This is a genomic window from Algoriphagus namhaensis, from assembly GCF_042649705.1.
In the GTDB taxonomy this organism is placed as follows: domain Bacteria; phylum Bacteroidota; class Bacteroidia; order Cytophagales; family Cyclobacteriaceae; genus Algoriphagus; species Algoriphagus namhaensis.
The window spans coordinates 288358-346028 of record NZ_JBHRZS010000006.1; the positions used below are offsets into that span (position 1 = coordinate 288358).

The following is a 57671-nucleotide window of genomic DNA, read 5'->3' on the forward strand; positions in this document are numbered from 1 at the left end:
CCATAGCCTCATGCAGCTGCTGTACCCAAGCCTCCACTAAAGGCAGTTCCTCTCTGGAAACAGGCTCACAGACTTCATATAGTCTGGGATCGCCGAGTTTGAGAATATCGTGGATGGTTTTCATCTCCCGAATTTATAAATTATCATTAAAGAATGAGATCAATACATAGGATCGCTTCCCTTTTCCGTACTTTTGCGGCATGAATTACCTTTCGGTTGATAGCCTCAGCAAAGCGTTTGGCGAACGCAAACTTTTTTCGAATATCTCCTTTGGCATCGCCCAAGGACAAAAAATCGCGCTAGTCGGCATCAATGGCGCCGGCAAGTCTACGCTCATGAAGATCATAATGGGCCTAGAAATCCCAGATGCGGGAGAGGTGGCGCTTAACCAGTCCGTTAAAATAGCCTACGTGCATCAAAATCCGGTTTTTGAGGGCACCATGTCGATCTACCAAACCATCTTTGATCAGAGCAATAGTGAAGTACTCAAGGTCATTGAGGATTATCATAAGGCCATGCTAGAGGCTGAGCAGGGGATTGACAATTCGGATAAAATGACGCTCCTCTTCGAGAAAATGGATGCTTTTCAGGCTTGGGATTTTGAATATCAAGTCAAAGAAGTACTGGGGAAACTGGGCCTTCCTGACACAGACCTACCAGTAGGCTCTCTTTCTGGAGGTCAAAGAAAGCGCGTAGCTCTGGCCAAAGCGATTTTAGAAAAGCCGGATCTGCTCCTCCTCGATGAGCCTACCAACCACCTGGATCTAGAAACTATCGAATGGCTGGAAGACTACCTAGCCAAAGCCAATCTGGCGATTTTTATGGTGACTCACGATCGGTATTTCTTGGAAAAAGTGACCAATGAAATACTCGAACTCGATCAAGGTAAAATTCATCGCTACCAAGGGAACTACGGTTACTTTCTGGACAAAAAGGCCGAAAGAATGGAGATCGAGGACATCGAACTTGAAAAGGCTAAAAGCCTCTACAAAAAAGAACTGGACTGGATTCGCCGCCAACCTAAAGCGCGAAGTACCAAGGCAAAATATCGGGTAGATGCCTTTGAAGAAACCAAGGAAAAGGCTTCTCAAAAGCGTGAGGAGCGAGATATTGAACTCCAAGTTAGTGCACAGCGACTGGGCAATAAAATCATCGAGATCGAACATCTAAGCAAGTCATTTGGTGATAAAACGCTGGTAGAAGATTTCAACTATGTCTTCAAAAAGAAAGATCGCATAGGAATAGTGGGTCCAAACGGTGCGGGAAAAACAACTTTCCTGAATATGATCACTGGGCAGCTTGCTCCGGATTCGGGAAAAGTGGCCATCGGTCAGACCACAGCTTTTGGCTATTACAGACAGGAAGAAAGCAGCTTTGACGAAAGCAAGCGACTGATCGATATCGTGAAGGATGTAGCCGAAGTGGTGGTCTTGGACAAAGGTCAGACAATCACCATCAGTCAATTCTTGACACAGTTTGGCTTCCCTCCCAAGCAACAGCATACCCCAATTGAGAAACTCAGCGGGGGTGAGCGCCGGCGCCTTCAGCTCTTGATGGTATTGATCAAGAACCCAAACTTCCTCATTCTCGATGAGCCAACGAACGATTTAGATATTATGACCCTCAATACCTTGGAAGAGTTTTTGGATTCATTCCCGGGCTGTTTGATTATCGTTTCTCATGATCGATATTTTATGGATCGACTGGTGGAGCACTTGTTTGTCTTCGAGGGCGAAGGGGTGATCAGTGATTTTCCTGGCAACTACTCAGAATTCAGATTGTCTGAAAAGGCACAGAAGTCTATGGAGGTAAAATCTCAGGTTCAAAAACCCAAGCCAACAGAAGAAAAAATCAATACTCCCTCTACGGAAAACAAAGCAAGCTACAAGCAAAAGCAAGAGTTTAAAAAAACGAATGAGCAGATCACCAAACTGGAAGGTGAAAAGCAAGGCATTACAGACCAAATTGCCGATGGAATCGAGGACCACGAAAAATTGCTGACTCTTTCGAATCGAATTGCTGAAATCGACTCAGAACTGGAAGAATTGGAGATGATTTGGTTGGAATTGAGTGAGCTGGAAGGGATTGAGGAGTAGTTTTTCTTTGGTCCAAAGACGACGGGCCACTGACTACAATAATTTAGTGGATAGGGAAAGTTTTGAAGTTTACCTAAACCCCGAATTGGGACAATTTTAAATTTTTCACTTTAAACTCTATTCTTCAAAAAATCCTGCCTCAACTCCTCTCGAAATTTCTCAATGGCATAGCGAAGCATGGTACGAGGCATTTCTAAATAGTATTTTTTCAAAAACTCGACCTCGACTTCATAGTCCATTTTTCCTATTTCCCGAAGCATCCAGCCCACTGCTTTGTGCATCAAATCATGCGGATGATCTTTGAGAATTTCGGCCAAGGCTAAGGCATCATTGAGCTCTCCTTTTTTGATCCAATACAAGGAACTAATCATAGATATTCGCTGCTTCCAGAGATGTCCGCTTTGAGCCAAATCATAGAATAAGTCTTTATCCCGCTCAAAAAAATAATGTCCCAAAATCGGATGGCAAGTGGTATCGACTAAGTCCCAATTGTTGATAAACTCAATATGATTCAGATAAAAGTCTACAATTTCCTTTTGCTGCTCTTCCTTCGTTGATTTTTGATATTTGTAGACCAACATAAATAGGGAGCAAAGCCGAACTTCGTGATAGGGGTTTTGTAAAAGCTGATGAATCTCATCAAAGCTAATTTCTTTAGCTACCATTTTGGCTACCTTTCTTTGCTCTGGCACCATCACGCCCAGAAACTGATCTCCTTCCCCATATTCACCCGGTCCTGTTTTAAAGAATTTTGGGAAAAATGTGGCTTTTTCTGGGATAGCCTTGTCTTGAAGTTTGGCGATAATTTGCTCAGTGAGTTCACTCATCCCACAAAATAAAAACGAACATCCACCATTCAAATCATTCTCCTTTTTTCACAAGGCCATTTCCTTATATTTGACGCATGTCGAAAATACCATCGCTGCGATTTCGCTTCTACATGGTTTTTATTTTTTCATTGATTTCGTTGGTTCTTTCTGCCCAGTCTTCCCTAGACCAAGAGCAAATTGAGAAGCTTGAAAGTCGTTTGGAAAGTGAAAAACTCTCAGAAAATGAGGAAGGCGAAATTCTTCTAGAGCTTATCGAGCTATATGAGAAAATCGGTGACTTTAAGCGAATGGCGGATCGAAGTATTTCGTACTTTCAGCTTCCTACGACCGACTTTTCATCTTTGATCTCAAAAAACCAAGTGCTTAAGAATGCACTGAAATCAGAAGAAAAAATCGAAGATAGTACCATCATAGGAAATCTTCATCTCAAGCTAGCAGGAGGATATTTTGATTTGAACGAATTTGACTCAGCCTTCAATTCCTACAGCACAGCTCTGATTAAATTCAAGACGACTGACACCCTCTTTTTGGCTGATACGCATTTTTTTAGAGGACAAGTGCTAGATGCGAGCAGCAATATGATCAATGCCATGCTGGATTATCAGAAAGCACTGGATCTTTACGAAGCTGCCGGAGATGAAGATTATGCTGGTTTTACCAAAGCAGGTATGGCGGTTTTATTTAGCAAATATGCGATCTATGACGAGGCTGATGAGATCCGTGAGGAACTTATGCAAAGAGATCTTCGAGAAGAAAACTGGGAAAGCCTGGGGGTACAATATTTCAATCGAGCAACAGATCTTGGGAAAAAAGAGAATTGGCAAGGTCAAGTCGAAAACTTAATTATCGCGGACTCCTTATTGCGTCGAGCAGAATCTCGACCCTATCTCCTTTTGCAATCGAGTTTGGCTCTTTCTAGGGCCTTTGGCAAAACCGGAAACCTCGACTCCCAGCGCGAATACTTCCAAAAAGCTGAAGCCTTGATGCAAGAGGTACCGGAAATTAACGAGTCCAGCACTATCTACTTGATGACCAAAGCCAGACTGAGTTTTGCCGAAGGCAAGTACAGACAAGCTGAGCAAGAGAGCAAGCAATTGTTGGAAAAGGCAAACCAAAAGGGTGATTTTGATGAGTATTTATATGGATATGAGCTGCTGGCAGAAACGCAAAAGAAACTTGGGAAAATGGCCGAAGCACTAGCCACCTACGAGCGTTTTAAGTCTTATAAGGACTCAATTTTTGTAGCCAACCAGGCCACTTCTTTTGCCTATTATCAAGCGCTCTACGATACTGAAAAAAAGGAAGTAGAAATTTTACGAAAAGAAGCAGAAGTGCAGGGATTGATTACTTCCAATCGTGAAAACACCATTCGCTTTGTAGTAATTTTGGGTGCGGTCTTGCTCATCGGAGGATTGGTGTTTCTCTACTCCAACTTGAGAGCTGAGCAAAAAAAGAAGGCCTTGCAGGAAAAATTTGCGCAAGAGCTCCTTCGAACCCAAGAAGAGGAGCGAAAGCGAATCTCGAAAGATCTGCACGATGGCTTGGGGCAAAGCTTGCTTTTGATCAAAAACAAAGTAGCCTTGCAGCCGGGAGACCAAACAGGTGAGATGCTCGATACAGCTATCAACGAACTTCGATCTATCGCGCGATCCTTACATCCCATGCAGCTGGAAAAACTGGGCCTTGGCAAAGCTATCGAGCAAATGCTAGATCAAATCGATGAGGAAACTGATCTTTTTGTGTCATCAGACATAAACCTCCCGAAAGACCTTATTCCTAAGGAAACCGAACTCCAACTCTACCGTATAGCACAAGAGGTTTTGAATAATGTCCTGAAGCATTCCGAAGCCAAAGCGCTTCGATTTAATCTGAGTGAGGAAGTGGGAAAGATCAAAATGATAATAGAGGACAATGGGAAAGGTTTTGACTTTTCTGAGCGATACAATGACTTCCAAAGCCTCGGGCTCAAAACGCTTAAAGAGCGAACGGCCTCCATTCGAGGAAGAATGAATGTACAGAGCGAAAAGGGCAAGGGCTCCAAATTTGAATTTATCCTGAATGTCTGAAAATAACCCAACAGTAATCGTCGCCGATGATCATCCTTTGTTGATGAAAGGGCTTTGTGATTTCTTGGTCGAAGAAGGCCTTGAGGTGCTAGGTATGGCTACAGATGGGCTTAAGGCTTTTGAATTAATCAAAAAATTCCGACCTGACCTCGCGATCCTTGACCTGGAAATGCCTGAGATGACAGGCCTTCAAATAGCGGAAAAATGCGCGGCTGAAAGTATCCCCACCAAAATCATCTTACTTACCCTGCACAAGGAATTGTACTTATATCATAAGGCTAAGGAGCTAAACCTATCAGGCTATATTTTGAAAGAATTTGCCTTGTCTGATTTATCAAATGCAATCGCCAAAGTACTTTCAGGTGAGCAGTTTTTCAGTGAACGACTTTTTGAAAATAATCAAGCTCTGCAAGCTGCAGGCGATCCTAATTCTCTAACTCGCTCAGAAGTCAAAATCATCCGAATGATTGCAGATGGTGTAAGAACAAAAGAAATCGCAGAGCAGCTTTTCATCTCCGAGCGCACGGTAGAAAAGCATAGATCCAATATCATCAATAAGCTCCAACTCGATAAAAAACACAACTCCCTCCTACTCTGGGCTCAAAAAAATCGAGATATAATTAGCTGAGCCAAAACAGAAAAATACGTACTTCTACGTATTGAAGCCCGTCGATTATCCCAGTAGTTTTGAATAAATCCTATAAAATCAGGTTTTATGAAAATTTCATCGGCATTAGGGGATTTCAAAATTATCCAAACTGCAAGTAATAAAGACGAACTACTGATCCTTGGATCTTGGAATGATTTGGTGAAATCGTTCGATAGTACTAGAGCTTTTATGGTTTGCAGAGACACCCAGCTTTTTGGGGTTTACCTCTGCAAGCAGGAGTGTGTAGAATTCATGACCAAAGCGATCCAACAGATAGATACCCAATGCTGGGAAGGACAGAACAAAACCTCAGCTTTGGAGCATAGCAAATATTTAGCGTAAGGGTGATAATTTTTTAAAGGAGCAACTTCAAAGCTGCGGAGATCATTAGATCAACCGTTTTTTCAGCTTTTTTATCAAACTCTCCCGTGGCCCGATTAGCTAAAATCGCATTTAAACTCAGCACCTCGTGGCCTAGTAATTCGCCCATAGCATAATACCCAGCTGTCTCCATTTCAAAGTTTGTGATTCGTTTTTCCCCAAATCGAAAACTTTCCAAGCGTTCCAAATACTGGGTAATGGCAGCTGGAATTCTGAGCTTTCTGCCTTGAGGGGCATAAAAGCCTGGAGCAGTGAGTGTGAGACCTCTAGAAAAATCCGAAGACAGTTGATTTAAAAGCGATTTCGAACCCTCAGCCTGATACGGATCGAATTTCAAATCCAAAGTTTTTCGTAAAGCTTGGGCTATGGATTGATCGCATTCAAGATCAGGATAAAACTGCATCAGAGTATCTAGGCCGATGGCCGTCTCGGATGCTAGAAAAGAACCTACTGGAATATCCGCATGGATGGTGCCGGAAGTACCGAGTCTTACTATTTGAAGTGAAGTATGAACAGGCTTAATGAGACGGGTTTTCAAGTCAATATTCACCAAGGCATCCAACTCCGTCATAAAAATTTCAACATTATCCGTGCCCATGCCTGTGCTCATTGCTGAGACCTTACGATCACCCATCCAACCCGTATGGGTGATAAATTCACGTTTGGCGACCTTGAAATCTATCCGATCGAAATATTTGGAAACCTCGGGTACACGTTCAGGGTCCCCGACTGTGAAAATTATCTCACCAATTTGATCTGGGTGCAGATGCAAGTGATACACACTTCCATCTGCATTTAGGATCAGTTCAGATTCAGGGATTTGAGTCATAGGTCTACTAGGAAATCTCCTTTGCGTTTTCACGCTTCCATCCCTTGTAGGGATTGTACCCATTCAAGTTTTTTTGGTAGTATCCAGTACCGTTATAGGGTCTCTTTTCTGGGTGTTCCTTACATTCTACGGAACATGCTCCTTCCATTTTGTCTCCGCAGCTTTCGCAGATTGGCACATGGATATTACAAGTTGGATTGGCACAGTTGACCATACGGTCTGATGGTTCCTCGCAGATATGGCATTTAGAGACAATGGTTGGATTCACCGAATTCACCTCAACAGCGATTCGATTGTCAAACACATAGCATTTACCTTCAAAATCTTCGCCTTGGGCCTCTTTCCCGTATTTGATGATTCCCCCATGTAGCTGATAGACATCTTCAAAGCCTTGTTCTAAAAGAAAAGCAGAGGCTTTTTCACATTTGATTCCACCTGTGCAGTAAGTCAGAACCTTCTTGCCCTTGAGATGCTCTAGCTCTTTTACTTTTTCAGGAAAATCCCGGAAGTTGTCTATGTCGAGCGTTAAAGCATTCTTGAATCGCCCAAGCTCATGCTCATAGTTGGAGCGCACATCTAGGATTACCACATCCTCTTGGTCTTTCATCTTGCGAAACTCCTCAGGCTCTAAATGCTTTCCGGTTTTAACATTGGGATCCAAATGTCTTAATGCAGAATGCACGATTTCTGGCTTATAGCGAACGTGAATTTTGGTGAATGCGTGACCCTCACTTTCATCGATTTTGAATTCAGTCTTGGCAAATCTCGGATCCGCATGGATATAGGCAATGTACTTTTCCGTGTCCTCCTTCAGGCCGGAGACCGTCCCATTAAGACCTTCGTCCGAGATGATGATTCGACCCCGGATGTTATTTTCTATACAAAAGAGATGATGCTGCTCGCGGTACTCTTCAGGGTTATCGATTTTAGCGTAGCAGTAATAGAGTAGGATTTGATAGTCTTTGTTTTCCATAACTGTGGCCCTGTTTCGGCAGGGTGTTAGAGATTTAAGATGTTAAATTTTTGATATTAAATATTAGATTCTTTGCTCTTGACTCTTTGCTCTTGGTTCTAGTTTTTTTGCTCTTGCCTCTAAATTTCAGTCTTCATACTTCAACCTTGAAACCTTAGACTTTCGCTGCTGGATTTCCAAAAACAGTGGTTCCGGCATCTACAGAGCTAATCACCACTGATCCTGCGCCCACGCGCGCATTTTTACCGATGGTCACTCCGGATACGATGGTCACCCCTGATCCAATGAATGCCCCCTCTTCGATCGTAACTTCAGAATTGATCACAGACCCGGCACCCACTTGCACGAAATCTCCCAACTTCGCCTTATGATCGATAATGGCTCCAGTATGCAAAATACAATGACTTCCTAGCTCTGAACCTGCACCTAAAGTGACTCTAGCATTGATGAAATTACCGTGACCCAAGGCCGCATCGGTAGAAATATAGGCTGTTTGATGAATCGCATTAATTGGCTGGACTTTTCGACGCTCATTGAGCAACTCAACCAAGAACTTTCGATACTTCACATCATCCACAGCCACGAAGGCTTCAGTCTTTTTTCCAATCAATTTCAGAAATCCATCATCCTCAGGATTCCCTAACACAGCCACCGTATTAATCTCCGTACCATGGGTCTTCTCGTCTTCGTCCAAAAAGCCGTACACAACGACCTCATTGCTATTGAAAATTTCAAGTGCTGGCGTCGCAATTCCTTTCGCCCCAAATATGATTACTGGTTTATCCATAGGTTTCTTTTCTGAGGTGCAAAAATACGTGAATTCTCAGGCTCCGCCAAAAATCCCTAAGAATCTGCTTTGATCAGACTCTGCGCTACTTTGCATTGGAGACATTTCTTAGGGGCGCAATAATTTTTATAGAGGCCAATCATGCCTTGCGAATCAAAGCTATTTGTAGCTTCCCAGCCTGCATCCTTGAAAAGTCTAATGATAAAATTAGACTCCGCCGGTAAGCTTTGAAGTAAGTCAAAACAGCGTTCCTGCCAGTCTGGCTGCTCAAAATATCGCCCATAAGCAAACCATAAAGGCATCACATAATTGATAATCAAAAGCTGCAAAACCGTATTAGAAATACCTTTTGAGATGGTTTTGCCCGATTTTTTACCGAAGGAATACTGATACTTCCAATAGTCACTAGGAGGCACTTGCAGTACCTTTCGAAAGCTTGCAAAATCCCTGGAATCCTCAAAAATACTTTGGACCAATCCAGGAGCATGGGAAAGTATAGCCGCCAATTGGGCGATACGCAAAGTGGGAAAATTACTAGGGCGCACTCGGGTAAATTGCCAATCTTGGCGATTCATCGTATTTCGCCAGCGATATTTTTGCTGAAAAAAATCATTTTCTTTTTTTAAGTGAAGCACATAAGGTTCCTCTGTTTTTTCGGGCAAAAGACCAGCTTGACCAAAAAGCATGGCTTCGAGTGCAGGTAGTTGGGTCCGATGTTTTTTCAAAATCTTATAAGGCACGCGTTCGGCAAGCTCGGACATTGCCGCCGCATTGGTTTTAAATCCAAAACATGTGAAAAGCCAGCGATAGGCTGTTTCCTCCCAATCGGATTCAGTTGACCTCAGAATATCCAAAATCATGTTTGATTTTTCTTGAAGACGCTCCACCAGAGCTTTCTCCAGAGTAGAAAACCGGACAATTTCCGGCACTCCGCCCACTCCGTAAGCGCAGGGTAAACTCTGTTTGAAATCAAGCATCTGCTGGTACTTTTTCCAGACGTCCAGAAAGATTTTCCCCTTAAGCTCCAAGGTGGGCATTGCGGTGCCATCATTCCTCAATGCCTCCCGGTCATTTTCCCAAACCACGTGGAGAATCACCGAATTATAGGCGGGGTCACTAGTGTGGGAATGCTGTTTCCAATCCGAGGCTAGGCAATGGATTTCCACATGCCCATGAAGCTCTATCCCAGCTATTTTCACACAGGCATCGCTGAAATCCGGGCCTTCAGCCAAATTGTGAAACCCAACACGGATAATTTCGATAGGCTCTCCATGAATGGTCTTGAGGCCTCTTTTATCAAAATACTGGTACTTCCAGACCAGTTGCAAAAAGTCTTCTCTAAATTCCATAAGACATTCATTTTAAAAAGCTTAGGGAATTTAACGAAAATCTTAAATTTTCAAAAGGACTACCTAGTTTAAAGATACTTTTCTAAAAGCCCTGTCATTTCAATCTGGAGTTTTTGGGCTTCCTTTCTAGCTGCTTTCGCAAAGTCTTTTTCGGCGGAAGCATAAATGATCCCACGGCTGGAATTCACCAAAAGTCCGCAAGTGGAATTCATTCCATATTTCGCCACTTCTGATAAGCTACCTCCTTGCGCACCTACCCCTGGAACTAGAAAGAAATGCTCAGGCGCAGCCTTCCGCACCTCCCCAATCAATTCTCCCCGTGTAGCACCTACCACATACATCAAGTTTTCCGGGCTGCCCCATTTTTGGCTTTTTTCCAAAACAGTTTGATAGAGGGGTTTTTCATTCGCATCTGGAATAAGCTGGAAATCAGCCGAGCCAGCATTTGAAGTCAGGGCCAGAAGAATCACCCATTTGTCTTGAAATTCTAAAAATGGAGAAACTGAATCTCCGCCCATGTAAGGTGCCACCGTGATGGAGTCGAAATTCATGGTTTCAAAAAATGCCTTGGCGTAGAGCTTCGATGTATTCCCGATGTCCCCACGCTTGGCATCTGCAATGGTGAAAATATCCTCGGGAATCAGCTCCTCGACCTTGGCCAGTGTTTCCCAGCCTTTCGCTCCAAGGGCTTCAAAGAAGGCAATGTTCGGCTTGTAGGCCACTGCAAAGTCGGCTGTCTCCTCAATGATCTGCTGGCAGAAGGAAAAAATGGGGTCTTCTTCCTTCAACAGATGGGTAGGAATTTTATTGATATCTGGATCCAAACCCACACAGAGAAAGGATGATTTTTGCTGGATTTGGGAGAAAAGTTCTGAGCGGGTCATGGAATTTTAATATCTGTGGGAACAAAACTAAGGAAAGTAATTTTACTATGCTTTCAAAGCAAGCGAACTAGTAGGTTAAAAAATCAAACTTCATAATGACCAGAATTATTCCCTTTCATGGATTTTTAGTTGTCACTTTTGATTTTCTACAAAATCCACCTTCACTACAGCCCCAAGCAAAGAAACCCCTGCCGTAATCAAAAAGAAAATTAAGCTAAAGGCCACCGCTGCTGTTTCTTCAATACCGGCATAGGTGTGTGCATAGACAAAGACCAACTCACGTGCACCGACCCCTCCTATGGTCAAAGGCAATACGGCCACAATAGAAGATAATAAAAACACCAATTGATAAGCAAGGATATTTTCGGTGATCCCCAAGGCCAATAGGATAAACCAAGCACAAATTAACTGAGCTATCTGCCCAAGAAATGACCAACTATTTGCCGACCAAAAAGAAGGTAAAAAGTCCTTAAAGAAGATTCTTTGCGCCAACCAAAATGCAGGTAAAGTCAAAATCAATCCCACTACCATTAGCCCATTCCAAATTTCAGTCTCCAAAAAATCAAGCTGAATATCCACCAGCAAAAACAACCCAAACAGTAAAAAAACAATCGCCACCAAACCCCCTAACCTGTCCAGAAGAGCAGCTTGAACAAGCTTCTTCACTGGAGTCTTATACTGCTTATTTAGCAAGTAAACCTTATACCCATCTCCGCCTATTCCTCCAGGAAGAAATAGATTATAAAACATCCCGATCAGATATAGCCTCCAGTTTTGCTTTTCAGAAAGTTGCAGACCTATGTTTTTGAAATATTGATTTAGACGAACGGCCGTCGCGACTTTACTCAGTACAAAAAGAATCACCGCAGGAACCAACCAAACCCACTGAATGGTCTTGACTATCCCCAAAAGCTGAGCAGTATCTATTTTCCGAAAAACCAGATGCAAAGCCAAGCCCGTCAAGGCAAGTTTCAGAATAGTTTTGAACTGGTTTTTATAGCGCGTCAAGAGAAAGTAATTCTTAAGTTAGAAATCGGAATTGTGACTTGATGATCGATATCTTTTTACAATTTTTTATCTCGGCCCTGCCACTTATTTCAGACTTCAGCCTTCATTCTTCTGACTTTCAATATTCCCCTGAAATACAGCCTTAACAGTATACGTTTTCTTATCCTGCGACTCAAAATAGGTTCGTACAATAATCTCCGCGATGATTCCTGTGGTGATCAATTGGATTCCGCCTAAAATCAGAATAAAGCCCAGGATCATAATTGGCCTTCCCCAGATATCCTCTCCAAACAATTTGACAATCAACAGATAAAAACTGATCGCTGAACCTATCAAAAATGAAATAATTCCTAGCCCTCCAAAAAGGTGAATGGGTCGCTGAAAGTACTTTTGGAAGAAAAGCATCAGAATCAAATCGGACATCACTTTGAAGGTCCTGCTCAGTCCATATTTCGACTCCCCATGAATTCTTGGGTGATGCTTTACATCCACTTCCGTCATTTTAGCGCCTTGCTGTTTGGCTAGGACTGGGATAAAACGATGGAGCTCCCCATACAAGCCCATATTCTGCGCGATCTCCGCTTTATAAACTCGAAGCGTACAACCGTAATCCTTCAAATACACCTTCGTCGTGTTTCGAATTACCCAGTTGGCGATTTTACTAGGGATTTTGCGAAGCACAAAGCCATCCTTACGATTAGCTCTACGACCGGCCACCACATCCCATTCCTCATCAATGGCTTTATTCAGCATCATCGGAAGATCCGATGGATCATTCTGAAGATCACCATCCATGGTCGCAATGTATACCCCAGTGGCCATATCGATTCCCGCTGCCAAAGCAGTGGTTTGCCCGTGATTTCGGTTGAAAATGATCAGCTTGGTTCGGTCGTTGGCGTAGGTTTTCACTTCACGAACCGTTCCGTCCGTGGAGCCATCTTCGATCAAAATCACTTCATAATTGATCTCAGTCAGAGCAGCATAAACTTGCTCGAGTAAAGGCTTAATATTTTCTTCTTCGTTGTAAATGGTAATGACAACGGATAGTAAGGGCTGGCTCATGGGATAAAATTTGGTCAAAAATACGCCAAATAAATCCTGAGACAAAAAAAGAGATCCTCGCCCGTCCAAAACCGAAGGATATTTGGCAAATGAAATTTCAATCCTCCTATCTTTGCGACATGACTCTAACTGAGCAAGAGATTAATCCTTGGGTGGTGATGGCTGCATTTTTAGCCCTTGTGGGGCCCTTTGCGCTGAGCTTTCACATGCACTACCCAGATGAGATGTACTACAGCGATGCTGCGCTCAAAATGCTTCAGAACGGAGACTATTTGACCACTTACCTTGGCTCGGGTGAGCTTCGCTTCAAAAAACCCATACTCAGTTATTGGGCGGTACTCGCAGGATATAAGCTATTTGGAGTTACACCATTGGCATCGAGGTTCTTTTTTCTAATGGCCGGTGCCGCCACGGTGGGGTTAACCTTTGCTGCCGCAAAAGTTGCCTTGGATAATGCTAAAACTGCAGGTCTAGCTGCACTGATTGTTGCCTCACACCCGATTTTAATCTTCAGCGCCACACGATCCATTCCAGATGTTCTTTTGGCCATGACCATGACCTTAGCTGGATTGGGTTTCGTGGGATATTTACGTTTTGGGAACCAGACACCTAAAAGATATGCCTGGTACCTCTACCTTGGATTAGCTTTGGCTTTCGAAGCAAAAGGATTGCCTGCATTTGCACTTGGAGGACTAGGAATTGCCTACTTACTCTTTAACCCCTGGAATCGCGTCAAGTGGAAAGCACTCATACATTGGCCATCCATCCTCTTAAGCATTTTCGTGGCTTGTTTTTGGTTTGTCGCCATGTACATAATCCATGGGGGCACCTACATTGACTCATTCCTGCACGATCAAGTCGGAACCCGAGTCGGCTCCAGAATAGGCCTAATCCTGAGCAATGGGACAATTGCTTTGGCACTAATGATAGTGGGCTTTTTCCCTTGGTTTGCCTTTGGTTTTGCCAAATTAAAAAAGATTTTTCAAGGCCTTAGTACAGAGGAAAAAGCCTTGCTTGGTTTTGTGCTTGTATGGGTGATTGGCATCCTTGGTATGTCAGCTCTTACGAGCAAATTTTACGAGAGATATCTCCTTCCTGTGATTCCTGTTGCGGCAATTGGGCTAGCCTGGATCTTGGCGAAAAATGGATTTTATGAGAGAATAAAAACCATTCGATGGGCACTTGGATTCTTTCTAGCACTCAATACCATAGTCATTCTGTTTGGAATCTATTTGAATTCCCAATTATCTGGGCCTTGGTTGATCTGGGTTCAGGTGGGTACAGCTATTCTGGCGCTAGGAAATTTGATGCGTCTTTTTAGAAAAGGAGCCAAACTACCTAAAGCACTTTCCTATTCTTTCCTCCTTTTATTCTTTAGCGCATCAATCGCGACCTTTCAAATTTCCTTGCCCGATCAAGGCCAACAAGTCAAAAATTTTGCGAAAGCCGGCTCCCTTCCCTCTGAAGGCAAAATTGGATTTATCGGAAATCTCCACGTCAGCAGCAAGATTCGCATCGGTCTGGGCACCGAGTATGACTTCGTGGACTTACCTAGGTTTGAATTCAGAGAAGTGCTTCCAGAGTACGATCGATTGATCTTAGAAGACAAATACCTGGACTCAATTGATGCGAGTGGGTATAATCAAACACTTGTTTCCATCAATTGGGATTCGAGACATATTCCGGATTTACTTTTGTCGGTAGGCACTCCAGCTTTTGATTGCCTTTTGCAGGAGCATGGGAAAAAGTATTTTCTTTTAGAAAAAAAGTAAAGCTTTAGAACGAGTCGGGAACGAAAGGTTTGTAATCAATCAAATCTTCCCAAATCTGAATGGTCGCCACTCTATGAGGCAATCCTTTAAAGGAGATTTCAAATTTCTCCTCATACAGCAGACTTCCAAATTCTACAAATTCACCTGGTGAATCATAGTTCCAACTGACGAAAATCCCCTTTTTCTTTTCTCCTTCAAATTGCTCCAATCCAGGCCACAAGTCAAATTGATTTTTGCGGGAGCCCATATTGACCATGTATGTCTGAGGATGCCCTTGCAAATAAAAGGACAGCTCCGAGGCCATGTGGTAAGTTTCTGAAAAGACAAATGCCTCTTTGGCCGATAGGCTATCTCTCAAAAAATCCAAGCGCTCTGCAAGGGGCTGATAGGCAGAATTTCTTCGGAAAACAGCCTTTTCAGCTGATTTTATGGGTTTGATACTTTTTAGGAAGGTAATATCTGGGAGAAGGAAAAAGAGTGGAATTCCTAAGCTGAGTCCTAATCCCCAGTTTCTGGCTTTCAGCCAAAAACCACTCTGATTAACCAACCATGCTGCAAGTGCAATTGAAAATCCACTGTAGGCAAATACTGGCCAATTGACCTCGATATCAGTCATAAAACTCAACAAGCCGAACGCCATGAAGGACATAAGCATGGGGAGTAGCAAAAAGATGGTCTTATAATCCGAAAGCAATCTTTTCCTTGAAAAAAAGCCCCAAACTAAAGGTAAGATGAAAGGAGAAAGCATCGCCAGTTGACCTCCTAAATATGCTCCAAAGCGGCCAAGTGACTTCAACAAATCAAAACTTTGGGAATCTCCCCCACCTCTACCCAAAGCCGCCAAATGTCTAAACGTGTAGAAATCATTTTGCCAATTCCAGATCAACATAGGCGTAAAACCAATCAGAGACACCAGAACGAAAACCGAGTAATGGGTAAAATTCCTTTTAAATTCTCGAGTAAAAAGCAAGTAGATCAATAGCATGGCAGGCATCAAAATCATCACCACTTTGCTCATGATGCCACAAGCCGTAGCTAGCCCAGCCAGTATCCACCAATTAACCTTTTGGCTTTCCAATGCTCTATATGCCGCATAAAGGCTTAGCGTCCAAAAGAAAGTCAGCGCCGTATCGGTCATATGAAAAGTAGAGGCCAGCCACCAAAGGGGCATGCCCTGAAGAAGCATCGCTGCCCAAAATCCCACCTTATCGCTATACATCTGCCTACCTAGTAAGAAAGTAAACCAAGACATCCCTACCCCTAGGATAATGGCATTGAGGCGTACGGTAATTTCAGTCTTTCCCAAAAGACCTGTGCTCAGAAAATTGAGCACAGCTACCATGGGCGGCTTAGAGTAGTAATGCCAAGCCATATTTTGAGACCAAAGCCAATATTGGGCTTCCTCTGTAAACAAATCAATCTCAGGACGAAGAGTAAAAGCAATTTTGGCGAAAGCCAAAAGCACGGAAATGACCCAAAAATAAGTAGTGTACTTCGACTGATTTTTCATAAAAAAAGCACTCTCTGAAGTCCCAAAGAGTGCTCAAATTTAGTGATTATTATCACTACTTGGCCAAAACGACCTTTTCCTTGTACTTCTTAATTTGTCTCCTCAATCCTTCGATGGATTCATCAGCAGCAGCTTCGAATGAATCCGTCTGGTGTTTGGCGAAAAATTGCTTGCCTGGCACGTTGAGTTTGATCTCTACTATTTTGTTGTGGTTATTTTCGTTTTTATCGAGTCTCATAAAAACCTCTCCATCAATAATCCGGTCGTAATAGGTATCCAGTTTATCTGCTTTTTTCTGGATAAAGTCGATCAATTTGCGATCGGCATCGAAGTGGATGGAGTGCATCTGCAGTTTCATATGATTTGCATTTAGGGTTAAACAATAAATTTATTATGCTTTGGGATGTGCTTGTTCAAACACAGCCTTAAGTTTCTCTAGAGAATTATGGGTATATACCTGAGTGGCCGCCAAGTTGGCGTGGCCGAGTAAATCTTTGACCGCATTAAGGTCAGCTCCTTTATTTAGCAAATGAGTAGCAAAAGTGTGCCTTAGGATGTGAGGACTCCGCTTGGAAGTCTGAGCAAACGCATCTAAGTACTGGCGAACGATTCGATAAATCATCATAGGATAGCTCTGTTTCCCCTGATTACTGACAATAAAATAGGGACTTTGATTTTCATTTAAAAACCTTTCCTCAAATACTTTTTTGTACAAAACTATATTTTGTTTGAGGCCCCTGGTAATGGGGATTATTCGTTCTTTTTTTCTCTTCCCAAGTACCTTCACCTGATCCTCTGCCAAGTTGATGTCCGACCAACGCAATCCAATCAATTCTGAAAGTCTCACGCCGGTCAAATACAAAAATTCAATAACCAATCGGTCTCGCTGACCTGCAAAGTCATCAGTGAAATTGCTTTCTTCAAGAACGGAAGCGATAGCTAGTTCCTGTATAAACTCGGGGAGTTTTTTCGGATTTTTCAGAGATTTTAACTTGTAGGTCGGATCTCGCTCGATAGTTGCTGATCGCAACAAAAATTTGTAGAAGGAGCGTAGGGTAGCCAGTTTTCGATTTACCGTAAGGCTACTCTGTCCCTGATCCACCAAATCGATAATCCAAGCCCTGATCTCTGGATGCTGGGCGGCTTCTATTTCTTGAAGCTCAAAGGAGGTTTGGACAAAGTCAGCAAATTGTTCCAAATCCCGACGGTAAGCGCTGACCGTGTGAGGACTCGATTTCTTTTCAAACTCAAGGTAATTGATAAAGGAATCAATCATAAATGGGACTAAGGATTGAAATCAAGTTAGCCTAAAAAAAGTAGAAACGGAATCCCCTATAACAAAAAAACGCAACCCTTTGGAGGTTGCGTTTGATTATGTAAAGCAAAACTTACTGTCCTGCTTCTTGTTGCATACGCTGCTTGTAAGCAGCCTTGATTACTTGCTCTCTTCTTTTCACGGAAGGCTTGGTGAATGCTTGACGAGCTCTCAGTTCTCTGACAGCACCTGTTTTGTCAAACTTCTTCTTGAAACGCTTTAGCGCTTTCTCGATTGATTCGTTTTCTTTTACGTTTACTATGATCATAAGTGTACACCCCCTTTCGTGGGCACAAAGGTAAGAGAATTATTGGAAGTTTGGAAGCTGTAAAAATTAATAGTCAAATTAATTAAAACAAAAAAAGTCCAACCCCCAGGAGTTGGACTTTTTTTGTTAAGTAATGATTCTAGGATTAGCCGACTACTTTCTCAGCCAGCAATACGATCACATTGTCTTTTACCTCTACCACACCACCATCGACAATCATAGATTGCTTTCCGTCTGCGGTAGTAAAAGAAACAGCTCCCTTTGCCAATGCCGAAACGATTGGCGCGTGATTATTCAACACCTGAAAAGAACCTCCTGCACCAGGAAAGCTTGCTTCAGAGACCTCTCCCTGAAATATCTTTTTGTCTGGTGTTACGATTTCTAAATGCATCTGATTCCTATTTATCTCAATCTCCAATTTGGTTTTCCAAATCGGTGAGTTTGTTTAATTTATTTTACCTCTTCAAGCATTTTCTCACCCTTAGCGATCGCATCTTCAATGCTACCAACTAGGTTGAATGCTCCTTCAGGAAGGTGATCTAGCTCACCGTTCATGATCATATTGAAGCCTTTGATGGTATCCTTGATGTCTACCAATACACCTTTCAAACCTGTAAACTGCTCGGCAACATGGAAAGGCTGAGAAAGGAATCGCTGAACACGTCTTGCTCGGTGTACAACTTGCTTATCTTCTTCAGAAAGTTCTTCCATACCCAAGATGGCGATGATATCCTGAAGCTCTTTGTATCGCTGTAGAATCTCCTTCACGTTCTGAGCACAGTTGTAATGATCGTCTCCCAATACGTCTGGAGAAAGAATTCTAGAAGTAGAGTCCAAAGGATCCACAGCTGGATAGATACCTAGCTCGGCAATCTTTCTAGAAAGTACCGTAGTAGCATCCAAGTGAGCGAAAGTAGTCGCTGGAGCAGGGTCAGTCAAGTCATCCGCAGGAACGTAAACCGCCTGTACAGATGTGATCGAACCATTCTTCGTAGAAGTAATTCGCTCCTGCATTGTACCCATCTCTGTAGCTAGAGTTGGCTGGTAACCTACCGCTGATGGCATACGACCGAGAAGTGCTGACACTTCAGATCCTGCCTGAGTAAATCTGAAAATGTTATCGATAAAGAATAGGATATCCTTACCTGCACCTTCGCCATCACCATCTCTATAGTATTCTGCCAAAGTCAAACCTGTCAAGGCCACTCGTGCACGCGCCCCTGGAGGCTCGTTCATCTGACCGAAAACAAAGGTTGCTTTAGAGTCTTCAAGTTTTTTCAAATCAACTTTAGAAAGATCCCATCCACCTTCTTCTTCAAGGCTATGAACGAAATCATCTCCATAAGTCACAATGCCAGATTCGATCATCTCACGAAGCAAGTCATTTCCTTCACGAGTTCTTTCACCTACACCTGCGAACACAGATAGACCTGCATAAGCCTTTGCGATGTTGTTGATCAATTCCTGGATCAATACCGTCTTACCTACACCGGCACCACCAAACAAACCGATTTTACCACCTTTTGCATAAGGCTCAATCAAGTCGATTACTTTGATACCTGTATAAAGTACTTCAGTAGATGTAGAAAGATCCTCAAACTTAGGAGCTTGTCTGTGAATAGGAAGTCGCTTACCCGCTGGTACTTGTGGAAGTCCATCGATTGCTTCACCTACCACATTAAAAAGACGACCTTTGATTGCCTCGCCAGTTGGTACGGAGATTGGCTGACCTAGGTCAGTTACTTCCATTCCTCTTACCATTCCTTCGGAAGAGTCCATTGCGATAGTTCTTACTCGATCTTCACCTAGGTGCTGCTGAACCTCCATTACGACCACTTGGCCATTTTCTTTGGTTACTTGTACTGCATCTAGAATGTTTGGCAGTTTCCCGCCTTCAAAGGAAACGTCCACTACGGGGCCGATTACCTGGGTTATCTTTCCAATGTTTGCCATCTGATTATTGAAATGTAAAGAATGTGCTTTCTTAATTCGACCGCAAAATTAAGCAGAAATGCCTAATACCAAAGGATATTTGGAAAATTAATCCCTGCAAGCCCCCTTTTTAAAGAGAGATAAAGTCAATTGTGGCCCAGACCGCATTTTTATTCGAAATCTTCTATAGAATCCGAACGGATAACGTCGAATTAACCAGGCGGAAAAAGAAAGATCCTAGCAAGTTCAATCTAAAACCCTTCGGGCAAAAAGGAAAGCCTTAGACCAGTAGTTATTGCTGAGATAATCTTCCGACACACCCAGAGAAGTGGAAGAATGGATAAATCGAACTTGCCCTCGAGAAACTTCTGTAGCGATCCCTGCATGGGTCACTTTCTTTCGTTTGCGACTCGTCGCAAAAAATAAGAGATCTCCAGGCTTAATGTCGTTTTTGCTGATTTTTTTACCCATTTGACTTTGGTCAGCCGACATTCTAGGCATGGTCACTCCTACCGGATAAAAAGAGTGATAAATCAAAGCGGAACAGTCCATCCCTGATCTGGTGGTTCCTCCAAATTTGTAAGGGGTTCCGGTATAACTCCGAGCAGTATTGATGACGACTTCGAAAGGCTCAGCGCCAGCGGTTTTCTTTTTGGAAGCACAAGAGGTGCTTAAAATGACAAGGAATGCAAATAAAGTAAAAGCAAAGGATGAACTTCTGATACCCATGGGCGTTGATTAACTAGTCAATAATACGAGAAGGCGCAGCTACTTTCAAGACTTAATTAGAATAAATGAGGATTTGATTAAATTCATCCTTCGATTTCAAAGATGAGCAAAGAAGACTTCCATAATCTCCCTTTTCACCAGAAAATAAAGCTCCTTTATACAGAAGCGACTTTTGTCGTGGGTATACGCTACTATGGGCACAAGGTGAATCTGTATCTGCTCGAGAATGAGTACGTGGAAGTTTTCTATAATCATAAGCTGGACAAAATCGATAAGATCGACTTTCTCCCCAGAAATCACACACGGATGAAATTCTACTTGGATCAGATTCAGATTGACTGAAAACAGAAAGACCGGACGATTAATTGTCCGGTCTTTCACTTTATTGAAATGAGTTACAGAGTTTAAGGGATTAAAGTTAAATCGATTAAACAATTCAGAAAAATAGAAATCACCCAAAGCCCAACCCAACTCTCCCTTCTCTAATTCCTAAATCCTAACCCCTTTACCTCTTAAAGCTTTCTCTTCAAGAAATCCGTCATCATTGAATACAAATGCCAGGTCGTGTTCCCTCCATAAATTCCATGGTTTCGATTTGGATAATAGAAGGTCTCAAACTGCTTATCCGCGGTAATCAAGGCATCCACCAAGTCCACGGTATTTTGGAAGTGTACATTATCATCACCTGTTCCATGAATAAGAAGGAAATTACCCTTCAATTTATTCACATGCATGATCGGGCTATTGTCGTCATAGCCGGAAGGATTGAGTTGTGGGGTCTGTAGGTATCGCTCGGTGTAGATCGTGTCATAGTATCTCCAGGTCGTCACTGGAGCCACAGCAATTGCCGCTTTGAAGACATCACTTCCTTTCATCAATGCCAAAGAAGACATATAGCCTCCATAAGACCAGCCCCAGATTCCCACTCTCTCTTCATCGATGAAAGGCAACTTGGCCAAATACTTACCCCCCTCGATTTGATCGATGGTTTCTAGCGCGCCAAGATTGGCATAGGTGGAGTGTTTGAAATCTCGACCTCGGCCACCTGTTCCGCGATTGTCAATACATGCCACAAAAATCCCTTCGGCCACAAGAGCTTGATGCCACATGTCTCGTGTACCACCCCATGAATTCAATACATTTTGAGAACCTGGACCACCATAAACATACATGAGCACAGGATATTTTTTATTTGGGTCAAAGTCTGTTGGCTTGATCATATATCCATTCAGCTCAGTACCATCCACGGTAGGAAAGGAGAAAAACTCTTTTTTGCCTAAGGCAAAGCTGCTTACGATATTGCGAAGCGAAGCATTATCCTCCAATACTGTCACCAGTTCTCCATTGGATTTATTCAAAGTGATTCGGCTAGGCTGCTGGGTGGTGGTGTGGTAGTCGATAAAAAAGCGATGATCCGGGCTCATATTGATTCGATGCGTCCCTTTTTCAGGAGTCAATGCCTTTTTGCCTTTGCCATTCAAGCCGATTTCATAGAAATTTCGCTCCATTGGAGAAGCCTCAGCGGAAATGAAATAGATCTTTTTGGCTTTTTCATCTATACCCACCATGGAAGTCACTTCCCAGTTGCCAGTGGTAATCTGACGGATCAAAGTGCCATCCATTTCATGATGATAGATATGCTTATACCCATCCTGCTCGGAAGTACGGATAAAGCTTTTGCCATCGCTCAGATATTGCAGATCATCATTGTAATTCAGATCTACATAAGTAGCAGAGGACTCAGAGATGATCAACTCGCTTTCGCCAGTGGACGCATCAGCATGGAAAAGGTCCAATTGATTTTGCAATCTATTCAATCGAATAAAAGCCAATTGATTTGGGTCTTTAGTCCAGTAGATTCTCGGCAAGTAGATATCCGTCTCTTGACCCGAATCCATTTTGGTGCTTTGGCCGGAGGCCAAATCATAAACATAAATACTTACTTCAGAATTTTTCTCACCAGCCTTGGGATATTTAAATTTATAATCTGCAGGATAAAGTGGACCCCAAAGCTGCATGTTGAATTCGGGTACTTCTGACTCATCAAATCGAATAAATGCTATCTTTTTGCCATCTGGAGACCATTTGAAAGCCTGAGCCATAGAAAATTCCTCCTCGTACACCCAATCGGCAGCACCATTAATCACTTGATTCCAAGACCCATCTGTAGTGATTTGGGTGAGGTCATTCGTGGCGAGGTCGACTGTATACAGGTTATTGTCCTTTATGAAGGCGACCTTGTCATTGTCCGGTGAGAGGGTGGCATAGGAGATTTTCTCTCCATTCATCAGTTGCTGCTTTTCGCCACTAGCGAGATCCACCACATAGAAAACACCTTTGGAAGACCGACGATAAATAGACTCAACGTCTGTAGCCACCAGAGCTTTGGATTCGTCAGAGTTGAAGGAGTAGCTACTAAAATTCAGCCCTAGCACCTTGCCATCCAGTAAAATGGATTCCTGCTGTCCAGTGGCCACATTCATTTTCACCACTTGAGGATAGCCCATCATATTGATCTGGGAGCTGTAATATTGTCCGTCATTCATCCAGTTGATACCACGTACAGACTGTTCGTAGAAGGTGTTTTTCTTGAAAACATCCTCAAGGGTGACTTTCATTTTGCCTTGGGCACAAGCCCCGAAAAAGGAAATTACAAGAAGCCCTGTGACTAGGGCATATCGATTGAACTGATTCATTTTTTGAAATTTGGGTTTAAGCCATTTAGCCTTGCGAATATAACTAAGGCAGCTACTCTATAAAAATGCATTTATTCTAAGGTGAAAATCTTTACAAATCTTAGCAGTTTCTTTCCCGATTAGGCAAAATTTTGGCTAATTCGTGTTCCCATGCTAAAGTCCCATGAAGAAAAAGATAGCCCTTGTTACTGGAGGATACACTGGTGAGTCTGTGATCTCCCTAAAAAGTGCAGCAGTTGTAGAGAAAACCATTGATCGCCAACGATACGATGTCACCAAAATCTTGATTTATCCGGGAGATTGGCATCATTTGACCGAGGATGGGGAAAAGTATCCGGTCGATCTAAATGACTTTAGCCTCACCATCAAGGGTGAGAAAATCACTTTTGACGGGGTCTTCAATATTCTCCATGGCTCACCTGGGGAAGACGGTAAGTTGGCTGGGTATTTTGATATGATAGGCCTGCCCTATACCACTTGCGACCAGCTCACTTCGGCCATTACAATGAATAAAGGCTATACCAAAGCTGTGGTGGACGATATTCCGGAGCTTTACATCGCGAAGTCGATTCAATTATTTGAGTTTGCCAAAGAACAAGTGGATCGCATCAAAGCTGAACTGAAACTTCCGCTTTTTATCAAGCCAAATAATGGAGGAAGCTCCATCGGCATGAGCAAGGTGAAAATATGGGACGAACTACCAGAGGCCTTGGTCAAAGCTTTTGCTGAGGACAAGCAGGTTTTGGTGGAGGAGTTTGTATCGGGAAGGGAGTTTTCTATAGGAGTTTTCCGTGGAAAGGGAAAAATCACTGTACTTCCCGCCACAGAAATTGTCAGCAGTAAAGAGTTTTTTGATTTCGAAGCCAAATATATTCCTGGCGTGACTGAGGAAATTACCCCGGGAAGAATGAATGAGGAAGAGGTAGCCAGGGTAGGCCGAGTAGTCACTCAGGTGTATGAAAAACTCAATTGCAAAGGGGCCGTCCGTATCGATTACTTTCTGGAAAAAGAAACTGGGAAATTTTACTTTATCGAGATCAACACCGTACCGGGTCAAACAGAAACTAGCCTAATTTCCCAGCAAATCCGAGCCATTGGCAAAGAGGTGAAGGACTTTTACACCGAGTTGATTGAAGAAATGTTTTGAGAGGTCTAAAAGGGCTTTCAGCCTTTATACTTTAGATTTCTTACTTAAAATCGGATCGAATAGCTGAGTATTGGCATATCGATGCGATTGTCTTCGAAGTGGACCGGCGGTTCGGTTCTGCCCAAATTATACGAGTCTACTGCCTCCCGAGCGATATTCCTCGCATTTCTATTAAAAATACCTGAGCTAATCTCGAAGGCTATACTAGATATAATCAAAGGCCAAGTGAGGTTGCTCGCATGTGACGATTGCTGCCGAGGTGCTATAATATAAACAGTGGTGCCAATAGCAGATGCGAATCCCCCTATTGCCAAGATATTGGCGATCTTCTGTTTTGAAACGGACTTTCTATATAGATCTGCTGTTTCTGGAGTGGCTTGAGACATCAGAGTTTGCATTTCCACTTTGGACAATACCTTAGGGCCGTCCAAAAAGTCAATTTTCTGGTTGAGAAAATTATTACGGATATCGAGTCTCAGAAAGGGCGTTTCTTGGGCTAGCAAAGACCAATACATGGAGCTGAATAAAATAAGCAGAACTGTTTTTTTCATCTGTTTATATTTTGATTTTCAATGGTCATCCCAATAGCTATCGGGAGGAATGCCTCGGTCCCGATATTTATCGGGACATCCCCCTGTATGAGAAGCCTTTCTCATGGGCATTTCATGATCTTAGAAGTTAAAAACTAATCCAAATTTGTCTGGTGCGACTTGGAGACTTATTTCATTATAATTACTTCTATCTATCAAATAATTATATTCAGCCACGGAGGTTTCTACTCTGCTTTTCCCTTTTCTCCGAATGGCACCGCCAACAGTACCAACACCGGCTCCAGCGATGGATAAAATTAGATAAGTGCTAAGGCCTTCTTGAGTAAAACCTGACACACCATAGGTTACAAATGCACCTACCAAAATCCCCATTCCTAAAATATTCAAGCCACTACCAATCTTCATTTGCTTGTGGCCTTCGATAAAATTTTTCTGACTTAACTCGAAGCTTGACATTACATGGGCCACTTCTTCAGCATCTGCATCTACCCCATCAATTTTAAAGCGATTGTTGTTAAAAAAATTCTCCTGAAAGGTCACATTCTGTTGAGCCAAAATCGGAGAAAACACCATGAATAAGAGGCAGAGGAAAACAAATCTTTTCATATGACCTAAGATATTATGAGAAGTAACGAAATCTGCAGATTCTAGTATAGAATTATTGCTTTTTTTTAAAATATTTAGTTTTCAGAACTAGACTCATCTTTGTTAGGAATAATTTGTTGATTCAAATCCCTACCTCTTCAATCATTCGATAATTAGGACAGGAACTTTCACCTTCCTCAATTCAAAAAAATACCCCCAAAAAGTTTTTAACTTCTTGGGGGTAAATTTTTCTAAAAACCTTATTTCTTAGATCCCAAAGGCCGACTTAATTCGATCTACATAATCTAGTTTTTCCCAAGTGAATAGCTCCACATCCAAAGTGAGTTCTTCGCGATAAGGAGAAATAAAGGTCTTTTTCACCACTTCATTTTGCCTCCCCATATGACCGTAAGCGGCAGTCTCTTCATAGATAGGATTTCGAAGTTTAAGTCTTTGCTCTATGGCATAGGGTCTCATGTCAAATAGCTTCTCAACCGTATTGGCGATCTCGCCATCACTAAGTCCCACCTTGGCAGTGCCATAGGTATTCACATAAATACCCATTGGTGCTGCCACTCCAATGGCATAAGATACTTGCACCAAAATCTCATCTGCGATACCGGCTGCCACCATATTTTTGGCGATATGTCGAGTAGCATAGGCGGCTGATCGGTCCACTTTTGAAGGGTCCTTTCCTGAGAATGCTCCTCCACCATGTGCGCCTTTGCCTCCATAAGTATCCACGATAATCTTTCTGCCCGTTAGGCCAGTATCCCCATGAGGACCGCCGATCACAAACTTACCCGTAGGATTGATATGGTATTTAATATCACTGGTAAACAGTTTCTGGATTTCTGGCTTCAATTGAGCTTTGATCCGTGGAATCAAAATGGAGATGATGTCAGATTTGATCTTGGCAAGCATGGCCTGCTCTTCATCAAAGTCATCATGCTGTGTAGAGACTACGATCGCTTCGATTCGCTGAGGCACATTGTCATCACTGTATTCGATGGTCACCTGAGCCTTGGAGTCTGGTCGGAGGTAGGTAATGTCCTTGTTTTCTCTTCGCAGGGTAGCCAGTTCGCGTAGGATCATATGCGAAAGATCCAGTGCTAAAGGCATATAATTCTCAGTCTCGTTGGTGGCATAGCCAAACATCATCCCCTGATCACCTGCTCCCTGCTCCTCAGGATTAGCACGGTCCACACCTTGGTTGATATCAGCTGACTGCTCATGAATTGCAGAAAGTACACCGCAGGAATTGCCTTCAAACATGTATTCGCTTTTGGTGTACCCAATTCTATTGATAACGTCACGAGCGATTTTCTGCACGTCCAGATAGGTGTCAGATTTCACTTCACCCGCCAGCACCACTTGACCAGTGGTCACGAGGGTTTCGCAGGCTACTTTGGAATTTGGGTCAAATGCTAAAAAGTTATCAATGAGTGCATCAGAAATCTGATCTGCGACTTTGTCTGGGTGTCCTTCAGAAACTGACTCTGAAGTAAATAAATATGCCATAAACTACGGTTAGTAATACGATTTTTTAGGAAGCCCAAAAATACGGGAACTAGGGGAAATAAAAAATAAGGAATGAAATGAAGAAATTCTTTGAGTAAAAGATCCTTTCGATCTATTTTTTGCTCAGGCAATTCCGAAAGAGTATCTTTCACAACCACCAGTTCAAATTAACCTTATGAAAAAATCCCTGCTCCTAGTTTTAGTCTCATTATTGGCATTTTCGTGCCAAAACCAAGATGTTCAAGAACCTAATTTGGAAAAATCTGCAGCAAGCTATTCAGATCTTGTTGCTCTATTTTCTGATTGGCGAGTTTTCGAAAACCCACCGAAATATGACGGTGCTCCGGATTATCGAAAAGAGACTTTTGAAGCTCGGCAGCCAGATTTTAAAGCATTGCAGAACAGGCTTCTGGCAATGGATACCAGCGGCTGGAGTATCGCCGAGCAAGTGGATTACAGAATCGTCTGGGCAGAAATGAATGGCTACGATTTTAATCATCGAATCCTAAAACCCTGGGAGCGGGATCCAGCCTTTTATAAATCCATTTGGACCAGTCGAAGTGACGTACCGGCTCACGAAGGGCCTACGCATCATGGGGTATTGGAACTCTGGCAATATTCCTTTCCCTTGGATGAAAGCAGTAAGGCAAAATTTCTTGCTGAACTTCGATCTATTCCAGCTTTAAACACCCAAGCCAAAACAAACCTCACAGGAAATGCCAAGGAACTCTGGGCTGCGGGAATCCCGACTATCGCTGAGCAGGCGGAGGACTTGAAAAATATGTTGGTTTTAGCAGAGCTAGCCAAAGATCCTGAATTGACGGAAGCTATAGAAGAGGCTCAATCCTCCACAGAGGACTTCGTGACCTGGCTAGAAGCCGAAGCTCCCAAAAAGACCGAACCTTCTGGGATCGGCAAAGAAAACTATACCTGGTATCTACAGAATGTTCATCTAGTCCCACTGACTTGGGAGGATGAGGTGATGATTCTCAAGCGGGAACTAGCACGTGCTTGGAACTCGCTCAAACTCGAAGAACATCAAAACAGAAATCTTCCTCCCTTGCCAGAAGCAAATACAGAAGCAGACTTTGATCGACTAACCGAGGAGTCTATACAAAAGATGATGTCCTTTCTGGAAGATCAGGAAATCCTGACGGTTAAGGACTATTTCGAACCAGCCTTGCGAGCACATCGAGGCGACTTTGTCCCTAAAGAAAGAAGAAACTTTTTTACCATTGGCATGCACTATGATCCTTTGCCGCTTTATTCTCATTTCTATCATTGGTTTGAGCTGGCCATCATGGACAATGAGCCACACGCAAGTCCAATTCGTAGAGGCCCGCTTTTGTACAATATTTTTGACTCCAGAAATGAGGGCACGGCCACAGCAGTGGAGGAAATGTTTATGGATGCCGGTTTGTATGAAGACTCTCCACGCTCCCGAGAAATCGTCTACATCATGATCGCGCAGCGAGCCGCAAGAGGCCTTGGATCGCTCTATGCGCAAGCCAATGAAATGACCATGGTTGAGGCCGGAGGAATCCACTCCAATTACACGCCTCGAGGCTGGATGAAAACAGAAAAAGAATTACTTCTTTTCGAACAACATCTGTACATGCGACAGCCGGGCTATGGCTCGAGTTATATCACAGGAAAATACCTATTGGAGAACGCTCTGGCCGATTATGCCCGAATCCAGGAAGAAAAAGGAGAAGAATTCAAGTTGAAAAACTTCTTTGATCAGCTCAATGGAATTGGGAGCATTCCGATTGCACTGGGACATTGGGAAATGACGGGAGTGGATCCTTTCGAGAATTGATAAAGGGCTGACATCTGAAATCGTTGAAGGGGTCGCTCAAGGCTATCTAGAATGCAGACCACACTCCTTTTTCGACTCTTCCCACCACCAGCGGCCGGCGCGGGCATCTTCTCCTGGTAAAACCGCACGAGTGCAAGGAGCGCAACCAATGCTGATAAATCCTTTGTCGTGAAGGGGATTGTAAGGGATTTTTTCTTTCTGAATATAATCCAAGAGCTGCTTATAAGTCCAGTCCAAAAGTGGATTGTATTTGATGATCTGATTCGCTTCGTCCCATTCCACTCGCTTCATTTCCGTGCGATTGGCGCTTTGCTCGGCTCTTAGGCCTGTGATCCAAACATACTTGCCTGCAAGAGCTCGCTTGAGTGGCTCCACCTTTCGCACATAGCAACAAGATTTTCTATTTTCTACGGATTCATAAAATCCATTAATACCATTTTTTGCCACCAGAGATTCCACGGAATCAGTACTGGGGTAGTAAAGCTGAATTTTCAGACGATACCTTCCTTCGGTGCGAGCAAGGAGCTCCAAAGTCTCAGGAAACAAACGCCCCGTATCCAAGGAAAAGACCTGAATGGGGAGACTCTGAGTGGCTATCAGCGCTGTGATCACCTGATCTTCCTGACCTAGGGATGAAGAGAAAGTCACTTTTTCCGGAAACAAGTCCGCTACCAAGGCCAAGCCATCAGATGCGCTGAGGCTATCCAACCTAGTGGCTAATTCATGCAAATTTTTCATGAGCTTCTTTACTTTTTTCTTTAGACACATTTTCCCAGACTCGTTCATGCACGTAGTACAAGAGAATCTTGGTGACCACCTCTACCGAACCTATAGATACCGCCATTACTAGCTGTCCAGTGATGATGTAAGAGATCACCATGGTGTCGAGGGTACCTACGATTCTCCAGGAAATCGACTTGAGCAGACTTTTCAAATTGCTATCCTTCGCAGACTTGAGGGATACCTTTTTCTTGAGGACTTGATCTAAAAACATAGAACTAACTACGGAAATGAATTTCAAAAGTATATAAACCCTATCTTTTTTATAGGTTTTATAGGGAAAAAATTTTGTTAAAATTTTAAGATATCCTGTAAAGTCTTGTTTTCCAGTATTTTAAGCGTTTCATCTCTGACTTGGATCATAACCTTATTGATCCCGCATTCGGCTTCAGATTTACATTCAGCACAAGGCTCGTAGTAATTCAGACTCACACAGGGAAGCATGGCGATGGGTCCATCCAGCAATCGGATGACTTTAGAGAGTGGGATTTCCGAAGGTTCTTTGATCAGGTAGTAGCCCCCGCCCTTGCCTTTTTTGCTGCCCAGCATTCCAGCTTTTTTGAGCTCGAGGAGAATATTTTCCAAAAACTTATGTGAGATCCCATGCTCCTCGGCAATATCGTGAATCACTACTGCGCCTTCTGCTTGGTGCCTACCGAGATAAGTCAAGGCATGAAGGGCGTACTTGGTCTTTTTGGAAAGCATAGACAAAAATACGCTATTCCTGCAAATAGCCTAGTACGTGAGTGGGGAATGAAAAATCCCCGACATTGACGGGGATTTTTGGATAACCCATTAGGTCTTTTTTCAGACCTCGAAGGTTTAGTATAAATTAATTGCAAAGTCTCGAGGAGATATCTAAGTCTTTCCTCTTTCGAGTTGACACCTCAAGGGTTGATTCAATTAGAGTAAGTCTACGCTTCGCTGAACGAAGGACGTAAGATCTTTTCCAGTCAAAAGACCTTGAGATAGCTTCGCCAGATCGAAGGCCTGCTTGGCAAGCTTCAACTTGGTCTTTTCGGTCTTTGCCTTCAAAATCTTATCCACTACAGGATGGTTTCCATTGATTGCCACTTTGTATGCATCCGGCAGCGAACCGTAGAAGCCCATCCCTCCGCCGGTTTGGGCCATTTCCTTCATCCTACGCATAAACTCCTCCATGGTGATCGTCACTGGCATCTCCTCTGGACTGAGCCCCTCTACTTCTACCGTGTAAGACTTGTCTTCGATCGCTTTTTCAAACAGCTCATTGATCTCTTTGCTCTGCTCCTCGGTTAGGAGATTTGCCTGAGCGTCCTCTTTCTGGATCAGTTTATCCACCACATCGGCATCCACTCGCTTCAGTTGAGTTTTCTCCAATTTAGCCTCTAGGTTTTGGATAAAGTGACTATCGATCGGCGAATCCATAATCAAGACATCGTAGTCTTTTTTATTGGCCGACTGGATAAAGGCATCTTGCTTTTCCGCGTCTGTGGCATAGAGCATGATCGTTTGCTCATTTTTATCGGTCTGAAGGGCCTTAATTTTGCTCTGATACTCATCAAAGGTGAAGTATTCCCCATTGGTGTTTTTCAGCAGGGCAAAGTCCTTCCCTTTTTCGTAAAACTTCTCCTCCGAGATCATTCCATATTTCACAAAGAGCCCGATATCATCCCATTTTGCTTCGTAAGCCTTTCGATCTTTTTTGTAGAGTTCGGCTAGCTTATCGGCTACTTTTTTCGTGATATAGTTATTTATCTTCTTGACATTGCTATCCGCCTGTAGGAAGCTTCGGGACACGTTAAGCGGGATATCCGGAGAATCAATCACCCCGTGCAGCAGCATCAAAAACTCCGGCACGATATCCTTTACCTCATCAGTGATGAATACCTGACGGCTAAAGAGTTTGATTTTATTTCGCTGAAGCTCAAATTCATTTTTCACCTTGGGGAAATACAAGACCCCGGTCAGGTTGAATGGATAATCCACATTCAGGTGAATCCAGAAAAGAGGATCTTCTGACATAGGATACAGCTCCTTGTAAAACTTCAAATAGTCCTCGTCTGTCAGATCATTTGGAGACTTGGTCCAGATAGGCTCCGTGGTATTGATGATATTATCCACCTCCACAGATTTCCATTTCTTTTTGCCCTCTTTGTCTTCTCCGTCTTCCACGGATTCAGTTTTAGTACCAAACTTGATGGGTACAGGAAGAAATTTGGCGTATTTGTCAAGAATACCCTGGAGTTTAAACTTGTCCAAAAACTCCTCAGAGTCCTTATTAATATGCAAAACCACATCGGTACCACGCTCTTTGCGCTTGCCTTCTGTGATTTCGAAACTAGTGGATCCATCACAGGTCCATTTGGCCGCTTGGGCACCTTCCTGATAGGAAAGGGTATTGATTTCTACCTTGTCCGCCACCATAAAGGCTGAGTAGAATCCTAGACCAAACTTACCGATGATCTCATTGGCATCTTTGGCGTCTTTGAATTTCTCCACAAATTCTTCCGCACCGGAGAAAGCAACTTGATTGATATACTTTTTGATCTCCTCGGCAGTCATCCCGAGTCCTCGGTCGGAGATGGTGATCGTTTTTTTCTTTTCATCAAAGGAAACCTCCACTGTGGTATCTCCTAGGTCGCCAGAGTACTGACCTAATGTCGCTAGTCTTTTGATCTTTTGCGTCGCATCGACGGCATTGGACACGAGTTCCCGAAGGAAAATCTCATTATCGGAATAAAGAAACTTCTTGATAATCGGGAAAATATTCTCGGTATGAATCGAGATTGTACCTTTTTCCTGCATAGCTATAATTGGTTTGTTATTTAAAATTCAAAATGTCTGTAGCGAGATTGCAAGGGTTGTTCCAAACGAGAATTGGTGTCATTTTGGCAGACCTGAGGGAGAACATGGTTTTTCCCACCGCAAAGGCGCAGAGGACGCAAAGAAGAACCTGGGAGATTTTCAGGAATTACTCAACATGTGTTGAGCAAACTTTAAACTTTACACTTTCAACTCCCACACTTCCCACTTCCCAACTTCTCCCCTATCTTTGGGTTTATGCTGAAGCAAATCTCCGTATTGATTCACAAAGAACTTACCCTTGAATGGAGGCAGAAATATGCCTTGAATGGGATTTTGCTTTATGTGGTTTCGGCGGTTTTCATTGTTTATTTGAGCTTTGGCGCACGATCCGGAGCACTTTCCATGCCCTCTTGGAATGCTCTGTATTGGATCATTATCCTTTTTTCAGCAGTGAATGCTGTTGCCAAAAGCTTTGTGCAGGAACATCAAGGCCGACAATTGTATTACTACATGATCGCTTCGCCCGAGGCAATCATCTTATCCAAAATGATCTACAACACTGGACTCACTCTGATTCTGGCGCTTTTAGGTTATGCTGTTTTTTCAGTCATTTTAGGAAATCCCGTCCAGGATCAAAGCCTTTTTCTCCTAAACCTGATATTGGGATCAATTGGCTTTTCTGCCAGTCTCACCATGGTCAGCGGCATCGCTTCCAAAGCTGGAAACAACGCTACCCTAATGGCAATTTTGAGCTTTCCGGTCATTATACCCATCCTTTTGATGGCCATTCGAATTTCTAAAAATGCGATGGATGGACTGGATTGGAGTGTAAGCGCAGACAAGCTGATTTCCCTGCTTGCCATCAATGCCATTGTGGCGGCCACGGGTTACATTTTGTTTCCTTATTTGTGGCGTTCTTAACCCTTGATTATCCGAATGTAATCACTCTATGGTGTGCATTCGAAGTTTGAAAAATTCTGAGATTTGAAAATTGGGTTACCCACATCACCTCTTCCCCCAAAAGACTTCAGAAAAACCGCCTTTTTCAGGAACTTATGCCTTATTTTTGCACTTGGAAAAGCAAAGATATTCTATGCGCCAAAACTGGTGGAAAATTTTAGCGATTGGACTGCTGCTGTACACCCTCATAGCAGGCCTATTGATGGATGTGCCGAGGTTACCCATTCTCAATGAGACCATTCGTGCCCTTCATTTTCATGTGACAATGTGGTTTGGAATGATCCTGATGTTGGTGGTATCCGTGGTGTATAGCGTAAAATATTTGCGAAGCAACAATCTGGAATACGATGACTTGGCCGTAGAATTTGCCAATGCGGCAATCCTTTTTGGGATTTTAGGAATCGCTACGGGCATGCTTTGGGCTCAATTTGCCTGGGGAGATTTTTGGAGTGGCGACCCAAAACAAAATGCCTCTGCAATTGGACTACTGATGTATTTCGCCTATTTGATTCTCAGAAACTCCTTAATTGATGATCACCAAAGAGCGCGAATAGGTTCTATTTACAATATTTTCGCCTTTGCAGCATTTATTCCCTTGATCTTTGTTTTGCCCAGATTGACAGATAGTCTTCACCCAGGAAACGGTGGAAATCCAGGTTTCAATGCATACGATCTTGACTCCAAGCTGCGAATGGTATTTTATCCTGCCATTATCGGCTGGACGCTATTGGGTAGCTGGATGGCTACGCTAAGAGTGCGAGCAAGACGAATTAATCGAGTGTTGGAAGATCGCTTCCTTAATCCATAAAAGATGAAAAAACTACTTACCGTTTTACTACTTGTCTTTAGTCTTTCTGTTTTGGCACAGGAAAAAACTCCAGTGACCGACGCAGACTACAGCAATAGCACCGTGGATATGGCTGATGTGATGCGATCCAATGGAAAAATTTACGTTTTGGTGGGGATTATTCTCATAATTTTTTCGGGAATTACCGTATACCTCATCAGTACTGATAGAAAAATAAGCAAACTGGAAAAGGAACTACCTTCTTCCACGAATACTCAAAACTCTTAAAGAGATGAAGAAAGGACATATTCTCGGATTAGGAATTATTGCAATAGCCATCGTGATCATCATGACTTCCATTGGCGACGCAAGTAGCTACGAGGACTTCAACACAGCCCTCGAGATGAAGCAAAATGGAGATGACAAGGCAATCCATGTCGTGGGTCAGCTGAAAAAAGACGAAAGCGGGGAAGTCGTTGGGCTGAATGTCCGCGAGGACAAGGTGTCTTTTACCTTTGTTTTGGTCGATAACAATGGCACTGAACAAGAGGTTTTTTACAATGAGCCTGTACCAGCGGACTTTACGCGTTCGGAATCCGTGGTGGTGATCGGTGCTTATAAAAATGAAGAGATTTTTGTTGCTGATAAAATCTTGATGAAGTGTCCTTCCAAATATCAGGAAACTGAAGTGCAGGCGGCTGGAATGTGAGTAAGAATAGGAAAATCAACTAAAAATGATAGATACCTTTATCGGTAACTTTGGGCATCTAATGGCCATAGTGGCTTTTATCAGTGCCCTAATCACTGCATTTGCTTATTACAATTATTATCAAGCAAATGAGATAGATAAGCAGAGTTGGAGACGATTTAGTCGGATCAGTTTTACAATCCACGGCGTTTCCACAGTGATGATTGCGGTCTCTTTATTTACCATCATTTACAATCATCGCTTTGAATATTTCTATGCCTACTCCCATAGTAGCAAAGCCCTTCCTGTGCACTATATGATTTCCAGCTTCTGGGAAGGTCAAGAAGGGGCATTCATACTTTGGATGTTTTGGAACGTGATTCTAGGAGCTTTTCTGATCAAAATTAATCGCGTCTGGGAAGCACCAGTGATGATTGTCTTTGCCTTGGTGCAGGCATTTTTAGTGTCCATGATTCTCGGTGTGGTAATTGGCGACCTGAAGATTGGTAGCTCTCCATTTATCCTTTTGCGAGACGCGACTCAGGCACCTATTTTCCAGGTGAATCCGGACTTTATCCCTGAAGATGGGACAGGATTAAATCCACTGCTACAAAACATCTGGATGGTAATTCACCCACCTACATTGTTTTTGGGCTATGCCTCGACATTAGTACCATTTGCCTTTTTAATGGCTGGTCTTTGGACCAAAAAATACTCTGAGTGGATTCGCCCTGCTTTACCTTGGGCTATTTTCTCGGCGATGATTTTGGGAATGGGGATCATTATGGGTGCTTACTGGGCCTATGTGACTTTGAATTTCGGGGGTTATTGGAACTGGGACCCGGTGGAAAACGCAGTGTACGTGCCTTGGCTCATCTTGGTAGCCTCAATACATACGATGATCACTTTCAAGAAAAGTGCGACTGCATTAAAGACATCCATCGTGCTCGTGATCCTTTCCTTTATTTTGGTTCTTTATGCCACTTTCTTGGTTAGATCCGGGGTACTTGGCGACGCGTCCGTCCACTCATTTACTGATTTGGGGCTATCTGGTCAGCTTTTGATTTACATGCTTTTCTTCCTCTTGGTTGCCACGATTCTCGCTGCGAGAGCATGGAAGCACATCCCTTCTTCTGAGCGTGAAGCATCCGTATACTCACGTGAGTTTTGGATCTTTATTGGTGCCACCACGCTGGGTTTGATGGCTTTTCAGGTTATTTTGCCCACTTCGATTCCTGCTTACAACGCCCTGATCGAAAGCTTTGGGGGAATCTCAAATATGGCTCCGCCTGCGGATCAAGTAGAATTTTACACCAAATTCCAATTGTGGTTTGCAGTAGCTTTGGCACTTCTGACCGCAGTGGGGCAGTTTTTCTGGTGGCAAAAAATGGACAAGCAGACACTGAAAAACACGCTAATCACGCCATACATCATCTCTGTTTTAATTTCCGCTGCCATCATCGTTTTGGCTAAAGTTTATGACTGGAAATACATCATTTTGGTGATTGCTGGGACTTTTACCATCGTAGCAAATGCGACGATCCTATCCAAAATCCTCAAGAAAAGCACCTTCAAACTAGCTGGAGGTTCTTTGGCACACATCGGCCTAGGAATGGTCTTGATCGGAATCATGTTTAGCTCAGGCTACTCGGATGTCATCTCTATCAATATGTCTGGTCTCACCTATTCGAATAGCTGGGAGGACGAGATGAACAAAGAGCATGTGCTTCTCTGGATCAATAAACCTACCCAGATGAAGGACTATACAGTGATCTATAGAGGGCGCCACAAGAAAGTCGTGGGTGTGCCGGAGTATGTTCCAGCAAAACTTCTAGAGCCTACTGGAGAAGTGAATATGGCTTTGGCCAAAGCGGATTACAAGGATTACTTCAAAAAAGGAGAAGAAGTTGGAATAGTCTTGGAGGAAAACGACTACTTCCAGATCGACTACTACCAAAATGAAGTACTGAAATTTTCATTGAACCCCATGTCTCAATTTAATGAGGGAATGGGAGGATTGATCTCTTCTCCGGATTCGAAAATCTACCTAAACAAAGACTTGTACACCTACGTGGCCGCTATGAATGACTACGAGGACCCAGACTGGAAAGAGGATGAAATCTACGAAGTGGCTCCAGGAGAGCAGTTTCACGTAGCAGATTTTGTAACCTACTTTGATGGAGCTGAGGTGATGCAGGAAATTGATGGATATGTCCTTCAGGAAGGAGATATTGCTGTGAAAGCAAAGCTCCGAATTCTGGACTATGATGTAGAAAAAATCCTCGAGCCTACCTTTATCATTCGAAATAATCAAGTCGGCAAACTCGCCGTCACAGATGAGGAACTCGGACTTCGCGTGTCGCTAGAAAATATCTTGCCTGAAGAAAATAAGTTCGTCTTCAAAGTCAATCAATACCAAAAAGACTACGTCGTGATGAAGGCCATAGTAAAACCATACATCAATGTACTTTGGGTGGGCACGATCATTATGCTGATCGGCTTTACCGTAGCGATAGTAAGGAGGTTTGATGAATTTAAAAAGATGCGTGACAAGGGACTTGAGGTCTAAGATACTAGATTAACCAAACGTAAAAAGCTCGGCCGAAACCGAGCTTTTTTATCTTTGATCCAATCCTAAATCTAGGTCATCAAAGGACTAAATTGCTTCAAAAAGCGAGCATCATTTTCAGTGAAAAGCCTTAAATCTTTGATCTGATATTTCAGCATGGTGATCCTCTCGATTCCCATTCCGAATGCAAAGCCTGTATATTTTTTAGAGTCAATTCCACAGTTTTCAAGGACATTTGGATCTACCATTCCGCTTCCCCCGATTTCTACCCAACCGGTTCCTTTGCAGACATTACACCCTTTTCCTCCACAGATCAGGCAAGTAATATCAATCTCCGCACTGGGCTCGGTAAATGGGAAATAAGAAGGGCGGAAACGAACCTTGGTCCCCTTCCCAAACATCTCCTTGGCAAAGTGATAAAGGGTGTTTTTCAAATCTGCGAAACCTACATTCTCATCCACATAGAGACCCTCTACCTGATGGAAGATACAATGCGCACGAGCTGAAATCGCTTCGTTTCTATACACTCGTCCGGGAGATAGCGTACGAATCGGCGGTTTTTGATTTTCCATCACTCGTACCTGCACAGAGGAGGTATGCGTTCGAAGGGCGATATCGGGATTTTTTTCGATGAAAAAAGTATCCTGCATCTCCCGAGCGGGATGGTTTTCAGGGAAATTTAACGCAGTGAAATTATGCCAGTCATCTTCGATCTCTGGTCCTTCGGAAAGATTAAATCCGATCCGCTCAAATATCTCGATAATCCGCTGTCGGGTAGCAGTAAGTGGGTGAATCGAGCCAAGCTGCTGATTCGAAGGAGGTAAAGTCAGATCAATTTCACGAGATTTTGACTTTGAGGTAGAAGAATTTACTTTCTCAATGAGCGCCTGAAATTTTTCATCCGCCAGATTTTTAACCCCATTGACCAATTGCCCGAAAGCTCTCTTTTCCTCATTGGGGATCTGTCCCATCATCCCGAATAGCTGGCCCACTACGGATTTTTTGGAGATAAACTCCATACGATAAGCTTCTAGCTCTTCCGCAGTATTAGCATCAGCTGCTGCAATCGCAGCTTTTATTTCTTCAATCTTATCTTGGTACATCGGGACTCATTTTTATCAAGTCACAAAGTTAAGCCTTTTGTGGTTTTTTGGAAAGATGAATACAGCAAAGGTTTTTTGGAGAAGTTTTCATCTTGAAAAACATAAATCAAAAAAGCTACTTGAAAGTAAATCAAGTAGCTTTTAATTTTTTCGGTCTTCCTAATTAAGACTTTATACTTTTGATTCTACCAAGTCCTACCTCCACCTGGTCTTCCACGATTCCATGGGCTATTATCCGGCTCTGGCTCTTTGAAATTGCCAATAATATAAGTGAAAGTAAGCATGCCGTAGCGGGTCAAAACATTGGTAAATACGTCTGTTACGGCTACATCTGAAATGGTTCTAGTAATGCTGTTGTTTTGATTGAGTAAATCAAAAACCACAGCTTTAATTTCGGCCTTATTATTTTTTGCGAAGCGATAACCTGCCTCAATATTCCAAAGCCAAACGGACTGATCAAAGCCCTCAGAAAGACCACGATACAAGCTATGATTAATATTATTCCCCACGAAAAGCTTCCCATCATTTGGCGAATAGTAAAGACGGATATTGGACTCCTGGATGTAGTAATTGTTGTTCAGGTTTTCCTGAAGACTCGAATTCACAATGGTATAAGTACCCGTGGCGCTCAAGGTGAAATCCAGGTCCTTACTGATATTACTGGTGAATGTCACCCCTTGGCTCAAGTCTAAATTATCGTTAAGGTTGGTCTCCCCATTGATGATACCCGGAGTACGGTTGAAATTCACACGAGTTCGCATATTGAATTGCAACTTGGACTTGGCGATAGGCGCCCCATACGTCAAGAAGAAACGTGTGCTGAAATTTCCATCCAGGTTCACGGGTTGAGTAATCTGACCCCCTGGTCGGAGTAGAATATCCCCATTGATCAAGGTATCTTGGGCTGCGAGGAAAGTCTGACTTCCGATAAAATTGCTTGTCCCTGAGTAGTTGATAAACATAAATAGGGTTCTGGATTTTTCCAGATCCACCTTACTCATGTTGATAAAGATATTGTGATTGTAGCTTTGACCAAGATTGGGATTACCTACTGTTAGGCTAAGCGGATTTTGATTGTTGACCACATTTTGCAACTCAGACACGCTAGGCTCATCGGTGTCCGTACGGTATCTCACCCGATAAGAAACCCCTTTTTCGCGGTTTCTGTAGCTCAAGTTGGCACTCGGTAAGAGGTTATTAAAATCCCTGTTGAAAACGCCCATAGTTGGGAAAACGCTTTCATTATCCAGACGTGCATTTTGGTAGTCAAGATTGAAATTCAAATTCAGACCTGCATTATTGTAAGCATAGCCCGTGCGAAGTCGATTGGTGATGAATTTATTTTCAAACTCATTACTCAAGGCCGTATCCAATTGAAAAAATTGCCCTTCGCTGTCTCGTACTCTGGTTTTTTGATCGGCTGAGGTTTTGTTGTTTCCAACTCTATACTCCAAGGTACCGATTGACTTTTCACCCAATGGCTCTGTATAACGTAAATTAACGCTGTAATTGAATCCATCCGTCAAGGCATCTGTCTCCTGCAGTGTGGTATCCAAAAGGTCCCTATTGAAATCCCGACTTGCTGCCAAAAGATCAGAGAGCTGATCTCTCTTGCTCCAAGTAGTGGATACATCCGTGGAGAGGGTTCGCCCTACTTTATCAAACTTATAGCGATAGGTAATATTATTGCCAATGTTGTAAGCCTGTGTTTCGGCATTGGAAATAGATCTCAAAGCCGATAGTGAATCTCCCGTACCCAAAAGGGTCAAGGCATCTCGATCGCTAAAGGTTTTATTATTTTGAAATGAAATATTTGGAGTCACTATGAGCGAATTCTTCTCATTGATATCCGCTTCCAATCGCCCATTGAATCGGTGATTGGAATTATCCACGGTATTGAGCAGGTTTTCTTGATAGATTTGAGTAAAATCCTCATTGACCACTGTCTCCCGATTGGTGATTTGGCGGAGTGTATTTCCAGAGTTATTAAAGAAATAGCTTCCTGAGAAATTCACCTTCTTACCCCATTTGTCAGAATAGTTTAGGCCAATAGAGTTGGTATTTATAATTCCTATGTCATTGCCAACAAAGAAATTGCTATTGCCTCCACCACCTCGGAATCCACCTCGACCTCTGCCACCGCCACCAGAAGCATTGGCGTTGACTCCGGCTAGATCCTGGCTCGAGAAATTCTGCTGATTGACATTGTTGAATAAACCTAAAATCGAGAATCGCTGATCTCCTTTAAATAAGTTGATGCTACCGCCAGCGGAGTACCGATCATCTGTACCATAACCTGCATAGGCACGGCCAAACTGACCATTTTTCCGATCTTCTCGAAGGATGATGTTGATAGTTTTGGTATAAGTTCCGTCATCAAATCCAGTCAATCTACTCTGATCCGATCGCTGATCAAGCACTTCCACTCGCTCCACCGCATCCGCAGGAAGATTTCTTAAGGCAATGTTTGGATCGCTGCCGAAGAATTCACGCCCATCTACCAAAACTCGCTGTACCGTCTCGCCTTGAGCCTGAATCTGTCCACCCTCCATAGTCACCCCAGGAAGTTTCCGGATCAAATCCTCCGCCTGAGCATTTTCTCGAGTTTTGAAGGCATTTGCATTAAATGAGGTCGTGTCTCCGCGCATTTCACCCACTGGAACTTCCCCCTCGATGATGACCTCTCCCAAGACTTTGGAGTCCTCCAACAGAACCAACTCACCCAAATCCACAGGATCTCTGAAATTATGATTGCGAGTGATAGTCTGGTAGCCCACGAATGTGATCAAGATTTTCACATCTGGAATTTGTGGTCTTTCGATTTCAAATCTACCTTGGCCATCAGTTACTGTCCCAAGCAAAAGGGAGTCGGTCACGGTTTTGATTAGGACATTGGCGCCCACCATGGGTTTCTTTTCGATACCGTCGATTACCACACCGGTAAACTTGCGTGCTGGACTATCTGGCCTTTGAGCCTGCACATCAAAAGTCAAGGCAAGCCAGAAAAAAAGAAAAATAAAAGTAAAATTTCGTACCATCTAGTTTGGGTTATTTACTCTTTGACTTACGAAAAAAGGCAAAGGTTTAAACCGAAATGGCAGAAAAATAAGGAAGGGAAATGAGAAGGATAAACGGGTAAATTAGGATGTGAAAAACATCAAACCTGACTCATGATTTCTGGATAGGAGATTCCAAAGTGACTGGAATCATAAACAGAAACTCCGTTTTTGATGATCATAACCTGTGGGGACTGGTGTGGGACAAGAAACTGTCTAGCCACCTCGTCCGAAAGATCCCGATAAGCAATCAGATCCAAATAATACGGTACGATCTGCTCGATATCCTCGGGTTTCCATTTTCTCAAAAGCCGGTCCAAGGACATGCTACTGATGGAGCATCGCGTACTATGTTTAAATATCAAAACAGGCTTTTCCTTGCTCGTTTCTTTGATCTCTTGGATTTGATCTACAGACGTTAATTTATGCCAATTCATTTTCTTAAATGCTTACTTTTAGGCAATACTTTCCACATTGAAATAGTTCAATAAAGATATCACTCTGAATGAAAAAATACACATCGTGAAAAGGTCACTCTTTCTTATTTCCATACTTGCACTTTCTCTCGCCGCTTGCAAATCGCTTCCCCCCTTATCCAATCCCGGGCCTCCATTGAGCCCACCTGTCTCTAGTTCGGAAGTGAATACTCCCTTTCAAGTCCCCAAGTCCACATTGACTCGGGTGATCAACAGCCAAGTACCACAAACATTGATCAAAGAGCAAGGGATGAGTTTTGGGAATGGCATCGAAGGGGATTTACAAATTTCGAGAAATGGGGCCATCACTTGGGCCGCCCTAGATAGTCAATTGATCGAAGTGAAAATCCCTATCAAAATTCAAGGTGAAGTAGGGTTGAAAAAAAGTGGACTCGGGAGCTTCCTACGAACCAGAATCCCTCTGGACGAAACCTTGGAGCCACTAGTGGTGATCGATCCTGAAGTCAATCCCGACTGGAGTGTAGGAATCCGTGCTTTTGAATTGATCGAACTTGGAGGACAATTGGATCTCGACGTTTTGGGAATGTCTGTTGATCTAAGCGGAGTTTTAAGTCAGCAAATTAGAAAATGGGCAGATGAAAATCTGGTAGCCAAAAAAAGTATCATTCAGCTCAAGCCAATAATTGATTTGGCTTGGGAGCAAGTTGGAAAACCCTTCCAAGTCGAAGTAGAAGGATTCCAAACCGCTTTCTCTATTCAGCCTCAAGAGGTCAGATTCCGAGAATTTTTTGATGCAAATGAATCGTTAAACGTTTGGCTAGGCCTTGCTGGCAAGGTCAATTCACATCCCGCCAGTGCTGCACCTTCCAGAGCCTTCCCACTCCCCAGTCTTTCTCCCAATTCATCTGAGGAAAATGCCCTTGAAATTCTAATGCCATTTGGCATTTCCTACACTGAGCTAGACGAACTCCTTGCTGAAAATCTTCAAAACAAGGTCTTTCGAATCGATAAAAAGATCACAATGATCCCGTCCAATATAAAAACTCAGGCCTATGGGGAATGGATAGCGATTAGCCTGGATTTTTTTGCGGAGCAAAGCAATGGCAAGTCCCTAGAAGGGGAAATTTTTGCTGTAGGAAAACCCTTTTATGACCCAGAAACTCGGGAAATTCGATTTAGTGAGATCAATTTCAAATTGGAAAGTGGCAACTTCGGAGCCCAGACTACAGCAGGCCTGAAGAAGCGAAAAATCATCAAAAACATTCAGAAAAGGGCCGTTTTCCCTCTTGGGGATCTTATTGATGAAAGCCTTGTGAGCATTGCAGATCGATTGGGATTAAGCACTCCCATCGCCGATTTGAAAATTGAAAATTTGGTGATAGAACCCGCTGGTTTTTATCCTCTAGCCAATGAACTTCTGATCCAGCTCAAAGCCAAGGGATCCGTAGGGATTGATTTCAAATAGCCGCTACCTGAGTAGATCTGAAAATGTGTTGATCCCTTTTTGCTCTGCAAGCTTTAGCAATTTGAGCAACAACTGAGCAGTCAAAAAAGCATCTCCAGGAGCTGTGTGTCTATCCTCTGTGGCAATACCAAATCGGTCGCAAAGTGTATCCAAGCCATACTCCTTCATGGGCACCATTTGCCGATCCGGACTGGGCCCGTAATCCAGTCGGATCGCCAGATTCATGGTATCTAGAGTGGGATTTACAAGCCTTGGTAAGCCATAAGCCTTGCTCGCCTTGTGCAGCATCTGCAGGTCAAATCCCACGTGATGTCCGACTAGAATAGAATTACTGAAATAAGCTAAAACCTGCTTTATAAAAGACTGAATCTCCAGGGTAGCTTCCGGTCTCAGCAAACCATGGATTTCGGCTGTCTGAGAGCCTGCCTTAGGAGAATTTGGATACCATTCCACAGCAGTATTGACCAGAATTTTTCGCTCTTGGATTTTCACCGCACCAAAGGAAAGAATAAAGTCCTCCTTCGGATTCAAACCGGTGGTTTCGGTATCAAAGACTACAAACTCTAAAAGGTCCAACTGCCTGATTCCTGGAATTTTTCTTGAATTTTCATCCAAATACCTCTTCACGAAATCCGTTTCTGGGATTTTCTTTTTACTTCCAAAAGGCCAGATCATCTTCCCAAATAGTCTACCTGAAAACGAACTTCGGCTAGCTCCTGCAAATCAGAAATCGGCGAAAAAGTACTCTTCAGCAACTGCCGCTGAAGCTTACCCAACGAATCTGGTTGAATGAATCTTCCACTGGACTTATTTTTCAACCCCTCCAGCGCGCGCATACGCATCAAAATTTCATAGGCCTCTCCGGCTTCCTGGTACAAACTGGCGTTTTTTGGCTCTAGCTCCGCTAGTTTTTCGAAGCGCTTAAAAGTATTATTTACCCCAACTAAGCCATGACTGAGCACGAGTAGTCGCGCCAAATCAGCAAGCGGCATCATTGCTCGGGCTTTGATATCAAATTGATTTTTATGCTCTCCTGACTTTTCCACCATAAAGCCTTTAAAGAACCCTAAAGGAGGAGGGTTCATCAAAGCATTTTTAGCCAAGAAACTGAGAAACACCTGCTTTTTCTGGATTTCCTCATGAATGTGTTGGCTCATCTGCTCCTCCAGTTCTGCACTTCCCACAATTCTCCGGAAGTCAAAAAAGATAGATGCACTAGTCAATGCTTTATTGGTGGGCGTGAGTATCCAATCAGAAAAGTACTTTTTCCACTGCGAAAGAGGCTGCACCCATTCAGGGTTACTCGCCATGATATTTCCAGGACAGGAAGCAAATCCACAAGTCAATAGTACCTCCACGATAGCTGTACCTAATTTCAAAAAATACTCCTGTGCCTGTTCTTTTTGGGCTTCAGACACATCCTGATACACAATCGCATTGTCCTGATCGGTCCGTAGAAGTTGCTCTTCACGGCCTTCAGATCCCAGAGAAAGGAAACAAAACTTCAATTGATCAAAGCCAGGAAAATCCTTCGCCAAATCCTGCTTGGCTTTACTCACCGCCTGTCGGATAATCACATCATTGACTTCCGTCATCACTGAGGCTACGAAATCCATAGCCACTTCATTTTCCAAATAATATCGAAGCATATCCTCAGCTCTGTCCCGAATCCCATGCATTTCCTTTGGATCAAAAGTGTTCATAAGTCCATGGATGAGCACCGCTGGGCTATTGCCCATGGATAGGAGGACGTCATGGTCTGATAAAATTCCTTTAACCGGACTCTGCGGCGTGCCATCCTCCGTCAAAATCAGATGATGGAGACGGTTTTTAATCATGGTGAGATAGAGCTCAGAAAAATCCGATTCAGGCTTTCGCGTCAGCACCGGACTACTCATGATGCGTGCGATCTTCTCCTGGGAGGAAAAGCCTCTTGCCAGTACTTTGGCACGCAAATCCTTGTCCGTAACAATACCTAAAGGGAATTTCTCATCGTCCACAATTACGATACTGCTGACTTGTTTTTCAGTCATCTGCTGAGCCGCGTCACGAATACTCAATTCAACCGGACAGGTAAGAACCTCCTTAGAATACTTTACCTGAGACTCATCTGAAAAAATCAGCAAAGAATGATCTCTGGATTCATTTCGAAACATGGCCTTGGGCTTACCAGCAGGAACAGTTGAAGCTCTGACTACCACCTGTCCGGCAGCAAAACCCGCAGCAAAATACATCGCTACTTTACCGTTTCTGTCCAAAATTTCTCGAAACGTACTTACAGGGATACAGTAAACTAGGGATTCCTCATCCGATCTTGCTGAAAGCACATAGGGCCGCTCTCCGAGTAAGGCTAATACTCCAAACACATCTCCCTCGTCACAAACTTCCTTAATCTCCGATCTTTCGCCTTTCTCCTCCAGGAGCACGATGGAGCCTTCTTTGAGTACAAAAAAATGAGCTTCTGCCGGCTGACCTTGCCGGAATAGAAGTTCATCTTTTGCAAAGTAGCTGACTTGAACCTCGCTGGCCACCTGCTCCAAATCTTCCTCAGAGAGAAAGGAAAAAGGTGGATACCTTTTCAGAAACTCCGAAACTCGATTGACAATTACATTAGCCATGGTTGAAATATACTAATTCCAAATCCACTCTTGTCAATAATGACAATTTGACATTTATTTTCTGTTGGTACAGCTTTTGAAAAATTATATTTCCAGTTTAGAAAAATGAAGCAAGTAAATAAGGTTTTTATATTTTTCAGGAAAATCAGTTGGGCGCTGATTGTAGCTTTCATGTTGGGGGTTCATAATTTTTACAAGCAGGAAATGGATTCTCCTGATACCATTGTTTCTTCAATTGAAATTGATGCAGAGGAGGAAGATTCAACTCCAAAGCTTTGAAAAAAGAGCCAAGAAATAATTCTTGACTCTTGATGGAATCGAAATTTATTTTCTTCCTTCAATAATCTGATTCACTACTTCCGGGTCGAGAAGCGTGCTGGTGTCACCCATATTGTCCAGACTATTTTCAGCCACTTTTCTCAGGATTCTACGCATGATTTTGCCCGAGCGGGTTTTGGGTAGGCCTGGTACGATTTGGATTTTGTCCGGCTTGGCAATTGGGCCTATGATTTTAGAAACGGTTGTTTTGATTTCATTGACCAAATTCTCTTCCGTTCGATTTTCCATATCACAGATTACATAGGCATAAATACCTTGGCCTTTGACTTCGTGAGGATAGCCAACCACGGCCGACTCGATTACCAATGGATGCTCATTGATCGCGTTTTCCACCTCAGCTGTACCCATACGGTGCCCAGAAACATTGATTACATCATCTACCCTACCCAGAATTCTGTAATATCCATCATGATCCCGCTTCACTCCATCTCCTGTGAAATACATGTTTTCGTAGGTGGAGAAATAGGTCTGCTTGCATCGATCGTGATCCCCGTAGGTGGTTCGAATCATGGATGGCCAAGGGAATTTGATGCAGAGATTTCCCTCCACAGAGTTTCCTTTAAGCTCTTTTCCTTCAGCATCTACAATGCAAAGCTGAATTCCCGGTAGCGGCAAAGTCGCAAATGCTGGCTTGGTCGGTGTAATTCCTGCGATAGGCGAAATCAAAATCCCTCCTGTCTCAGTCTGCCACCAGGTATCCACGATAGGACATTTGGACTTTCCAATATGAGTATGATACCAATGCCAAGCTTCTTCATTAATCGGCTCTCCCACAGAACCCAGTACTTTCAGAGAACTCAAATCATAGCCGTCAATGGGCTCCGTGCCGTACGCCTGCAATGCCCGAATCGCCGTTGGAGCAGTGTAAAACACATTTACTTTATGCTTTTCGCAAACCGCCCAGAAGCGTCCTGCATCAGGAAAAGTAGGCACTCCCTCAAACATCAAGGTCGTCGCTCCTGCGAGCAAAGGTCCATAAACAATGTACGAATGGCCTGTAATCCAGCCAATGTCTGCAGTACACCAATACACGTCACCGGGAGAATATTGGAAGACATTTTCGAAACTGTATTTGGTATAGACCATGTAGCCACCGGTAGTATGCACCACACCTTTTGGCTTTCCGGTGGAGCCGGAGGTGTAGAGGATGAAGAGCATATCTTCGCTATCCATCTCCTCCGCTTTATTTTCAGTAGATTCATTGGCTACCACATCATGCCACCAGTAATCCCGACCCTCCTTCATCTCTACTTCCTGATGGGTTCTTTGATAAACGATGACAGTTTCCACGGAGGATTTTTCCAAAGCCTCATCGACCACAGATTTTACCCCAATCTTCTTATTTCCTCTAAAATTTCCGTCTGAGGTCAAAACTGCTTTTGCTTCGCAGTCAATGATCCGGTCTGCAAGAGCAGTGCTGGAAAATCCGGCAAAAACCACGGAATGAATGGCTCCGATTCTCGCGCATGCCAACATGGCCACCGCCGCCTCAGGAACCATGGGCATATAAATGATCACCTTGTCACCCTTTCCAATTCCTTTACTCTTCAGCGCATTAGAAAACTTACATACCTCAGCAAAAAGCTCGCGATAAGTCAGTGTACGTCCCTCTTCGCTAGGATCATTGGGCTCCCAGATGATGGCAGGCCTATCGGCCAAAGTGTACATATGCCGCTCAAAAATATTCTCGGTAATATTGAGTTTACCATCCACAAACCACTTCACATCAGGACCTTTGAAATCCCAATCCAGCACTTTGGACCAGCGCTTTCTCCAGTGAAAAGAATCCGCTATCCGAGCCCAAAACTCCTCAGGCTGGGTTACACTTTTTTGGTATTCATACAAATAACCGCTCAGGGTATGTATTCGATCACTCATAGTACTTCTGGTTAATTTTATGGTTTATTCGTTTTTTGTTTTTGGTCGGAGACCAAAGAGATAGCAAGATAAAGATCAAGGCCAAAAAGACAGCCTGATTTCAATCCTTTTCCATATTCGGTTTATAAAAAATTAGCCCCGAAGAAAGATTTGCCAAATATTGTTATTCGGCCTCCCATCCCTAGATCAATGCTCATGAGCCTGACCTGCTCCTCTTGGAATACGGATTTCCTGCACCATATCCTGTACCGACTGGGGTGGGGCTGGAGTAAAGCGCGATACCAGGCTACAAATCACGAAATTGATCAACATACCAATGGATCCGATTCCTTCAGGGGAGATGCCAAAGAGCCAATTGTCGGCTGTATTCATCTCTGGGCTCACAAATTTGAAATAAATGATATAGGCCAAGGTAAATGCCAAACCACTGATCATCCCTGCAATGGCCCCCTCCTTATTGATTCGACTTGAGAAAATACCCATAATAATTACTGGAAAAAATGATGCCGCGGCAAGGCCAAAAGCAAATGCTACCACCTGAGCAACAAAACCTGGAGGATTCACCCCAAAATATCCCGCAACTACTACTGCACATGCGGCTGCAATTCGAGCAATCCGAAGTTCTTTCTTTTCTGAAATCTCAGGCTTAAAGGTCTTGAACAAATCCCGGGACACCGAGGTAGAAATCACCAAAAGCAAACCAGCCGCAGTAGATAATGCCGCAGCCATAGCTCCAGCGGCGACAAGTCCAACGACCCAGTTGGGCAGCTGGGCAATTTCCGGACTGGCCAGCACCATGATATCTCGGTCTATGCTGAGTTCGTTTCGTTCGGCATCGGCTACATATTGTACTACTCCATCTCCATTTTTATCATCCATGGTGATCAAATTGGTCTTTTGCCAGGTATTGATCCAAGTGGGCAATTCTGAGATCTGCTTTTCCGAAGTGCTCTCAATTGCATTGTAGATCCCAAAAGCAGCTACAGCGGGAGCGGTAGTATACAGAATGGAAATAAACACAAGGGCATAACCTGCTGAAAGCCGGGCATCTTTTACTCTAGGCACTGTAAAAAATCGGACGATCACATGAGGCAATCCTGCGGTACCCACCATTAAGGCCAAGGTGATCATAAAAATATCCGTCATACCTTTCCTTCCATCGGTATATTCTGAAAAACCCAATTCAGCCAAGACTCCATCCAGCTTATCTAAAAGTGGAGTTCCATCTGCTAGTTCCCCTCCTAGACCTAGCTGAGGAATAGGATTGCCAGTAAGCTGCATGGAAATAAAAATCGCAGGAACCATGTAAGCGAAGATCAGCACACAATATTGAGCTACTTGGGTATAGGTGATGCCTTTCATTCCACCTAAGACTGCGTAAAAGAACACGATACACATTCCGATCACTACACCCCATTCGATGGGAACTTCGAGGTAGCGAGAAAAGACAATTCCCACACCGCGCATTTGACCAGCTACATAGGTAAAGGAGATAAACAAGGCACAAACTACAGCGACCACTTTGGCAGTCTTCGAATAATAGCGGTCCCCGACGAAGTCAGGCACAGTAAATTTTCCAAACTTCCTGAGATAAGGTGCCAAAAGCAAAGCCAAAAGCACGTAACCTCCAGTCCAACCCATCAAATAAACTGATCCATCATATCCTGCGAAAGATATAAGGCCGGCCATGGAGATAAAAGATGCGGCAGACATCCAGTCAGCGGCAGTAGCCATACCATTGGCTAGGGGGGATACTCCTCCACCAGCGGTGTAAAATTCTTTGGTAGACCCCGCTCTAGTCCAGATTGCGATCCCGATGTAAAGGGCAAAAGAAAGCCCCACAAGTATATATGTCCAAGTTAAAATTTCCATTTCTTCTGTGCTTTTGAGAATTACTCTTCGTTGACATCAAACTCCTTGTCGAGCTTATTCATACGGTAGACATATACAAAAATCAAAATCACAAAAGTGTAAATGGAGCCTTGTTGAGCGAACCAGAAGCCTAGTTTATAGCCTCCGAGTCGGATTTCATTGAGTGGCTCCACGAGCAGAATCCCAAAACCAAATGACACCACAAACCAAATAACGAGCAGAATCCCCAAGGTTTGGAGATTTTTCTTCCAATAGGCTTTTTTGACAGTTGAGTGTTGCTCATTCATGGGTTGATGTTTTGGGTCGGATTAGACGAATCAAAATCTGATTTTCAGCTTTGAATCTCTTGAATATACAAATTCAATTCAAAGACATCACTCCGTCCCTAAAGGACATCAGGTTTTTTAGAATAAGAATTCTGAAGCAATAGCTAGAGCAGCAGCAATAAAACTCACAAGAAGTTTATTCCAATGAATTTTGTGGTGTGGGCTACTCTCAAAAAATATTGTAGTGGAGATATGCAAAAACCCTCCCGCTACTAATCCATACAATACTCCAATTCCTTCCTTGCTCAGCAATCCTGACTCAAAGAAATAAGCACTTGTATACATGCCAAGAGGTGATGCTATAGCGAAAAGAGACAAAAGAATTAGAGTCCATTTCTTACTCAAGGCCGAGCTAAGCACTGCAGCTAAGGCAAAAGCTGCCGGCCCTTTGTGCATAAGAATGCCAGCTAAGACCGTTTTACTACTGTGCACGTGCCCCAAGACCTCTCCTTGATCCACAATTAAATTACCATGTGAAAGCAGAGTGCCTTCAAGAAATGCATGTACAAATAGTCCAATCATTACAGTGAAAACCCCACTTTTCTTAGCTCCATGATGCAAATGGATATGTCCATGCTCAATCCCGCTAGATAAGAATTCGAGGACCTGTTGGAGCAAAAAGCCAAAAAGAATCCAAAGCCCCATACTTCCAGCGGGATAGCCGCTTGTGAAAAGTTCAGGAATCAAATGAATAATAGTGATCGAAAATAGATACGAACCTGCAAAGACCAATACGAGCTTGAAGTACTTATCCCGAAAATTAGGGGCAAGGAAAACCAATGCTCCTGCGCTCATTGCTGTAAGAAATAAAAGAAGAAAATTGATCCCCATAATCTATGTGCTCTCCAACACCTAATCGAAGGAGGCATTGATAAAACTGAGGCAAAGGTAATAAAATTCAATAATGTTGCATTTAGCAATTATTCCTCCACCAAAAATGACAAATACGGCTTCAAAGACTCGGAAACATAGGTTTTGTATCCTCCATTTGCATCACTATAAATCAGAAAAACCTCGATCTCTTCCAGTTCCTGGTCTAGCGCAATGGCTTTTTCTGTTCCCATCACCATGATTGCCGTAGCATATGCATCCGCTGTCATGCAGTCTGAGGCCAAAACAGTCGCGCTTAAAAGACCATGCCTTACAGGGTAGCCTGTCTCTGGACTGATGGTATGAGAAATCATTATCGAATCCCGAACATAGAAATTGCGGTAGTTCCCAGAAGTGGCCATTCCTTTGTCTTGCACTGCAATGATGCTATAAATATCGCTAGCTGTGGACTCCTCGTCTGGGCGATTTACTCCTAGCTTCCAAAGCTCCCCTTTATCATTTACTCCCTTGGCGACAAGATCCCCGCCAATTTCTACCAAGTAGTTCACAACGCCTTGTCGCTCCAGATAGGAAGCGATTTCATCCGCTCCATATCCTTTGGCAATTGCGGAAAAATCAAGATAAATCACGGAGTCTGCTTTGGTCATTTGTACCGAGTCAAACATGATTTTCTCGAAACCTACCGACCGAACCAATCTAGCGATATCCACAGAATCTTTCAGTGTAGGTCCTCCCGGACCAAAACCCCAAACATTCACCAAGGGGCCAACTGTGGGATCGAAGGCTCCTTCTGTTTTTTCAAAGACCTCCTTGCTTTTCTTCAAAACCGGAAGCATAAAGGGTAGCTCAAAGCGTAAGGTATCCTGAGCATTGAATCGGCTGATCTCAGAATCCGGGATGTAGGTGGAAAGACTCTCATTGAACTTCAGCAGCAAAGAATCAATCTGCGGCTTAAAATCCCTTCCCTCAATATCCATGTAGGTCACATTATAGGTAGTCCCCATAGTTTGCCCATTCAATGTCATCTTGCCGGCAGTGACCACAGCAGAAGTCTCTTCAGTTTTCTCATCCCCACCATTTCTCCAGGTGTAGACCAAGATCACCATCAATAAAAGGATCAAAGAATAGATTATATTTTTTCGGGCATTCGCTCGCATAGCTCAATAATTTGGGACAAAGTTAAGCGATAATTCTACTTTGGGGGTAACCCCGTAGGCGGAAAAAAGAAATGACAAAGGCTGATTTTTCTATATTTGCGTAGCTACGCGAAAAAGATGAGAGAAGACTACCTAACAGGAGATGAGGAACATTTGAGTTCCAATGATCGAGAGATCGAAAAGGCATTGAGACCACTAAGTTTTGAAGATTTTACTGGCCAAGCCAAAATCATTTCAAACCTCAAAATCTTCGTGTTGGCTGCTAAGAAAAGGGAAGAGACCCTAGACCATGTCTTACTTCATGGCCCTCCTGGCCTAGGTAAGACCACGCTGAGTCATATCATCGCAAACGAGCTAAACACAGGGATCAAAATCACTTCAGGACCTGTCTTGGACAAACCATCCGATCTAGCCGGTTTGCTGACCAATCTAGAAGAAGGAGATGTGCTATTTATCGACGAGATCCACAGGCTGAACCCAATCGTGGAAGAATACCTGTATTCGGCCATGGAGGATTTCCGGATCGATATCATGTTAGACTCTGGCCCAAATGCCCGTTCCGTGCAGATTTCCTTGAGCCCATTTACGCTGATCGGAGCTACGACAAGGTCTGGTCTTTTGACTTCGCCACTCCGGGCCAGATTTGGGATCAATAGTCGACTGGAATACTACGATGCAAAGCTTTTGACTGATATCGTGATGCGATCCGCAGGAATTCTTCAAACCCCAATTGATGAGATTGCTGCTTTTGAAATAGCCAGAAGAAGTCGTGGAACACCGCGAATCGCCAATATGCTTCTCCGACGTACACGAGATTTTGCAGAAGTAAAAGGAGATGGTAGAATAAACTTAGAAATCGCCCAGATGGCGCTAGATGCGCTAGATGTGGATAGCAATGGGCTAGACGAAATGGATAATCGAATTCTTCTTACCATCATCGAAAAATTCAAAGGTGGTCCCGTGGGTCTAAGCACTATCGCAACAGCTTGCGGAGAAGAAGCAGAGACCATCGAGGAAGTCTACGAGCCCTTCTTGATTCAAGAAGGATATCTGAAGCGAACGGCCCGTGGCCGGATGGCGACTGAATTGGCATACAAGCATCTCAAGATCAAGCCCAATCCCGGGATGGGAACTTTGTTTGATACTTAATTGAACTCCGTATTATCAAGACAAAAAAAGGGAGCAAATCTGTTGATATGCCCCCTTTTTTTTAAAATACTTTTTATTTTTTCAAAGAAGCCATATCAATCACAAAGCGATACCTAACATCCCCAGCTATGGTTCGCTCATAGGCTTCATTGATTTCATCCATAGCTATCACCTCAACATCTGAGACAATGTTATGCTCCGCACAGAAGTCCAGCATTTCTTGGGTTTCTTTGATACCTCCAATTAAGGATCCAGCGAGGCTTTTTCTCCCAAAAATCAGCGAAGTGGCATGAATCTGCTCTGGTGTGGGTGGAACACCTAGTAAAACCATCACCCCGTCTGTTTTCAAAAGATTCAAATAAGCAGAATAATCATGCGAAGCTGATACCGTATCCAAGATCAGATTGTAAGTCCCTTTCAGTCTTTTCATGTTTTCCGGATCAATAGTCAGCTCAAAATGATGTGCTCCAAGAGAGTCTGCATCTTTGGCTTTTTCTGGGGAGCGGCTCAGCATGGTCACTTCAGCACCCATGGCAGCAGCAAGTTTCACAGCCATATGACCCAATCCTCCCAATCCGACTACGGCTACTTTATCTCCTTTTTTTACATTCCAATGTCTCAACGGAGAATACGTGGTAATCCCTGCACAAAGTAGCGGAGCCACCCCTTCGACAGGAAGCTTATCCGAAACGGAAAGCACAAATTTTTCAGTGACTACAATATGTGTGGAATAGCCGCCATAGGTGATGGTTTTCTTATCCTGAAGGTAGGAGCTGTACGTACCAGACATTCCCTTTTCACAGAATTGCTCCAAGTCCTCGTCACAACTTCCGCATTTCCCGCAAGAATCCACCATGCAGCCCACACCCACGGTATCGCCGACCTTATGATTTTTGACTTCAGAACCTACAGAAATGACCTTACCAACGATTTCGTGTCCTGGGACAACTGGGAAAATGGTTCCTCCCCATTCATTTCGAGCAGTGTGAATATCCGAATGACATACTCCACAATAAAGAATTTCAATTTCCACATCATTTGGGCCCGTAGTTCTTCTTTCTAATTGGAAAGGACCTAATGGCTGATCTGCATGTTTAGCAGCGAATGATTTCACAGTTCTCATAAAAATGGTCGTTTGGGTTAAAATAAAACTTAAAACTAGAGTTCTTTAGCCGCCTCTTCGTCCAAGAACCAGATAAAGTCCGGTGTATCTGGATTGACGAGACTAGCGGGATACTTTTTGTAATCTCCTTGGTGACGTGTGATTTCTCTGACGATTTTAGCCTTGTTTTCACCAGTCACCAGAAAGGCAACAGCCTGCGCGGTGTTGATCACTTTTCCTGTAAGGGTAACTCTTTTCTGCCCACTCGTGGGATGTGCAGCCACAGCACAATTTTCCTCCGAATCCCAAAGCTCCATCGAGTCTGGAAAAATGGAAGCTGTATGACCGTCGTCACCAAGACCCAAGACGATCAAATCAAACTCTGGCACTCCATTTTCTGCTGGAAGCTGCTTGTCCAGTAACTCCCCATAGCGTTTGGCTTCTTTTTCGGGATTGTCCTCACCACGCATTCTATGGATGTTTTCCTCTGGGATCTTGACCTTAGACAGCAAATGGTCTCGAGTCATTTTAAAGTTACTCTCCTCATTCAAAGGATGAACACAGCGCTCATCCACCCAATAAATATTGACCTTAGTCCAATCTATCTCTTCCCCATAATTCTCGGCAAGATGATCGAAAATTTTCCTTGGACTATTCCCTCCTGAAAGTGCCACATGAGTGACCTTATCAGATTGAACAAGGGATTTGAAAAAAATAGAAAAAGCACTCGCTAAATCTTCCTTGGTTTTCGAAATTCTAATTTCCATCGTAAGAATTATGGTTTTGGTTTAAAATTATCTCAACTCAAAATACAGAATCCTGATTCATCGGTCAGCAAATCCCCCGGATTTCTCCAGCCAAATTTCTCTGCGATCAATTCATCAGAATTTTTTGGCCCCCAAGTACCCGCTGCGTAACCAAACGTAGTCACTGCATCGCTTTCTTTCCAGCACTTCAGAATAGGATCCACAAAATTCCAGGCTGCTTCCACTTCGTCCGCGCGTGCATACAAGGTGCTATCGCCTTGCATGGCATCCAGAAGCAATCTTTCATACGCATCCATCACTTGGGCAGAATCTAGATCAGAATAGTAAAAATCCATATTCGCCTGCTCCACATGGAAGCCAAGCCCTGGCACTTTTACCCCGAACTTGATCAGAATCCCCTCATCGGGCTGAATACGAATAATAAGCTTATTGTCCTGACGATAGGTGTCTTGACTTGGAAAAACCTGATGATGGGGAGTTTTGAAATGGATTACTGCCTCAGTCACTTTTGTAGGCATTCTTTTGGCCGTTCGTACATAGAAAGGCACCCCTTTCCAGCGCCAGTTATCCACAAAAAACTTCACCGCAGCGTAGGTTTCTGTGGTAGAGTCTGGGTCCACACCTTCTTCTTCTCGGTAGCCTTTCACTTTTTCACCATTGATTTGGGAGGCGACGTATTGGCCGCGAAGGGTATTTTCCAAAATATCCTTTTCATCCTTCATCACCCGAAGAGACTTCAGCGCCTTCACCTTCTCATCTCGGATTTCTTCAGCGCTGGAGTTGATTGGCGGCTCCATGACCAGTAGGGAAATGATCTGGAGCAAGTGACTTTGGAACATGTCCCTGAGTGCGCCGGATTTATCATAGTATCCGCCTCGTTTTTCCACTCCCACCGTTTCGGCATTGGTGATCTCCACATGATGGATATAATTTCTATTCCAGAGCGGTTCGAAAATAGAATTAGAGAACCGGGTTACTAGCAGGTTTTGAACCGTTTCCTTTCCAAGGTAATGATCGATTCGGTATACCTGCTTTTCCTCAAAATAATGGTGGAGTCCGTCGTTTAGCTCCTTTGCGGAAGCCAAATCATACCCAAATGGCTTTTCAACGATGATTCTTTTCCAGCCGGTATCTTCTTTGGTTAGTTCCTGATCACAGAGATTTTTTGCGATAGATTCATACAAGCTTGGGGGAGTGGAGAGATAGAAAATATAATTTTCCTCAGTGCCATGCTCTTCATTGAGTTCCTTGATTCGTTTGGCCAAGTTGGCGTAGGAGTCCGTGTAATTATCTCCCAGGTCCTGATAAAAGAGTTGATTGGTAAATTGTTGGATAAAGTCCTTGTCCTCTTTATCTAGCTTTGATTTCAAAAAATCACTTTCAGATACGACTTTCTCCCTAAATTCAGCATCGGTCATAAAACTCCGACTCGTGCCCAGCACCACGAATTTCTCGGGTAGATGCTGCCCTTTATAGAGATTGTAAAGTGCCGGAATGAGCTTTCTGGCGGTGAGATCTCCAGATGCGCCGAAAATGACTAACATCTGGTTTTTTGTTTTTTTCATCTAGACTCGTCTCAAATATGAATTTGGCCAGGGGAATAAATTGGGGTTTGAAAACCATTTCTCCCTTAATTCCCTCAAAAGCTCAAAGGTAACCCTTATTTTTGGCTATTGCTTGGGGAGAGGACTCCAATATTAAGCAGAAAGTTCCACGCCATTTTATTTTTGGCTTTTAAACCTACAAGAAGGAAATAGAATATGACACATGACTTTTACGATTTTGGACTGATAGGACTTGGGGTGATGGGGAGAAATTTTATTCTCAACGTTGCAGACAATAATTTCAAAGCCCTAGGCTATGATCTCGACCAAGAAAAAGTGGATGCACTGATCCAAGAAGGTGGAAACACCGAGCGTGTAAACGCCACTACAGATCTGAAATCCTTTACCGAAGGTCTTTCACACCCCCGTAAAATCATGCTGCTCGTTCCCGCGGGCAAAATCGTAGATCAAGTGATCGAAAATCTTTTACCTCACTTGGACGAAGGAGATATTATCATTGATGGAGGCAATTCATTCTTTACCGATACGGACAGACGAGAAAGCTACCTACAAGAAAAAGGAATCAACTTTTTTGGCTCGGGCGTATCTGGAGGTGCCAAAGGAGCCCGTCGAGGACCGAGTATTATGCCCGGAGGAAATCGAGAGGCTTACCAACATGTGAAACCCATTTTTGAAG

Annotated in this window: 54 protein-coding genes (2 of these 54 only partly in view); 17 read left to right on the top strand and 37 right to left on the bottom strand. The window is 43.4% G+C overall.

Annotation, left to right across the window (positions count from 1 at the left end; all coding sequences use genetic code 11):
- Positions 1-124, bottom strand: the 5' end (the start) of a protein-coding gene (locus tag ACFOSV_RS04960) for a peptide deformylase (RefSeq protein ID WP_377904002.1). It extends 359 nt beyond the left edge of the window; 124 of the gene's 483 nt are visible here — the first part of the coding sequence; the start codon lies at positions 122-124; the stop codon falls past the left edge of the window.
- A gap of 76 nt (positions 125-200) precedes the next feature.
- Here ACFOSV_RS04960 and ACFOSV_RS04965 point away from each other — a divergent pair, with 76 nt between their 5' ends.
- Positions 201-2096 (top strand): ABC-F family ATP-binding cassette domain-containing protein, encoded by a 1896-nt coding sequence (locus tag ACFOSV_RS04965; protein WP_377904004.1) that lies wholly within the window; start codon positions 201-203, stop codon positions 2094-2096.
- A gap of 110 nt (positions 2097-2206) precedes the next feature.
- Here the strand turns inward: ACFOSV_RS04965 and ACFOSV_RS04970 are convergent, their stop codons facing one another.
- Positions 2207-2923 carry a DNA alkylation repair protein gene (locus ACFOSV_RS04970; protein ID WP_377904006.1) on the bottom strand — a complete coding sequence of 239 codons (717 nt, stop codon included), beginning with the start codon at positions 2921-2923 and terminating at the stop codon, positions 2207-2209.
- Positions 2924-3000: 77 nt separating this feature from the next.
- On the opposite strand from ACFOSV_RS04970, the gene ACFOSV_RS04975 reads away from it, so the two are divergent.
- The 3 genes from ACFOSV_RS04975 to ACFOSV_RS04985 all read left to right on the top strand — a co-directional run bounded on the left by ACFOSV_RS04975 (position 3001) and on the right by ACFOSV_RS04985 (position 5983).
- Positions 3001-4992, top strand: coding sequence for a tetratricopeptide repeat-containing sensor histidine kinase (locus tag ACFOSV_RS04975; RefSeq protein ID WP_377904008.1), 1992 nt, complete (start codon positions 3001-3003; stop codon positions 4990-4992).
- Positions 4985-5620: a response regulator gene (locus ACFOSV_RS04980; protein ID WP_377904010.1), complete on the top strand. Its 636-nt coding sequence runs from the start codon at positions 4985-4987 to the stop codon at positions 5618-5620. The genes ACFOSV_RS04975 and ACFOSV_RS04980 overlap by 8 nt, the downstream gene beginning before the upstream one ends.
- Before the next feature lie 87 nt (positions 5621-5707).
- Positions 5708-5983 carry a hypothetical protein gene (locus ACFOSV_RS04985; RefSeq protein WP_377904012.1) on the top strand — a complete coding sequence of 92 codons (276 nt, stop codon included), beginning with the start codon at positions 5708-5710 and terminating at the stop codon, positions 5981-5983.
- A gap of 13 nt (positions 5984-5996) precedes the next feature.
- Here ACFOSV_RS04985 and ACFOSV_RS04990 read toward each other — a convergent pair whose 3' ends face one another.
- The 7 genes from ACFOSV_RS04990 to ACFOSV_RS05020 form a co-directional block, all read right to left on the bottom strand.
- Positions 5997-6851: a nucleoside phosphorylase gene (locus tag ACFOSV_RS04990; protein WP_377904014.1), complete on the bottom strand. Its 855-nt coding sequence runs from the start codon at positions 6849-6851 to the stop codon at positions 5997-5999.
- A 7-nt stretch (positions 6852-6858) separates the two neighbouring features.
- Complete coding sequence (gene trhO / locus ACFOSV_RS04995; RefSeq protein ID WP_377904016.1) at positions 6859-7824, bottom strand: oxygen-dependent tRNA uridine(34) hydroxylase TrhO; 966 nt, start codon at positions 7822-7824, stop codon at positions 6859-6861.
- 154 nt (positions 7825-7978) lie between these two features.
- Positions 7979-8611 carry an acetyltransferase gene (locus ACFOSV_RS05000; RefSeq protein WP_377904018.1) on the bottom strand — a complete coding sequence of 211 codons (633 nt, stop codon included), beginning with the start codon at positions 8609-8611 and terminating at the stop codon, positions 7979-7981.
- A 56-nt stretch (positions 8612-8667) separates the two neighbouring features.
- Positions 8668-9960, bottom strand: a complete 1293-nt coding sequence (locus tag ACFOSV_RS05005) for a DUF2851 family protein (RefSeq protein WP_377904020.1) — start codon at positions 9958-9960, stop codon at positions 8668-8670.
- Positions 9961-10028: 68 nt separating this feature from the next.
- Positions 10029-10844 (bottom strand): orotidine-5'-phosphate decarboxylase, encoded by an 816-nt coding sequence (gene pyrF, locus ACFOSV_RS05010; protein ID WP_377904022.1) that lies wholly within the window; start codon positions 10842-10844, stop codon positions 10029-10031.
- A 132-nt stretch (positions 10845-10976) separates the two neighbouring features.
- Complete coding sequence (locus ACFOSV_RS05015; protein WP_377904024.1) at positions 10977-11852, bottom strand: lysylphosphatidylglycerol synthase transmembrane domain-containing protein; 876 nt, start codon at positions 11850-11852, stop codon at positions 10977-10979.
- Positions 11853-11948: 96 nt separating this feature from the next.
- On the bottom strand, positions 11949-12914 hold the full coding sequence (locus ACFOSV_RS05020) for a glycosyltransferase family 2 protein (RefSeq protein ID WP_377904025.1): 966 nt from the start codon (positions 12912-12914) through the stop codon (positions 11949-11951).
- Positions 12915-13003: 89 nt separating this feature from the next.
- Here ACFOSV_RS05020 and ACFOSV_RS05025 point away from each other — a divergent pair, with 89 nt between their 5' ends.
- Complete coding sequence (locus ACFOSV_RS05025; protein WP_377904026.1) at positions 13004-14686, top strand: ArnT family glycosyltransferase; 1683 nt, start codon at positions 13004-13006, stop codon at positions 14684-14686.
- 4 nt (positions 14687-14690) lie between these two features.
- On the opposite strand, the gene ACFOSV_RS05030 is transcribed toward ACFOSV_RS05025, so the two are convergent.
- The 7 genes from ACFOSV_RS05030 to ACFOSV_RS05060 all read right to left on the bottom strand — a co-directional run bounded on the left by ACFOSV_RS05030 (position 14691) and on the right by ACFOSV_RS05060 (position 20440).
- The gene (locus tag ACFOSV_RS05030) at positions 14691-16196 is read right to left on the bottom strand and encodes an ArnT family glycosyltransferase (RefSeq protein WP_377904027.1); all 1506 of its coding nucleotides are present in this window, start codon (positions 16194-16196) and stop codon (positions 14691-14693) included.
- A gap of 55 nt (positions 16197-16251) precedes the next feature.
- Complete coding sequence (gene hpf / locus ACFOSV_RS05035) at positions 16252-16554, bottom strand: ribosome hibernation-promoting factor, HPF/YfiA family (protein WP_377904028.1); 303 nt, start codon at positions 16552-16554, stop codon at positions 16252-16254.
- Positions 16555-16587: 33 nt separating this feature from the next.
- Complete coding sequence (locus tag ACFOSV_RS05040; protein WP_377904030.1) at positions 16588-17472, bottom strand: tyrosine-type recombinase/integrase; 885 nt, start codon at positions 17470-17472, stop codon at positions 16588-16590.
- A gap of 112 nt (positions 17473-17584) precedes the next feature.
- A complete protein-coding gene (rpsU, locus tag ACFOSV_RS05045; RefSeq protein ID WP_377904032.1) occupies positions 17585-17779 on the bottom strand; it encodes a 30S ribosomal protein S21 in 195 nt (64 codons plus the stop codon).
- A 145-nt stretch (positions 17780-17924) separates the two neighbouring features.
- On the bottom strand, positions 17925-18170 hold the full coding sequence (gene atpC, locus ACFOSV_RS05050) for an ATP synthase F1 subunit epsilon (RefSeq protein ID WP_377904034.1): 246 nt from the start codon (positions 18168-18170) through the stop codon (positions 17925-17927).
- A gap of 59 nt (positions 18171-18229) precedes the next feature.
- Positions 18230-19732: a F0F1 ATP synthase subunit beta gene (gene atpD / locus ACFOSV_RS05055; RefSeq protein WP_377904036.1), complete on the bottom strand. Its 1503-nt coding sequence runs from the start codon at positions 19730-19732 to the stop codon at positions 18230-18232.
- 225 nt (positions 19733-19957) lie between these two features.
- Entirely contained in the window at positions 19958-20440 is a 483-nt protein-coding gene (locus tag ACFOSV_RS05060; RefSeq protein ID WP_377904038.1) for a C40 family peptidase, read from the bottom strand.
- Positions 20441-20542: 102 nt separating this feature from the next.
- On the opposite strand from ACFOSV_RS05060, the gene ACFOSV_RS05065 reads away from it, so the two are divergent.
- Positions 20543-20782 (top strand): hypothetical protein, encoded by a 240-nt coding sequence (locus tag ACFOSV_RS05065; RefSeq protein WP_377904040.1) that lies wholly within the window; start codon positions 20543-20545, stop codon positions 20780-20782.
- A 170-nt stretch (positions 20783-20952) separates the two neighbouring features.
- Here the strand turns inward: ACFOSV_RS05065 and ACFOSV_RS05070 are convergent, their stop codons facing one another.
- Positions 20953-23136, bottom strand: a complete 2184-nt coding sequence (locus ACFOSV_RS05070) for a S9 family peptidase (protein WP_377904042.1) — start codon at positions 23134-23136, stop codon at positions 20953-20955.
- Between the two features lie 163 nt (positions 23137-23299).
- Between ACFOSV_RS05070 and ACFOSV_RS05075 the strand changes: the two genes are divergently transcribed.
- Positions 23300-24283, top strand: coding sequence for a D-alanine--D-alanine ligase (locus ACFOSV_RS05075; RefSeq protein WP_377904044.1), 984 nt, complete (start codon positions 23300-23302; stop codon positions 24281-24283).
- Positions 24284-24327: 44 nt separating this feature from the next.
- On the opposite strand, the gene ACFOSV_RS05080 is transcribed toward ACFOSV_RS05075, so the two are convergent.
- From ACFOSV_RS05080 to metK, 3 genes are all read right to left on the bottom strand, one after another.
- Positions 24328-24834 (bottom strand): hypothetical protein, encoded by a 507-nt coding sequence (locus ACFOSV_RS05080; RefSeq protein ID WP_377904046.1) that lies wholly within the window; start codon positions 24832-24834, stop codon positions 24328-24330.
- A 120-nt stretch (positions 24835-24954) separates the two neighbouring features.
- Positions 24955-25440 (bottom strand): hypothetical protein, encoded by a 486-nt coding sequence (locus tag ACFOSV_RS05085; RefSeq protein ID WP_377904048.1) that lies wholly within the window; start codon positions 25438-25440, stop codon positions 24955-24957.
- Between the two features lie 246 nt (positions 25441-25686).
- On the bottom strand, positions 25687-26940 hold the full coding sequence (metK, locus tag ACFOSV_RS05090; protein ID WP_377904050.1) for a methionine adenosyltransferase: 1254 nt from the start codon (positions 26938-26940) through the stop codon (positions 25687-25689).
- Positions 26941-27115: 175 nt separating this feature from the next.
- Between metK and ACFOSV_RS05095 the strand changes: the two genes are divergently transcribed.
- A complete protein-coding gene (locus ACFOSV_RS05095; protein ID WP_377904052.1) occupies positions 27116-28759 on the top strand; it encodes a hypothetical protein in 1644 nt (547 codons plus the stop codon).
- A gap of 42 nt (positions 28760-28801) precedes the next feature.
- Here ACFOSV_RS05095 and ACFOSV_RS05100 read toward each other — a convergent pair whose 3' ends face one another.
- The 4 genes from ACFOSV_RS05100 to htpG form a co-directional block, all read right to left on the bottom strand.
- The gene (locus ACFOSV_RS05100; protein WP_377904054.1) at positions 28802-29497 is read right to left on the bottom strand and encodes a phosphoadenylyl-sulfate reductase; all 696 of its coding nucleotides are present in this window, start codon (positions 29495-29497) and stop codon (positions 28802-28804) included.
- Positions 29481-29753 carry a DUF2061 domain-containing protein gene (locus ACFOSV_RS05105; RefSeq protein ID WP_377904056.1) on the bottom strand — a complete coding sequence of 91 codons (273 nt, stop codon included), beginning with the start codon at positions 29751-29753 and terminating at the stop codon, positions 29481-29483. Before ACFOSV_RS05105 ends, ACFOSV_RS05100 begins: the two co-directional genes overlap by 17 nt.
- 77 nt (positions 29754-29830) lie before the next feature.
- A complete protein-coding gene (locus ACFOSV_RS05110) occupies positions 29831-30244 on the bottom strand; it encodes an RrF2 family transcriptional regulator (protein ID WP_377904058.1) in 414 nt (137 codons plus the stop codon).
- 198 nt (positions 30245-30442) lie between these two features.
- Entirely contained in the window at positions 30443-32326 is a 1884-nt protein-coding gene (htpG, locus tag ACFOSV_RS05115; protein ID WP_377904060.1) for a molecular chaperone HtpG, read from the bottom strand.
- 255 nt (positions 32327-32581) lie between these two features.
- On the opposite strand from htpG, the gene ACFOSV_RS05120 reads away from it, so the two are divergent.
- The 5 genes from ACFOSV_RS05120 (at position 32582) to ccsA (ACFOSV_RS05140) (ending at position 37330) form a co-directional block, all read left to right on the top strand.
- Positions 32582-33247 carry a heme exporter protein CcmB gene (locus tag ACFOSV_RS05120; RefSeq protein WP_377904062.1) on the top strand — a complete coding sequence of 222 codons (666 nt, stop codon included), beginning with the start codon at positions 32582-32584 and terminating at the stop codon, positions 33245-33247.
- A 151-nt stretch (positions 33248-33398) separates the two neighbouring features.
- Positions 33399-34094 (top strand): cytochrome c biogenesis protein CcsA, encoded by a 696-nt coding sequence (gene ccsA / locus ACFOSV_RS05125; protein ID WP_377904064.1) that lies wholly within the window; start codon positions 33399-33401, stop codon positions 34092-34094.
- A gap of 3 nt (positions 34095-34097) precedes the next feature.
- Positions 34098-34361, top strand: coding sequence for a CcmD family protein (locus tag ACFOSV_RS05130; RefSeq protein ID WP_377904066.1), 264 nt, complete (start codon positions 34098-34100; stop codon positions 34359-34361).
- A gap of 4 nt (positions 34362-34365) precedes the next feature.
- On the top strand, positions 34366-34782 hold the full coding sequence (locus tag ACFOSV_RS05135; protein ID WP_377904068.1) for a cytochrome c maturation protein CcmE domain-containing protein: 417 nt from the start codon (positions 34366-34368) through the stop codon (positions 34780-34782).
- 25 nt (positions 34783-34807) lie between these two features.
- The gene (gene ccsA, locus ACFOSV_RS05140) at positions 34808-37330 is read left to right on the top strand and encodes a cytochrome c biogenesis protein CcsA (protein WP_377904070.1); all 2523 of its coding nucleotides are present in this window, start codon (positions 34808-34810) and stop codon (positions 37328-37330) included.
- Positions 37331-37401: 71 nt separating this feature from the next.
- Here ccsA (ACFOSV_RS05140) and ACFOSV_RS05145 read toward each other — a convergent pair whose 3' ends face one another.
- The 3 genes from ACFOSV_RS05145 to ytxJ form a co-directional block, all read right to left on the bottom strand.
- Positions 37402-38433 (bottom strand): phenylalanine--tRNA ligase subunit alpha, encoded by a 1032-nt coding sequence (locus ACFOSV_RS05145; protein ID WP_377904072.1) that lies wholly within the window; start codon positions 38431-38433, stop codon positions 37402-37404.
- Between the two features lie 185 nt (positions 38434-38618).
- Positions 38619-41471, bottom strand: coding sequence for an outer membrane beta-barrel protein (locus ACFOSV_RS05150; RefSeq protein ID WP_377904074.1), 2853 nt, complete (start codon positions 41469-41471; stop codon positions 38619-38621).
- 119 nt (positions 41472-41590) lie between these two features.
- Positions 41591-41926: a bacillithiol system redox-active protein YtxJ gene (ytxJ, locus tag ACFOSV_RS05155; protein WP_377904076.1), complete on the bottom strand. Its 336-nt coding sequence runs from the start codon at positions 41924-41926 to the stop codon at positions 41591-41593.
- Between the two features lie 85 nt (positions 41927-42011).
- Between ytxJ and ACFOSV_RS05160 the strand changes: the two genes are divergently transcribed.
- Positions 42012-43391: a DUF4403 family protein gene (locus ACFOSV_RS05160; RefSeq protein ID WP_377904078.1), complete on the top strand. Its 1380-nt coding sequence runs from the start codon at positions 42012-42014 to the stop codon at positions 43389-43391.
- A 3-nt stretch (positions 43392-43394) separates the two neighbouring features.
- Here ACFOSV_RS05160 and ACFOSV_RS05165 read toward each other — a convergent pair whose 3' ends face one another.
- On the bottom strand, positions 43395-44066 hold the full coding sequence (locus ACFOSV_RS05165; protein ID WP_377904080.1) for a 3'-5' exonuclease: 672 nt from the start codon (positions 44064-44066) through the stop codon (positions 43395-43397).
- The gene (locus tag ACFOSV_RS05170) at positions 44063-46009 is read right to left on the bottom strand and encodes a DUF294 nucleotidyltransferase-like domain-containing protein (protein ID WP_377904082.1); all 1947 of its coding nucleotides are present in this window, start codon (positions 46007-46009) and stop codon (positions 44063-44065) included. Before ACFOSV_RS05170 ends, ACFOSV_RS05165 begins: the two co-directional genes overlap by 4 nt.
- A 105-nt stretch (positions 46010-46114) precedes the next feature.
- On the opposite strand from ACFOSV_RS05170, the gene ACFOSV_RS05175 reads away from it, so the two are divergent.
- Positions 46115-46288: a hypothetical protein gene (locus ACFOSV_RS05175; RefSeq protein WP_377904084.1), complete on the top strand. Its 174-nt coding sequence runs from the start codon at positions 46115-46117 to the stop codon at positions 46286-46288.
- Between the two features lie 45 nt (positions 46289-46333).
- On the opposite strand, the gene acs is transcribed toward ACFOSV_RS05175, so the two are convergent.
- From acs to ACFOSV_RS05200, 5 genes are all read right to left on the bottom strand, one after another.
- The gene (gene acs, locus ACFOSV_RS05180) at positions 46334-48226 is read right to left on the bottom strand and encodes an acetate--CoA ligase (RefSeq protein WP_377904086.1); all 1893 of its coding nucleotides are present in this window, start codon (positions 48224-48226) and stop codon (positions 46334-46336) included.
- A 186-nt stretch (positions 48227-48412) separates the two neighbouring features.
- Positions 48413-50098, bottom strand: coding sequence for a sodium:solute symporter family protein (locus ACFOSV_RS05185; RefSeq protein WP_377904088.1), 1686 nt, complete (start codon positions 50096-50098; stop codon positions 48413-48415).
- Between the two features lie 20 nt (positions 50099-50118).
- Positions 50119-50385: a DUF4212 domain-containing protein gene (locus tag ACFOSV_RS05190; protein WP_377904090.1), complete on the bottom strand. Its 267-nt coding sequence runs from the start codon at positions 50383-50385 to the stop codon at positions 50119-50121.
- A gap of 117 nt (positions 50386-50502) precedes the next feature.
- Positions 50503-51255 (bottom strand): zinc permease, encoded by a 753-nt coding sequence (locus ACFOSV_RS05195; RefSeq protein WP_377904092.1) that lies wholly within the window; start codon positions 51253-51255, stop codon positions 50503-50505.
- Positions 51256-51344: 89 nt separating this feature from the next.
- On the bottom strand, positions 51345-52412 hold the full coding sequence (locus ACFOSV_RS05200; protein WP_377904094.1) for an FAD:protein FMN transferase: 1068 nt from the start codon (positions 52410-52412) through the stop codon (positions 51345-51347).
- Between the two features lie 117 nt (positions 52413-52529).
- Here ACFOSV_RS05200 and ruvB point away from each other — a divergent pair, with 117 nt between their 5' ends.
- A complete protein-coding gene (ruvB, locus tag ACFOSV_RS05205) occupies positions 52530-53561 on the top strand; it encodes a Holliday junction branch migration DNA helicase RuvB (RefSeq protein ID WP_377904096.1) in 1032 nt (343 codons plus the stop codon).
- A gap of 73 nt (positions 53562-53634) precedes the next feature.
- Here ruvB and ACFOSV_RS05210 read toward each other — a convergent pair whose 3' ends face one another.
- The 3 genes from ACFOSV_RS05210 to zwf are packed head-to-tail and all read right to left on the bottom strand — an operon-like array spanning position 53635 to position 56995.
- Positions 53635-54684, bottom strand: coding sequence for an NAD(P)-dependent alcohol dehydrogenase (locus tag ACFOSV_RS05210; protein ID WP_377904098.1), 1050 nt, complete (start codon positions 54682-54684; stop codon positions 53635-53637).
- Positions 54685-54719: 35 nt separating this feature from the next.
- The gene (gene pgl / locus ACFOSV_RS05215) at positions 54720-55430 is read right to left on the bottom strand and encodes a 6-phosphogluconolactonase (RefSeq protein ID WP_377904100.1); all 711 of its coding nucleotides are present in this window, start codon (positions 55428-55430) and stop codon (positions 54720-54722) included.
- Between the two features lie 32 nt (positions 55431-55462).
- Positions 55463-56995, bottom strand: coding sequence for a glucose-6-phosphate dehydrogenase (gene zwf, locus ACFOSV_RS05220; protein WP_377904102.1), 1533 nt, complete (start codon positions 56993-56995; stop codon positions 55463-55465).
- A 195-nt stretch (positions 56996-57190) separates the two neighbouring features.
- Here zwf and gndA point away from each other — a divergent pair, with 195 nt between their 5' ends.
- Positions 57191-57671, top strand: the 5' end (the start) of a protein-coding gene (gene gndA, locus ACFOSV_RS05225; RefSeq protein ID WP_377904104.1) for an NADP-dependent phosphogluconate dehydrogenase. The gene runs 935 nt beyond the window's last position; 481 of the gene's 1416 nt are visible here — the first part of the coding sequence; the start codon lies at positions 57191-57193; the stop codon falls past the right edge of the window.

Bases quoted from the DNA above. Each gene is read 5' to 3' on its own strand.
- ACFOSV_RS04965 (WP_377904004.1), top strand. From the start codon at position 201: ATGAATTACCTTTCGGTTGATAGCCTCAGCAAAGCGTTTGGCGAACGC.
- ACFOSV_RS04970 (WP_377904006.1), bottom strand. From the start codon at position 2,923: ATGAGTGAACTCACTGAGCAAATTATCGCCAAACTTCAAGACAAGGCT.
- ACFOSV_RS04975 (WP_377904008.1), top strand. From the start codon at position 3,001: ATGTCGAAAATACCATCGCTGCGATTTCGCTTCTACATGGTTTTTATT.
- ACFOSV_RS04980 (WP_377904010.1), top strand. From the start codon at position 4,985: ATGTCTGAAAATAACCCAACAGTAATCGTCGCCGATGATCATCCTTTG.
- ACFOSV_RS04985 (WP_377904012.1), top strand. From the start codon at position 5,708: ATGAAAATTTCATCGGCATTAGGGGATTTCAAAATTATCCAAACTGCA.
- ACFOSV_RS04990 (WP_377904014.1), bottom strand. From the start codon at position 6,851: ATGACTCAAATCCCTGAATCTGAACTGATCCTAAATGCAGATGGAAGT.
- trhO (WP_377904016.1), bottom strand. From the start codon at position 7,824: ATGGAAAACAAAGACTATCAAATCCTACTCTATTACTGCTACGCTAAA.
- ACFOSV_RS05000 (WP_377904018.1), bottom strand. From the start codon at position 8,611: ATGGATAAACCAGTAATCATATTTGGGGCGAAAGGAATTGCGACGCCA.
- ACFOSV_RS05005 (WP_377904020.1), bottom strand. From the start codon at position 9,960: ATGGAATTTAGAGAAGACTTTTTGCAACTGGTCTGGAAGTACCAGTAT.
- pyrF (WP_377904022.1), bottom strand. From the start codon at position 10,844: ATGACCCGCTCAGAACTTTTCTCCCAAATCCAGCAAAAATCATCCTTT.
- ACFOSV_RS05020 (WP_377904025.1), bottom strand. From the start codon at position 12,914: ATGAGCCAGCCCTTACTATCCGTTGTCATTACCATTTACAACGAAGAA.
- ACFOSV_RS05025 (WP_377904026.1), top strand. From the start codon at position 13,004: ATGAAATTTCAATCCTCCTATCTTTGCGACATGACTCTAACTGAGCAA.
- ACFOSV_RS05030 (WP_377904027.1), bottom strand. From the start codon at position 16,196: ATGAAAAATCAGTCGAAGTACACTACTTATTTTTGGGTCATTTCCGTG.
- hpf (WP_377904028.1), bottom strand. From the start codon at position 16,554: ATGAAACTGCAGATGCACTCCATCCACTTCGATGCCGATCGCAAATTG.
- ACFOSV_RS05040 (WP_377904030.1), bottom strand. From the start codon at position 17,472: ATGATTGATTCCTTTATCAATTACCTTGAGTTTGAAAAGAAATCGAGT.
- rpsU (WP_377904032.1), bottom strand. From the start codon at position 17,779: ATGATCATAGTAAACGTAAAAGAAAACGAATCAATCGAGAAAGCGCTA.
- atpC (WP_377904034.1), bottom strand. From the start codon at position 18,170: ATGCATTTAGAAATCGTAACACCAGACAAAAAGATATTTCAGGGAGAG.
- atpD (WP_377904036.1), bottom strand. From the start codon at position 19,732: ATGGCAAACATTGGAAAGATAACCCAGGTAATCGGCCCCGTAGTGGAC.
- ACFOSV_RS05060 (WP_377904038.1), bottom strand. From the start codon at position 20,440: ATGGGTATCAGAAGTTCATCCTTTGCTTTTACTTTATTTGCATTCCTT.
- ACFOSV_RS05065 (WP_377904040.1), top strand. From the start codon at position 20,543: ATGAGCAAAGAAGACTTCCATAATCTCCCTTTTCACCAGAAAATAAAG.
- ACFOSV_RS05070 (WP_377904042.1), bottom strand. From the start codon at position 23,136: ATGAATCAGTTCAATCGATATGCCCTAGTCACAGGGCTTCTTGTAATT.
- ACFOSV_RS05075 (WP_377904044.1), top strand. From the start codon at position 23,300: ATGAAGAAAAAGATAGCCCTTGTTACTGGAGGATACACTGGTGAGTCT.
- ACFOSV_RS05080 (WP_377904046.1), bottom strand. From the start codon at position 24,834: ATGAAAAAAACAGTTCTGCTTATTTTATTCAGCTCCATGTATTGGTCT.
- ACFOSV_RS05085 (WP_377904048.1), bottom strand. From the start codon at position 25,440: ATGAAAAGATTTGTTTTCCTCTGCCTCTTATTCATGGTGTTTTCTCCG.
- metK (WP_377904050.1), bottom strand. From the start codon at position 26,940: ATGGCATATTTATTTACTTCAGAGTCAGTTTCTGAAGGACACCCAGAC.
- ACFOSV_RS05095 (WP_377904052.1), top strand. From the start codon at position 27,116: ATGAAAAAATCCCTGCTCCTAGTTTTAGTCTCATTATTGGCATTTTCG.
- ACFOSV_RS05100 (WP_377904054.1), bottom strand. From the start codon at position 29,497: ATGAAAAATTTGCATGAATTAGCCACTAGGTTGGATAGCCTCAGCGCA.
- ACFOSV_RS05105 (WP_377904056.1), bottom strand. From the start codon at position 29,753: ATGTTTTTAGATCAAGTCCTCAAGAAAAAGGTATCCCTCAAGTCTGCG.
- ACFOSV_RS05110 (WP_377904058.1), bottom strand. From the start codon at position 30,244: ATGCTTTCCAAAAAGACCAAGTACGCCCTTCATGCCTTGACTTATCTC.
- htpG (WP_377904060.1), bottom strand. From the start codon at position 32,326: ATGCAGGAAAAAGGTACAATCTCGATTCATACCGAGAATATTTTCCCG.
- ACFOSV_RS05120 (WP_377904062.1), top strand. From the start codon at position 32,582: ATGCTGAAGCAAATCTCCGTATTGATTCACAAAGAACTTACCCTTGAA.
- ACFOSV_RS05130 (WP_377904066.1), top strand. From the start codon at position 34,098: ATGAAAAAACTACTTACCGTTTTACTACTTGTCTTTAGTCTTTCTGTT.
- ACFOSV_RS05135 (WP_377904068.1), top strand. From the start codon at position 34,366: ATGAAGAAAGGACATATTCTCGGATTAGGAATTATTGCAATAGCCATC.
- ccsA (WP_377904070.1), top strand. From the start codon at position 34,808: ATGATAGATACCTTTATCGGTAACTTTGGGCATCTAATGGCCATAGTG.
- ACFOSV_RS05145 (WP_377904072.1), bottom strand. From the start codon at position 38,433: ATGTACCAAGATAAGATTGAAGAAATAAAAGCTGCGATTGCAGCAGCT.
- ACFOSV_RS05150 (WP_377904074.1), bottom strand. From the start codon at position 41,471: ATGGTACGAAATTTTACTTTTATTTTTCTTTTTTTCTGGCTTGCCTTG.
- ytxJ (WP_377904076.1), bottom strand. From the start codon at position 41,926: ATGAATTGGCATAAATTAACGTCTGTAGATCAAATCCAAGAGATCAAA.
- ACFOSV_RS05165 (WP_377904080.1), bottom strand. From the start codon at position 44,066: ATGATCTGGCCTTTTGGAAGTAAAAAGAAAATCCCAGAAACGGATTTC.
- ACFOSV_RS05170 (WP_377904082.1), bottom strand. From the start codon at position 46,009: ATGGCTAATGTAATTGTCAATCGAGTTTCGGAGTTTCTGAAAAGGTAT.
- ACFOSV_RS05175 (WP_377904084.1), top strand. From the start codon at position 46,115: ATGAAGCAAGTAAATAAGGTTTTTATATTTTTCAGGAAAATCAGTTGG.
- acs (WP_377904086.1), bottom strand. From the start codon at position 48,226: ATGAGTGATCGAATACATACCCTGAGCGGTTATTTGTATGAATACCAA.
- ACFOSV_RS05185 (WP_377904088.1), bottom strand. From the start codon at position 50,098: ATGGAAATTTTAACTTGGACATATATACTTGTGGGGCTTTCTTTTGCC.
- ACFOSV_RS05190 (WP_377904090.1), bottom strand. From the start codon at position 50,385: ATGAATGAGCAACACTCAACTGTCAAAAAAGCCTATTGGAAGAAAAAT.
- ACFOSV_RS05195 (WP_377904092.1), bottom strand. From the start codon at position 51,255: ATGGGGATCAATTTTCTTCTTTTATTTCTTACAGCAATGAGCGCAGGA.
- ACFOSV_RS05200 (WP_377904094.1), bottom strand. From the start codon at position 52,412: ATGCGAGCGAATGCCCGAAAAAATATAATCTATTCTTTGATCCTTTTA.
- ruvB (WP_377904096.1), top strand. From the start codon at position 52,530: ATGAGAGAAGACTACCTAACAGGAGATGAGGAACATTTGAGTTCCAAT.
- ACFOSV_RS05210 (WP_377904098.1), bottom strand. From the start codon at position 54,684: ATGAGAACTGTGAAATCATTCGCTGCTAAACATGCAGATCAGCCATTA.
- pgl (WP_377904100.1), bottom strand. From the start codon at position 55,430: ATGGAAATTAGAATTTCGAAAACCAAGGAAGATTTAGCGAGTGCTTTT.
- zwf (WP_377904102.1), bottom strand. From the start codon at position 56,995: ATGAAAAAAACAAAAAACCAGATGTTAGTCATTTTCGGCGCATCTGGA.